Source organism: Microbacterium sp. UFMG61 (genome assembly GCF_015354505.1).
GTDB lineage: Bacteria > Actinomycetota > Actinomycetes > Actinomycetales > Microbacteriaceae > Microbacterium.
In genome coordinates this window covers 110,915-166,033 of record NZ_JACAFP010000007.1, presented here as the reverse complement: position 1 = coordinate 166,033, position 55,119 = coordinate 110,915, and the positions used below count along the sequence as shown (strand labels likewise).

Annotated in this window: 59 protein-coding genes, 1 tRNA gene and 1 other RNA gene (2 of these 61 only partly in view); 45 read left to right on the top strand and 16 right to left on the bottom strand. The window is 67.2% G+C overall.

What is annotated here, in order from left to right; all coding sequences use genetic code 11:
* From IXW21_RS10495 to IXW21_RS10475, 5 genes are all read left to right on the top strand, one after another.
* Window positions 1–1,334: the 3' portion of a polyribonucleotide nucleotidyltransferase gene (locus tag IXW21_RS10495; RefSeq protein WP_194764204.1), read on the top strand. 943 nt of this gene lie to the left of the window's left edge; only the last 1,334 of its 2,277 coding nucleotides appear in the window; the start codon falls outside the window, past its left edge; its stop codon occupies window positions 1,332–1,334.
* A gap of 216 nt (window positions 1,335–1,550) precedes the next feature.
* Window positions 1,551–2,579: an aldo/keto reductase gene (locus tag IXW21_RS10490; RefSeq protein ID WP_194764203.1), complete on the top strand. Its 1,029-nt coding sequence runs from the start codon at window positions 1,551–1,553 to the stop codon at window positions 2,577–2,579.
* Between the two features lie 80 nt (window positions 2,580–2,659).
* A complete protein-coding gene (locus tag IXW21_RS10485) occupies window positions 2,660–3,262 on the top strand; it encodes a histidine phosphatase family protein (protein WP_194764202.1) in 603 nt (200 codons plus the stop codon).
* An 85-nt stretch (window positions 3,263–3,347) separates the two neighbouring features.
* Entirely contained in the window at window positions 3,348–4,088 is a 741-nt protein-coding gene (gene dapB, locus IXW21_RS10480; protein ID WP_194764201.1) for a 4-hydroxy-tetrahydrodipicolinate reductase, read from the top strand.
* Window positions 4,088–4,522, top strand: coding sequence for a hypothetical protein (locus tag IXW21_RS10475; RefSeq protein WP_194764314.1), 435 nt, complete (start codon window positions 4,088–4,090; stop codon window positions 4,520–4,522). Before dapB ends, IXW21_RS10475 begins: the two co-directional genes overlap by 1 nt.
* A gap of 6 nt (window positions 4,523–4,528) precedes the next feature.
* Here IXW21_RS10475 and IXW21_RS10470 read toward each other — a convergent pair whose 3' ends face one another.
* From IXW21_RS10470 to IXW21_RS10460, 3 genes are all read right to left on the bottom strand, one after another.
* On the bottom strand, window positions 4,529–4,954 hold the full coding sequence (locus IXW21_RS10470) for an OsmC family peroxiredoxin (protein ID WP_194764200.1): 426 nt from the start codon (window positions 4,952–4,954) through the stop codon (window positions 4,529–4,531).
* 83 nt (window positions 4,955–5,037) lie between these two features.
* On the bottom strand, window positions 5,038–5,571 hold the full coding sequence (locus IXW21_RS10465; RefSeq protein WP_194764199.1) for a DUF4395 domain-containing protein: 534 nt from the start codon (window positions 5,569–5,571) through the stop codon (window positions 5,038–5,040).
* 22 nt (window positions 5,572–5,593) lie between these two features.
* Window positions 5,594–6,004, bottom strand: a complete 411-nt coding sequence (locus IXW21_RS10460) for a thioredoxin family protein (RefSeq protein ID WP_194764198.1) — start codon at window positions 6,002–6,004, stop codon at window positions 5,594–5,596.
* 95 nt (window positions 6,005–6,099) lie between these two features.
* On the opposite strand from IXW21_RS10460, the gene IXW21_RS10455 reads away from it, so the two are divergent.
* The 3 genes from IXW21_RS10455 to IXW21_RS10445 are packed head-to-tail and all read left to right on the top strand — an operon-like array spanning window position 6,100 to window position 8,143.
* Entirely contained in the window at window positions 6,100–6,909 is an 810-nt protein-coding gene (locus tag IXW21_RS10455; RefSeq protein WP_194764197.1) for a thymidylate synthase, read from the top strand.
* Window positions 6,906–7,382, top strand: a complete 477-nt coding sequence (locus IXW21_RS10450; protein ID WP_194764196.1) for a dihydrofolate reductase — start codon at window positions 6,906–6,908, stop codon at window positions 7,380–7,382. Before IXW21_RS10455 ends, IXW21_RS10450 begins: the two co-directional genes overlap by 4 nt.
* On the top strand, window positions 7,382–8,143 hold the full coding sequence (locus IXW21_RS10445; protein ID WP_194764195.1) for an SDR family NAD(P)-dependent oxidoreductase: 762 nt from the start codon (window positions 7,382–7,384) through the stop codon (window positions 8,141–8,143). Before IXW21_RS10450 ends, IXW21_RS10445 begins: the two co-directional genes overlap by 1 nt.
* A 43-nt stretch (window positions 8,144–8,186) precedes the next feature.
* Here the strand turns inward: IXW21_RS10445 and IXW21_RS10440 are convergent, their stop codons facing one another.
* Window positions 8,187–8,726: an NUDIX domain-containing protein gene (locus tag IXW21_RS10440; protein WP_194764194.1), complete on the bottom strand. Its 540-nt coding sequence runs from the start codon at window positions 8,724–8,726 to the stop codon at window positions 8,187–8,189.
* A 36-nt stretch (window positions 8,727–8,762) separates the two neighbouring features.
* Between IXW21_RS10440 and IXW21_RS10435 the strand changes: the two genes are divergently transcribed.
* From IXW21_RS10435 to dapF, 16 genes are all read left to right on the top strand, one after another.
* The gene (locus IXW21_RS10435) at window positions 8,763–9,209 is read left to right on the top strand and encodes an EF-Tu/IF-2/RF-3 family GTPase (RefSeq protein ID WP_194764193.1); all 447 of its coding nucleotides are present in this window, start codon (window positions 8,763–8,765) and stop codon (window positions 9,207–9,209) included.
* Window positions 9,210–9,238: 29 nt separating this feature from the next.
* Window positions 9,239–10,216: a 4-hydroxy-tetrahydrodipicolinate synthase gene (gene dapA / locus IXW21_RS10430; protein ID WP_056308113.1), complete on the top strand. Its 978-nt coding sequence runs from the start codon at window positions 9,239–9,241 to the stop codon at window positions 10,214–10,216.
* A gap of 68 nt (window positions 10,217–10,284) precedes the next feature.
* Window positions 10,285–11,961: a ribonuclease J gene (locus IXW21_RS10425; protein WP_194764192.1), complete on the top strand. Its 1,677-nt coding sequence runs from the start codon at window positions 10,285–10,287 to the stop codon at window positions 11,959–11,961.
* Between the two features lie 65 nt (window positions 11,962–12,026).
* The gene (locus IXW21_RS10420; protein WP_194764191.1) at window positions 12,027–12,521 is read left to right on the top strand and encodes a GNAT family N-acetyltransferase; all 495 of its coding nucleotides are present in this window, start codon (window positions 12,027–12,029) and stop codon (window positions 12,519–12,521) included.
* An 80-nt stretch (window positions 12,522–12,601) separates the two neighbouring features.
* Window positions 12,602–15,331: an FtsK/SpoIIIE family DNA translocase gene (locus IXW21_RS10415; protein WP_194764190.1), complete on the top strand. Its 2,730-nt coding sequence runs from the start codon at window positions 12,602–12,604 to the stop codon at window positions 15,329–15,331.
* Window positions 15,331–15,903 carry a CDP-diacylglycerol--glycerol-3-phosphate 3-phosphatidyltransferase gene (gene pgsA / locus IXW21_RS10410; RefSeq protein WP_194764189.1) on the top strand — a complete coding sequence of 191 codons (573 nt, stop codon included), beginning with the start codon at window positions 15,331–15,333 and terminating at the stop codon, window positions 15,901–15,903. Before IXW21_RS10415 ends, pgsA begins: the two co-directional genes overlap by 1 nt.
* Window positions 15,900–16,382: a CinA family protein gene (locus IXW21_RS10405; protein ID WP_194764188.1), complete on the top strand. Its 483-nt coding sequence runs from the start codon at window positions 15,900–15,902 to the stop codon at window positions 16,380–16,382. Before pgsA ends, IXW21_RS10405 begins: the two co-directional genes overlap by 4 nt.
* 141 nt (window positions 16,383–16,523) lie before the next feature.
* On the top strand, window positions 16,524–16,832 hold the full coding sequence (locus tag IXW21_RS10400) for a helix-turn-helix domain-containing protein (protein ID WP_045280478.1): 309 nt from the start codon (window positions 16,524–16,526) through the stop codon (window positions 16,830–16,832).
* A 21-nt stretch (window positions 16,833–16,853) separates the two neighbouring features.
* A complete protein-coding gene (locus tag IXW21_RS10395; protein ID WP_194764187.1) occupies window positions 16,854–17,078 on the top strand; it encodes a DUF3046 domain-containing protein in 225 nt (74 codons plus the stop codon).
* A 262-nt stretch (window positions 17,079–17,340) separates the two neighbouring features.
* Window positions 17,341–18,387, top strand: a complete 1,047-nt coding sequence (recA, locus tag IXW21_RS10390) for a recombinase RecA (protein WP_194764186.1) — start codon at window positions 17,341–17,343, stop codon at window positions 18,385–18,387.
* A 497-nt stretch (window positions 18,388–18,884) separates the two neighbouring features.
* On the top strand, window positions 18,885–19,298 hold the full coding sequence (locus tag IXW21_RS18560; RefSeq protein ID WP_323742216.1) for a regulatory protein RecX: 414 nt from the start codon (window positions 18,885–18,887) through the stop codon (window positions 19,296–19,298).
* 63 nt (window positions 19,299–19,361) lie between these two features.
* Entirely contained in the window at window positions 19,362–20,909 is a 1,548-nt protein-coding gene (gene miaB, locus IXW21_RS10380) for a tRNA (N6-isopentenyl adenosine(37)-C2)-methylthiotransferase MiaB (RefSeq protein ID WP_194764184.1), read from the top strand.
* Window positions 20,906–21,844, top strand: a complete 939-nt coding sequence (gene miaA, locus IXW21_RS10375) for a tRNA (adenosine(37)-N6)-dimethylallyltransferase MiaA (RefSeq protein ID WP_323742215.1) — start codon at window positions 20,906–20,908, stop codon at window positions 21,842–21,844. The genes miaB and miaA overlap by 4 nt, the downstream gene beginning before the upstream one ends.
* A 29-nt stretch (window positions 21,845–21,873) precedes the next feature.
* The gene (locus tag IXW21_RS10370) at window positions 21,874–22,431 is read left to right on the top strand and encodes a dihydrofolate reductase family protein (RefSeq protein WP_194764182.1); all 558 of its coding nucleotides are present in this window, start codon (window positions 21,874–21,876) and stop codon (window positions 22,429–22,431) included.
* The gene (locus IXW21_RS10365) at window positions 22,428–22,871 is read left to right on the top strand and encodes a GNAT family acetyltransferase (protein WP_194764181.1); all 444 of its coding nucleotides are present in this window, start codon (window positions 22,428–22,430) and stop codon (window positions 22,869–22,871) included. Before IXW21_RS10370 ends, IXW21_RS10365 begins: the two co-directional genes overlap by 4 nt.
* A 22-nt stretch (window positions 22,872–22,893) precedes the next feature.
* Complete coding sequence (gene dapF / locus IXW21_RS10360) at window positions 22,894–23,766, top strand: diaminopimelate epimerase (protein ID WP_194764180.1); 873 nt, start codon at window positions 22,894–22,896, stop codon at window positions 23,764–23,766.
* Between the two features lie 81 nt (window positions 23,767–23,847).
* On the opposite strand, the gene IXW21_RS10355 is transcribed toward dapF, so the two are convergent.
* The gene (locus IXW21_RS10355; RefSeq protein ID WP_194764179.1) at window positions 23,848–24,501 is read right to left on the bottom strand and encodes a class I SAM-dependent methyltransferase; all 654 of its coding nucleotides are present in this window, start codon (window positions 24,499–24,501) and stop codon (window positions 23,848–23,850) included.
* 68 nt (window positions 24,502–24,569) lie between these two features.
* Between IXW21_RS10355 and hflX the strand changes: the two genes are divergently transcribed.
* Window positions 24,570–26,087 carry a GTPase HflX gene (gene hflX / locus IXW21_RS10350; RefSeq protein WP_194764178.1) on the top strand — a complete coding sequence of 506 codons (1,518 nt, stop codon included), beginning with the start codon at window positions 24,570–24,572 and terminating at the stop codon, window positions 26,085–26,087.
* A gap of 6 nt (window positions 26,088–26,093) precedes the next feature.
* Here hflX and IXW21_RS10345 read toward each other — a convergent pair whose 3' ends face one another.
* The gene (locus IXW21_RS10345) at window positions 26,094–26,762 is read right to left on the bottom strand and encodes an SIMPL domain-containing protein (protein WP_194764177.1); all 669 of its coding nucleotides are present in this window, start codon (window positions 26,760–26,762) and stop codon (window positions 26,094–26,096) included.
* 142 nt (window positions 26,763–26,904) lie between these two features.
* Here IXW21_RS10345 and ssrA point away from each other — a divergent pair.
* Window positions 26,905–27,274: a transfer-messenger RNA gene (ssrA, locus tag IXW21_RS10340) on the top strand.
* A gap of 95 nt (window positions 27,275–27,369) precedes the next feature.
* On the opposite strand, the gene IXW21_RS10335 is transcribed toward ssrA, so the two are convergent.
* The 3 genes from IXW21_RS10335 to IXW21_RS10325 are packed head-to-tail and all read right to left on the bottom strand — an operon-like array spanning window position 27,370 to window position 29,667.
* Window positions 27,370–28,233 carry a transposase gene (locus IXW21_RS10335; RefSeq protein ID WP_194764176.1) on the bottom strand — a complete coding sequence of 288 codons (864 nt, stop codon included), beginning with the start codon at window positions 28,231–28,233 and terminating at the stop codon, window positions 27,370–27,372.
* Between the two features lie 44 nt (window positions 28,234–28,277).
* Window positions 28,278–28,850, bottom strand: a complete 573-nt coding sequence (locus IXW21_RS10330; RefSeq protein WP_194764175.1) for a hypothetical protein — start codon at window positions 28,848–28,850, stop codon at window positions 28,278–28,280.
* Between the two features lie 19 nt (window positions 28,851–28,869).
* On the bottom strand, window positions 28,870–29,667 hold the full coding sequence (locus tag IXW21_RS10325) for an inositol monophosphatase family protein (RefSeq protein ID WP_194764174.1): 798 nt from the start codon (window positions 29,665–29,667) through the stop codon (window positions 28,870–28,872).
* A gap of 148 nt (window positions 29,668–29,815) precedes the next feature.
* Here IXW21_RS10325 and IXW21_RS10320 point away from each other — a divergent pair.
* Window positions 29,816–29,888: transfer RNA gene (locus tag IXW21_RS10320), tRNA-Lys, on the top strand.
* Here IXW21_RS10320 and IXW21_RS10315 read toward each other — a convergent pair.
* The 4 genes from IXW21_RS10315 to IXW21_RS10300 are packed head-to-tail and all read right to left on the bottom strand — an operon-like array spanning window position 29,870 to window position 32,997.
* Complete coding sequence (locus IXW21_RS10315) at window positions 29,870–30,445, bottom strand: YbaK/EbsC family protein (RefSeq protein WP_194764173.1); 576 nt, start codon at window positions 30,443–30,445, stop codon at window positions 29,870–29,872. The genes IXW21_RS10320 and IXW21_RS10315 overlap by 19 nt on opposite strands.
* Window positions 30,446–30,494: 49 nt before the next feature.
* On the bottom strand, window positions 30,495–31,721 hold the full coding sequence (locus tag IXW21_RS10310) for an MFS transporter (protein WP_323742214.1): 1,227 nt from the start codon (window positions 31,719–31,721) through the stop codon (window positions 30,495–30,497).
* Complete coding sequence (locus IXW21_RS10305; RefSeq protein WP_194764172.1) at window positions 31,718–32,155, bottom strand: MarR family winged helix-turn-helix transcriptional regulator; 438 nt, start codon at window positions 32,153–32,155, stop codon at window positions 31,718–31,720. The genes IXW21_RS10310 and IXW21_RS10305 overlap by 4 nt, the downstream gene beginning before the upstream one ends.
* Before the next feature lie 53 nt (window positions 32,156–32,208).
* The gene (locus tag IXW21_RS10300; RefSeq protein WP_194764171.1) at window positions 32,209–32,997 is read right to left on the bottom strand and encodes an IclR family transcriptional regulator; all 789 of its coding nucleotides are present in this window, start codon (window positions 32,995–32,997) and stop codon (window positions 32,209–32,211) included.
* A gap of 104 nt (window positions 32,998–33,101) precedes the next feature.
* Here IXW21_RS10300 and IXW21_RS10295 point away from each other — a divergent pair, with 104 nt between their 5' ends.
* The 3 genes from IXW21_RS10295 to IXW21_RS10285 are packed head-to-tail and all read left to right on the top strand — an operon-like array spanning window position 33,102 to window position 35,744.
* Entirely contained in the window at window positions 33,102–33,875 is a 774-nt protein-coding gene (locus tag IXW21_RS10295; RefSeq protein WP_194764170.1) for a CoA transferase subunit A, read from the top strand.
* A 1-nt stretch (window position 33,876) separates the two neighbouring features.
* The gene (locus tag IXW21_RS10290; protein ID WP_194764169.1) at window positions 33,877–34,545 is read left to right on the top strand and encodes a 3-oxoacid CoA-transferase subunit B; all 669 of its coding nucleotides are present in this window, start codon (window positions 33,877–33,879) and stop codon (window positions 34,543–34,545) included.
* Window positions 34,542–35,744 carry an acetyl-CoA C-acetyltransferase gene (locus IXW21_RS10285; RefSeq protein WP_194764168.1) on the top strand — a complete coding sequence of 401 codons (1,203 nt, stop codon included), beginning with the start codon at window positions 34,542–34,544 and terminating at the stop codon, window positions 35,742–35,744. The genes IXW21_RS10290 and IXW21_RS10285 overlap by 4 nt, the downstream gene beginning before the upstream one ends.
* A 6-nt stretch (window positions 35,745–35,750) precedes the next feature.
* Here IXW21_RS10285 and IXW21_RS10280 read toward each other — a convergent pair whose 3' ends face one another.
* Window positions 35,751–36,026, bottom strand: a complete 276-nt coding sequence (locus tag IXW21_RS10280) for a hypothetical protein (protein WP_194764167.1) — start codon at window positions 36,024–36,026, stop codon at window positions 35,751–35,753.
* A 222-nt stretch (window positions 36,027–36,248) separates the two neighbouring features.
* On the opposite strand from IXW21_RS10280, the gene IXW21_RS10275 reads away from it, so the two are divergent.
* From IXW21_RS10275 to ilvC, 7 genes are all read left to right on the top strand, one after another.
* Entirely contained in the window at window positions 36,249–37,535 is a 1,287-nt protein-coding gene (locus IXW21_RS10275; RefSeq protein WP_194764166.1) for an MFS transporter, read from the top strand.
* A 30-nt stretch (window positions 37,536–37,565) separates the two neighbouring features.
* Window positions 37,566–38,975: an alpha,alpha-trehalose-phosphate synthase (UDP-forming) gene (locus tag IXW21_RS10270; RefSeq protein WP_194764165.1), complete on the top strand. Its 1,410-nt coding sequence runs from the start codon at window positions 37,566–37,568 to the stop codon at window positions 38,973–38,975.
* A 46-nt stretch (window positions 38,976–39,021) separates the two neighbouring features.
* Window positions 39,022–39,819 carry a trehalose-phosphatase gene (gene otsB / locus IXW21_RS10265; protein WP_194764164.1) on the top strand — a complete coding sequence of 266 codons (798 nt, stop codon included), beginning with the start codon at window positions 39,022–39,024 and terminating at the stop codon, window positions 39,817–39,819.
* Between the two features lie 9 nt (window positions 39,820–39,828).
* The gene (gene ilvD / locus IXW21_RS10260; RefSeq protein WP_194764163.1) at window positions 39,829–41,547 is read left to right on the top strand and encodes a dihydroxy-acid dehydratase; all 1,719 of its coding nucleotides are present in this window, start codon (window positions 39,829–39,831) and stop codon (window positions 41,545–41,547) included.
* 61 nt (window positions 41,548–41,608) lie between these two features.
* Window positions 41,609–43,411 (top strand): acetolactate synthase large subunit, encoded by a 1,803-nt coding sequence (locus IXW21_RS10255; protein ID WP_194764162.1) that lies wholly within the window; start codon window positions 41,609–41,611, stop codon window positions 43,409–43,411.
* 2 nt (window positions 43,412–43,413) lie between these two features.
* Window positions 43,414–43,923, top strand: a complete 510-nt coding sequence (gene ilvN / locus IXW21_RS10250) for an acetolactate synthase small subunit (RefSeq protein ID WP_194764161.1) — start codon at window positions 43,414–43,416, stop codon at window positions 43,921–43,923.
* A 46-nt stretch (window positions 43,924–43,969) separates the two neighbouring features.
* Window positions 43,970–44,998 (top strand): ketol-acid reductoisomerase, encoded by a 1,029-nt coding sequence (gene ilvC / locus IXW21_RS10245; protein WP_194764160.1) that lies wholly within the window; start codon window positions 43,970–43,972, stop codon window positions 44,996–44,998.
* Window positions 44,999–45,064: 66 nt separating this feature from the next.
* Here the strand turns inward: ilvC and IXW21_RS10240 are convergent, their stop codons facing one another.
* A complete protein-coding gene (locus tag IXW21_RS10240; protein WP_228528389.1) occupies window positions 45,065–46,063 on the bottom strand; it encodes a hypothetical protein in 999 nt (332 codons plus the stop codon).
* 29 nt (window positions 46,064–46,092) lie between these two features.
* Here IXW21_RS10240 and IXW21_RS10235 point away from each other — a divergent pair, with 29 nt between their 5' ends.
* The 3 genes from IXW21_RS10235 to serA all read left to right on the top strand — a co-directional run bounded on the left by IXW21_RS10235 (window position 46,093) and on the right by serA (window position 48,701).
* Window positions 46,093–46,632 (top strand): hypothetical protein, encoded by a 540-nt coding sequence (locus IXW21_RS10235; protein WP_194764159.1) that lies wholly within the window; start codon window positions 46,093–46,095, stop codon window positions 46,630–46,632.
* Window positions 46,629–46,982 carry a hypothetical protein gene (locus IXW21_RS10230; RefSeq protein ID WP_228528388.1) on the top strand — a complete coding sequence of 118 codons (354 nt, stop codon included), beginning with the start codon at window positions 46,629–46,631 and terminating at the stop codon, window positions 46,980–46,982. The genes IXW21_RS10235 and IXW21_RS10230 overlap by 4 nt, the downstream gene beginning before the upstream one ends.
* 114 nt (window positions 46,983–47,096) lie before the next feature.
* Entirely contained in the window at window positions 47,097–48,701 is a 1,605-nt protein-coding gene (serA, locus tag IXW21_RS10225) for a phosphoglycerate dehydrogenase (RefSeq protein WP_194764158.1), read from the top strand.
* Window positions 48,702–48,786: 85 nt separating this feature from the next.
* Here serA and IXW21_RS10220 read toward each other — a convergent pair whose 3' ends face one another.
* Entirely contained in the window at window positions 48,787–49,332 is a 546-nt protein-coding gene (locus IXW21_RS10220) for a TetR/AcrR family transcriptional regulator (protein WP_194764157.1), read from the bottom strand.
* A 112-nt stretch (window positions 49,333–49,444) separates the two neighbouring features.
* On the opposite strand from IXW21_RS10220, the gene IXW21_RS10215 reads away from it, so the two are divergent.
* The 5 genes from IXW21_RS10215 to IXW21_RS10195 all read left to right on the top strand — a co-directional run.
* Complete coding sequence (locus IXW21_RS10215) at window positions 49,445–50,980, top strand: MFS transporter (protein ID WP_194764156.1); 1,536 nt, start codon at window positions 49,445–49,447, stop codon at window positions 50,978–50,980.
* A gap of 76 nt (window positions 50,981–51,056) precedes the next feature.
* Window positions 51,057–52,100 carry a 3-isopropylmalate dehydrogenase gene (locus IXW21_RS10210; protein WP_194764155.1) on the top strand — a complete coding sequence of 348 codons (1,044 nt, stop codon included), beginning with the start codon at window positions 51,057–51,059 and terminating at the stop codon, window positions 52,098–52,100.
* Window positions 52,101–52,159: 59 nt separating this feature from the next.
* A complete protein-coding gene (locus tag IXW21_RS10205) occupies window positions 52,160–53,260 on the top strand; it encodes a branched-chain amino acid aminotransferase (protein WP_194764154.1) in 1,101 nt (366 codons plus the stop codon).
* Window positions 53,261–53,343: 83 nt separating this feature from the next.
* On the top strand, window positions 53,344–54,120 hold the full coding sequence (locus IXW21_RS10200; RefSeq protein WP_194764153.1) for a fumarylacetoacetate hydrolase family protein: 777 nt from the start codon (window positions 53,344–53,346) through the stop codon (window positions 54,118–54,120).
* A protein-coding gene (locus tag IXW21_RS10195; RefSeq protein ID WP_194764152.1) for an MFS transporter crosses the window boundary here: on the top strand, window positions 54,117–55,119 show its 5' portion. It continues 257 nt past the right edge of the window; only the first 1,003 of its 1,260 coding nucleotides appear in the window; its start codon is at window positions 54,117–54,119; its stop codon lies beyond the right edge, outside the window. The genes IXW21_RS10200 and IXW21_RS10195 overlap by 4 nt, the downstream gene beginning before the upstream one ends.

The window sequence follows — 55,119 nt, the reverse complement described above, 5'->3', positions numbered from 1 at the left end:
CGCAGCTCATCGAAGCGGTCGAGGCCGGAAACCTTCCGGCTGGAGCCCCGATCGAGTTCTCCGCGGCGTACAAGTCCGTCACGAAGAAGATCGTCCGCGGCCGCATCCTCACGGAGAGCGTGCGCATGGACGGCCGTGGCCTGGCGGACATCCGTCCGCTGGACGCAGAGGTGCAGGTCATCCCGCGCGTTCATGGCTCGGCGATCTTCCAGCGCGGCGAGACCCAGATCATGGGCGTCACCACGCTGAACATGCTCAAGATGGAGCAGCAGATCGACTCGCTGTCGCCCACGACGAGCAAGCGCTACATGCACCACTACAACTTCCCGCCCTACTCGACCGGTGAGACCGGCCGTGTCGGTTCGCCGAAGCGTCGCGAGATCGGGCACGGCTTCCTCGCCGAGCGCGCACTCGTGCCGGTGCTGCCGAGCCGCGAGGAGTTCCCCTACGCGATCCGTCAGGTCTCCGAGGCGCTGAGCTCGAACGGCTCGACGTCGATGGGCTCCGTCTGCGCGTCGACCCTGTCGCTGCTGAACGCCGGTGTGCCGCTGCGCGCAGCCGTCGCCGGTATCGCGATGGGTCTCGTCTCCGACGAGGTCGACGGTGAGACGCGCTACGCCGCACTCACCGACATCCTCGGTGCGGAGGACGCGCTCGGCGACATGGACTTCAAGGTCGCCGGCACCAGCGAGTTCGTCACGGCGATCCAGCTCGACACGAAGCTCGACGGCATCCCGTCGTCGGTGCTCGCCGGCGCGCTGACCCAGGCCCGCGACGCGCGTCTGACGATCCTCAACGTCCTGAACGCCGCGATCGACGCTCCCGACGAGATGGCGCCCACCGCGCCTCGCGTCATCAGCGTGCAGATCCCGGTCGACAAGATCGGTGAGCTGATCGGCCCGAAGGGCAAGACGATCAACGCGATCCAGGATGAGACCGGTGCGCAGATCTCCATCGAGGAGGACGGCACCGTCTACATCGGCGCGACCGACGGTCCCTCGGCCGAGGCAGCCCGTGCCCAGGTCAACGCGATCGCCAACCCGACCAACCCCGAGGTGGGCGAGCAGTTCCTCGGAACCGTCGTCAAGATCGCGACGTTCGGTGCGTTCGTCTCGCTGCTCCCGGGCAAGGACGGCCTGCTGCACGTCACCGAGGTGCGCAAGCTCGCCGGTGGCAAGCGTGTCGAGAACGTCGACGACGTGCTGTCCGTGGGTCAGAAGATCCTCGTGAAGATCACGAAGATCGACGACCGCGGCAAGCTGTCGCTCGAGCCCGTGCTCGACGATGCTCCCGCTGCGGACGCTGCTCCTGCCGAAGAGGCCGCAGCCGAGTAATCGACAGCTCTCCGCAGACGAAGCCCGGGTCGCCACTACGACGATCCGGGCTTCGTCGTATCCGATGTGATCAAACCGTTATTGGAAGTTTTCCCGCCGTTCCACGGATTGGTCGGAGCGTTCGCGGTTCTCGAATACCCTCGAAGTACGCACCGGGGGGTGCATCGAAGGCAGTGACGCAGATCGGATCGCACCGATCGACGCGGGGGTGAGGAAATGCGGTTGTTCAGCGTAGGCGCAGGGACGCCGCCCGAGCGCGCGCAGGCGCAGGCTGCGGAGCACCCTTCCGCTCCCATCCCGATCGTGGGTCCCGGTGTCGGGGAGGGCATTCGTGTTCCGCTCGGCGAGACCGGATTCGACACATTCCCGCTGATGCTCGGAGCGGCCGAGTTCGGCTGGAACGTCGACCTCGAGACCAGCCACGGAATCCTCGATCGGTACGTCGAGTTCGGTGGCAATGCCATCCACACGGCAGACGGGTTCTCCGGCGGACGAAGCGAGCACATCATCGGGCAATGGCTCCGTTCCCGCGGACGACGCGAGAGCGCGCTGCTCAGCGTCAGGATCGGTGCGCACGCCGATAATCCCGGCCTCGGGTCAACGAACCTGGTCCGCGCGGTCGAAGGCTCGCTCACGCGTCTCGGTGTCGAGCGCATCGACGTCCTCTACCTCGATGCCACGCTCGACGCGACGACGAATCTCGAAGACACCCTGGCGACCGTCGAGTGGCTCGTCGAGGCGGGCAAAGTCGGTGCGCTCGGCGCGTACGGCTTCGCCCCCGAGCGTCTCGTGGAGGCCCGCATCCTCGCCTCCGCCGGCTACCCGCGCGTCGAGGTCATCGATTCGCCGTACAATCTCATCCGCCGCCAGGCGTTCGAGGGCGATCTCAGACTCGTCGCGGGCGCTCAGAACCTCGCGGTCACGCCCTCCCATGCCCTGGAGCACGGGTTCCTCTCCGGGCGTCACCGCACCAAGTCGCTCACCTCGCGCAGCGTGCGTGGCGAGCAGCTGCGCGGCAACCTCAACCGACGCGGTACGAAGGTGCTCAAGGCTCTCGATCAGGTCGCCGCCGAGCTCGCGCTCCCCGTCGCTGCGGTGTCGATCGCCTGGTTGCTCGCGCAGAGGACCGTCGTCGCTCCGATCGTGAACGCGTTCGCCGCCGAGCATGTCGACGAGCTCATGCAGGGTGCGGGTGTCGCGCTGTCGCGCGTGCAGATCGCCGACCTCACTCGAGCCGGGAACTGAGCGTCGACACACCCCCGTCACATACCTGGCATAGGGTGGAGGGGATTCCGGAGGACGCTGTCGATGAAGCGAGCGAGTGAGTGACGCATTACATATATCTGGTCAGGCATGGCGAGCACCAGGATGCCGAGCACGGCCTCACCGACGGCCCGCTCTCGCCGCGAGGTCAGCGTCAGGCCGAGTTGATCGCCGATCGTCTCTCGGGGCTTCCGCTCGACGCCGTCTGGCATTCGCCCCTCCTGCGTGCGGCTGAGACGGCGCGTGCCATCGCCGAGCGACTGCCATCGGTCGATCCGGAGGCCACTGCGCTGCTGTTCGACTGCGTGCCGACCGGGATGACCGAAGAGACCCCTGCCGCGTACGAGCCCTTCTTCGGCTCGGTCACCGACGCCGAGATCGAAGCCGGACGCGCGCAGATGTTCGACGCGGTCAACGAGTTCCTGGTTCGCAAGCCGGGTGACGTGCACGAGGTGCTGATCACGCACAACTTCGTGATCTCGTGGTTCGTCCGTGAGGTGCTCGGAGCGCCGGAGTGGCGATGGATGACTCTGAACCAGGCCCATTGCGGGCTCACCGTGATCGCCCAGAAGCAGGGGCGTCCCTGGACGCTGCTGACGCACAACGACACCGGGCATCTGCCGGTGGAACTGCGCACCGGCATTCCCGATCACATGCCGGTCTGAGCCTCGGACCAATCCCCTCTGCGCTCTCGCTCGCCGCGCCGAGCGTGAGCGGTGGCAGGCTCCCGTCGAGAAATAGACTGGACGCATGACCACTCAGGTAGCTCTCGTCGGCGGGACCGGGAAGCTCGGCTCGATCATCCACGCAGTGGTGAACGAGCTCGAGGGTTTCGAGGTGAACCGAGTGCTCACCTCTCAGAGCGACCTCGCCGAGCTGGATGGAGCGGATCTCGTGATCGACGCGACCACGCCTCAGGTGAGTGTCGACGTCGTGCGAGCGGCCGTGGAGCGTGGCATCAACGTGCTCGTCGCGACCTCCGGATGGTCTGCGGAGCGCATCGCGCTGGTTCGCCCGTTGGTCGAGGACTCCGGAACAGGAATCGTCTTCATCCCGAACTTCTCGCTCGGTTCTGTGCTGGGCTCCGCGATGGCCGCGGCCGCCGCACCGTACTTCGGATCGGTCGAGATCGTCGAGGCGCACCACGAGAAGAAGGTCGATTCACCCAGCGGCACCGCCGTGCGGACGGCCGAGCTGATCGCGGCCGCGCGGGCCGAGCTGGGGCCTGTCAGCGCGCCGCACGCCGACCAGAGGGCCCGTGGCCAGCAGGTGGGCAGCGTGCCGATCCATTCCCTCCGTCGTCCCGGCGTCGTCGCCAAGCAGGAGGTCATCCTGTCGGGACCCGGCGAGTCGTTGACGTTCACGCATGACACGGTCGAGCCCGCCCTCGCGTATGCACCTGGAATCCGCATCGCCGTTCCGTTCGCGGCGACATCGACCGGTGTCGTCGTCGGACTCGAGAACATGATCGACATCGGCATCCGCTCGTGATGTCACGGATCGGCGTGGCACTCATGGCCGGGGCACTGCTGGTCTACCTCGCCGTGTGCGTCTGGCTCGCGGTGATGTTCTTCGCGGTGGGCACAACGGTCTCGATCGGGATGGGGATCGCACTGATCGTGCTGGCGCCGATCGGCGGGTGGGCGCTCGTCCGCGAGATGCAGTTCGGGTTCGGCGCGGATCGTCTCGGGCGTGAACTCGATGCTGAGGGCGGCATGCCCGAGGCCGAGAGCGAGCTCACTCCGAGTGGTCGAATCGCGCGCGCGGACGCCGGCCCGCTGATCGCACGCTATGCCGACGCGGCTGCGTCCGCGCCCGGCGATTGGCGAGCCCGTTACCGCCTCGGCGTCGTTCAGGATGCGGCAGGGCGCCGCAAAGACGCCCGCGCCAGCATCCGCGAGGCGATTCGCCTCTCTCGAGGCTGACCCGGCTCAGGCGAGTGTGGCCTCGAGCGTGATCTCGATGCCGGCCAGCGCCTGGGACACCGGGCAGCCGACCTTGGCTCCCGCGGCGATCTCCTGGAGTGCCTCCGCAGTGATGCCGGGCACCACGGCATTGACGTTGAGGTGGCTGCCGGTGATGCCCGTGCCGGGCTTGAAGGTGACCGACGCGCTGGTGTTGACGCGCTCCGGCGGCGTGCCGTTCTCGGAGAGCGCGTGAGAGAGCGCCATGCTGAAGCACGAGGCGTGAGCCGCAGCGATCAGCTCTTCCGGTGTCGTTGTGGTGTCGCTGCCCTCGCTGCGGGCCTTCCAGTTGATCGGAAAGGTGCCGAGCTTCGACGAGGAGAAGGCGACAGTGCCCGAGCCCTCCGCGAGGGATCCGGTCCAGGTGGTGGTGGCTTCACTGGTGACGGGCATGATTCCTCCGGTTCTCGCGCCGCGGGATATGCGCTCGCGTGTGAGGTCAGCCTATCGACCCGGAGCGCCCGGCGGAACCGCGCTCAGGCCGCGGAAGGCGCCCGTCCGAGGATGCCGGCACGCTGCAGAAGCAGGTAGATCTGGCAGCCGAGGCAGAACGAGAACGCGGCGTTGAGGAAGGCGGCGATGAACGCGGCGGCTGTCGCGATCGGCAGCGCCCACGGCACTCCGAGCAGGTGCAGGACGAGTCCGATCGTGACGACGAAGAGGCCCACGCCCTGCGCGAAGCGCGGAGGGCGAGGGTCCTCCAGCTCGGCGGGCGGTGCGAGCCGCGGCCGTACGAACCTGCGGAACACGACGCCCCACGGCGCCGTCGCGGGGGACAGCACGCTCCACACGAACAGCAGGGCGATCACGACCGTGAGAAGGAACGCGGGGTCGAGAGCGCGCTGTCCCGTCGACGCCGCGACGATCGCCCATGTGTCGGAGGAGGTGCCGAACGACCTCGCCGTCGAGGTGCCGATGAGGCCGAGAAAGGTGGCCGCGAGCAGCAGCACGGCTGTGATCGTGGCTGCGAAGCGGGGGCCGCGGGGATCGATACCTGCCGGTGTGGTCATCTCTGATCTGGTCCTTCCTGCCTCAGACGGACGTGAGAGCTTCGTCGAGGGCGTGGCGGTGGGGCACGCCGTGGAACCGTGCACGGACGGCTCCGGACGCGTCGACGACGAACGTCGTGGGGGTCTGCATGACCTTGTACCTCGCGGAGAGGTCGGGGCGATGCGTCAGATCCACCTCGAGATGCCGTACGTCTTCGTTCGCAGAGGCGTAACCGGTGAGCATACGCCGCACCTGCGGGCAGCGCGTGCACATCTCGGTGCTGAACTGCACGAGGGTCGCGCGAGAGCCGAGGTCGGCTGCAGCGTCGGCCGGATCGAATCGGAGATGTCCGCCGTTATGGCGCCGTCCGTCCAGGAGGCGCAGCGTGACCCCGACCGCCGCGGCGAGCACGACGAGCGCCGCAGCGATTCCGAGCGCGAGTGCGGGGGACATGCATCGAGAATACGGTCGTGCGGCGGGCGTGAGGGTCGATGTGTCGCATCGTGACGATCGGACTCGCCGTCCCTGCGCGCGGTAGTCTGGGGGACATGAGCGCAGCCGTCCCGACGCCGTACGAAGATCTGCTCCGCGACGTGCTGGAGTCCGGCACGCACAAGTCGGATCGCACCGGCACGGGGACGACCAGCGTCTTCGGCAGGCAGATCCGCTTCGACCTGTCGCAGGGCTTTCCGCTGATCACGACGAAGCGCGTGCACTTCAAGTCGATCGCCTACGAGCTGCTCTGGTTCCTCAGAGGCGATTCCAACGTGAGGTGGCTGCAGGACAACGGCGTCACGATCTGGGACGAGTGGGCGGACGCCTCGGGCGACCTCGGCCCGGTCTACGGAGTGCAGTGGCGGTCGTGGCCGACGCCCGACGGCGAGAGCATCGACCAGCTGAGCGACGTGATCGACCAGATCCGCACGTCTCCCGATTCCCGACGCCTGATCGTGTCGGCGTGGAACCCTGCGGACATCCCTGACATGGCGCTCGCTCCGTGCCACGCTCTCTTCCAGTTCTACGTCGCGGACGGCAAGCTGTCCTGTCAGCTCTATCAGCGCAGCGCCGACCTGTTCCTCGGCGTGCCCTTCAACATCGCCTCCTACGCGCTGCTGACGCTGATGGTCGCTCAGCAGGTCGGACTCGAGCCCGGCGACTTCGTCTGGACGGGCGGCGACTGCCACATCTACGACAACCACCTCGATCAGGTGCGCGAGCAGCTCAGCAGAGACGCCTATCCGTATCCGACTCTGCGTTTCGCGCGGAAGCCCGAGACGATCTCCGACTACGCCTATGACGACTTCGTCGTCGAGGGCTACCAGCACCACGCAGCGATCCGGGCGGCGGTGGCGGTGTGACCTGGGTGGGCCTGATCTGGGCCGAGGCGCACGACGGTGTGATCGGCGCCGAGGGTGGCATGCCGTGGCATGTGCCCGAGGATCTTGCGCATTTCAAGGAGATCACGTCAGGTGCCCCGGTGATCATGGGGCGCAAGACCTGGGATTCTCTCCCCGAGCGGTTCCGACCCCTGCCGGGGCGCGAGAACATCGTCATCACACGCCAGCAGGACTGGTCCGCGGTCGGCGCTCGTCGTGCGGCGTCGGTCGTCGAAGCGGTGCGGGGACAGGAGAAGGTCTGGATCATCGGCGGGGCCGAGATCTTCCGACTCGTGATCGCCGATGCCGACCGTCTCGAGGTCACCGAACTCGACCTCGATGTCGACGGCGACGCGCACGCCCCGTCCAAGGCGGGATGGCGAGTGGTCGACGAGGGGGAGTGGCAGACCTCTCGCTCGGGTGTCCGCTACCGTTTCCTCGGCTACGAGCGCTGATGCCCACCGCACTCATCACGGGGGCCAGCGCCGGGCTGGGCGTCGAGTTCGCCCGTCAGCTCGCACGTCGTCGCGCCGACCTCGTGCTCGTCGCCCGGTCGGCGGATGCTCTCGAGAACGTCGCCGCTGAGCTCCGCAGCGAGTACGGCATCGCGGTCGAGATCCTCGTGGCGGATCTCGCCGTGGCCACCGACGTCGACCGCGTCGCCGCCCGCCTCCGCGACTCCTCCGACCCGGTGGATCTGCTCATCAACAATGCCGGATTCGGCCTGCCGCTGCAGTTCGCCGACAACGACATCGACGAAGAGGTGCGGCATCTCCGCGTCCACGTCGAGGCGTCGATGCGCCTCATGCACGCTGCTCTCCAGACCATGCGCGGTCGCGGCGGCCGCATCATCAACGTCTCGTCCGTCGCCGGATTCATCTCGCGCTCGACGTACTCGGCATGCAAGGCCTGGCTCATCGGATTCAGCCGCTGGGCGAACGTCGAGTACGCCCGAGACAGGGTGAGCGTGACGGCGGTGTGCCCCGGTTTCACGCATACGTCGTTCCACGAGCGGATGGGGCTCGCACCCGGGCACGAGGGTGTTCCGGCGTTCATGTGGCTCGACGCGCGCGATGTCGTCCGTGAGGGGCTCCGAGATGCTGCGCGGGGTAAGGCCGTCTCGATCCCGTCGCTGCGCTACAAAGCCATCGTCGGCATAGCGAGCCTGCTGCCCAGTGCGCTCACCTCCGGCGTCGCCCGACGAGGTCGCGTCTGACCTGGATGCCGAGGGCGCTCCGATGCTCAGTGCACTCCGCTGATCAGCGGAATCTGCCCAGACGGATGCCTGCGTAGGCGATCGCTGCCACCGTCTCTCCATCGGTGATCCGACCGTCGGCGATCATGTCGAGCGCTTCGGAGAACGGCACCCAGATGACGGCATCGATGCCTTCTTCCGCCTGGGTGTGCGCCGAGTCGTCCGCCGGGGTCAGCCTGCGGGCGAGGAACACATGCTCCGGCGCGTGGGCTATCCCGTTCAGGGCGTTCATGGTTCCGAGCGGTGTCCACTCCGCTGCGACGAATCCCGTCTCCTCGAGCAGCTCACGCTGTGCGGCGACGAGCGGGTCCTCGCCGTCGCTCCGGCCGGCGGGCACCTCGATCGATACGCCGGTCGTGTAGCGCTCGAGCGTGACGAGACAGACGCGGTCTTCCTCATCGAGCGCGACGACGAAGACCGCCGGATGCCGCATGGTCACCACGCCGTAGATCCCCTCGCCCCCGGGTCCAGTGACCTGGTCCTCTCGCACCTCGATCCATCGGTTCTCGTACACCGTCGACGACTCGCGTGTGACCCATGCCATGGAGTCGAGCCTATGCGGATACCTAGTATCGACTGCATGGGATGGTTGTTCGGGCGCAAGCGCGACTCTGAGGACGCCAACGAGATGCTGCGCCGGTACAACGAAGCGGAGGCCGCGCGACTCGCTGCGATGACCGCCGGCGTCGCAGGGGAGACGGCGACGGGCGACAGCACTCGCGTTCCGGCGTCCTCTTCGCTGTCGGTGCCCTCGGGGTCGACAGAGTTCCTGGTCGAGGACGTCTTCACCATCACCGGACGCGGAACAGTGGCGACGGGCACGGTCACGTCTGGCGTGCTACGAGTGGATGACGACATCGTGGTGTTGCGCGACGGAGCTCCGCAGGCGCAGACGCGGATCACCGGCATTGAGATGTTCCGGAAGCACGTGAAAGAGGTGACGGCGGGAGAGCTGTCCGGTCTGGTGCTCCGCGAGAAGATCGAGCTCGCCCGCGGAGACGTCATCCGCCCGGCCTCGTCTGCGTGAGCGGCACGCGAACCGATACGCTTGGGGGCATGACGCACTCGGGCAACCCTTTCGGACAGGTTCTCGTCGCGCTCGTCACTCCGATGACGGCCGACGGTGAAGTCGATTGGCCCGCCGTCGAGAAGCACATCGATGATGTCATCACCGCCGGTGCTGACGGAATCGTCGTGACGGGAACGACCGGCGAGACCTCGACCCTCACGGACCCCGAGAAGCTCAAGCTCGTCGAGATCGGCAAGTCGGTATCGGCCGGCCGCGCCAAGATCATCACGGGTGGCGGATCCAACGAGACTGCTCACGCGATCGAGCTGTACAAGGCCAGCGAGAAGGCCGGCGCCGACGGCATCATGATCGTCACGCCGTACTACAACAAGCCCACGCAGGCCGGCATCCTGACCCACTTCCGTCTGGTGGCCGACGCCACCGACCTCCCGGTGATCCTCTACGACATCCCGGGCCGCACGGGCGTGCCGATCAAGTACGAGACCATCCTGCGACTCGCGAAGCACCCGAACATCCTCGCCGTGAAGGACGCAAAGGGCGACTTCTCCGAAGTGAGCCGCGTGCTCAACCAGACCGACCTCATGTACTTCTCCGGTGATGACGCGAATGTGCTTCCGCACCTCGCGATCGGTGCCACCGGCCTGATCGGCGTGACGGCGAACATCGCCGCGACCCCGTACCGCACGATCATCGACGCCGTGAACCGCGGCGATCTCACCACTGCGACAGCGGAGCACAAGCGCCTGGAGCCGCTGGTGCGCGCCGTCATGACACACGTGCCGGGCACGGTCGCGGCGAAGTACATCCTGCACGGACTCGGCCGAATCTCGAGCCCGCGCGTCCGTCTGCCGCTCGTCGGTCCCGAAGAGTGGGAGGCCGCCCTCATCGAGGACGAGCTCGATCTCGTGAAGGACGTTCCGGGCGCTGACTTCTCCAACTTCCGCCCCGATCGCAACGCGGCCGCGGGCGGTGCCCTGCCGAAGGTGCACGGCACGACCCGCTGACATCGGGCGCGGTGAGCCGCGTCACAACGAACGAACGGACGCGTGGAGTGTCCGACTGAGGAGACAGCATGTCCACCCCGATCGCAGAACCCGCAGCACTCGACGAGGGGACGCTGCGGGTCACCCCGCTCGGCGGACTCGGCGAGATCGGCCGCAACATGACGATCTTCGAGTTCGACGGCAAGATCCTGATCGTCGACTGCGGCGTGCTCTTCCCCGAAGAGCACCAGCCGGGCGTCGACCTGATCCTGCCCGACTTCGAACCGATCAAGGGACGCCTCGACGACATCGTCGGAGTGGTTCTGACCCACGGTCACGAGGACCACATCGGCGCAGTGCCGTACCTGCTCCGTCTGAAGAGCGACATCCCCGTCATCGGATCGGGCCTCACGCTCGCTCTCGTCGAGGCGAAGCTCAAGGAGCACCGCATCAAGGCCTTCACGCTCACCGTGAAGGAAGGGCAGCGCGAACAGGTCGGTCCGTTCGACCTCGAGTTCGTCGCGGTCAACCACTCGATCCCGGACGCGCTCGCTGTCGCGATCCGCACGCCCGCGGGCCTGGTGCTCGCCACCGGCGACTTCAAGATGGACCAGCTTCCGCTCGACGGTCGGATCACGGATCTCCGCGCGTTCGCGCGCCTCGGTGAGGAAGGAGTCGACCTGTTCCTCGTCGACTCGACCAACGCCGACGTACCCGGATTCACGCCCACCGAGCGCTCGATCGGGCCCGTGCTCGACCAGGTGATCGGCAAGGCGCCGCGCCGCGTCATCGTGGCGAGTTTCTCCAGCCACGTGCACCGCGTGCAGCAGGTTCTCGACGCGGCTCATGCGCACGGGCGCCGCGTCGCCCTGCTCGGACGCAGCATGCTGCGGAACATGACGATAGCCGAGGACCTCGGCTACCTGAAGGTGCCGAGCGGGCTGCTCATCGACTACAAGAAGGCCCGCGACCTCCCCGACGACAAGATCGTCTACATGTCCACGGGGTCGCAGGGCGAGCCGATGGCCGTGCTCAGCCGCATGGCCAACCTCGATCACGCGATCGAACCGGGCCCGGGCGACACCGTCATCCTCGCCTCGAGCCTGATCCCCGGCAACGAGAACGCCGTGTACCGCGTGATCGACGGCCTCACGAAGCTCGGCGCGAATGTCGTACACAAGGCCAACGCCAAGGTGCACGTCTCGGGGCACGCCGCTGCCGGCGAACTGATCTACTGCTATAACATCCTCAAGCCGAAGAACGTACTGCCCGTGCACGGCGAGTACCGTCACCTGATCGCGAATGCGAAGCTCGCGCAGGACACCGGTGTCGAGGAGGAGCGCACGATCATCGCCTCGAACGGCACGGTCATCGACCTCAAGGACGGCGACGCCCGCGTGGTCGGCCAGCTCGACCTCGGCTTCGTCTACGTCGACGGCTCGACCGTCGGAGCGATCACGGACGCCGACCTCAAGGACCGCCGCATCCTCGCCGAAGAGGGCTTCGTCTCCATCATCGTCGTCGTCGATGCGCAGACCGGACGGATCATCTCCGGCCCGGAGATCCACGCGCGCGGAATCGCCGAGGACGACTCGGTGTTCGACGACGTGACTCCGAAGATCATCGCGGCACTCAAGGAGGCCTCAGGCAACGGAGTCCGCGACACCCACGCGCTGTCGCAGGTCATCCGCCGCACCATCGGTCGTTGGGTCAACCAGAAGCTCCGCCGCCGCCCGATGATCGTCCCGCTGGTGATCGAGGCCTGACCTGTGGCCGCACGTTCACAGTCGAGCGACATTCGGCCGTAACGCGCGCACCGTATGCTCTGTGCATGTCGGACGCCTACTCGATCAGACCCGCCGTGCAGGCTGACGGGAGCTTTCTCGGCGACATGGTCGTCGAGGCGGCGAACTGGCGCTCGGGTGGAGCCCGGGCGCGGCATGAGATCCTGACGTCCGTCGAACACCGCAGATACCTTGCGGGATGGATGCGTCCGGCGGACGCCGGATTCATCGCCGTCGATTCAGGCGGGCAACCGATCGGCGCTGCCTGGTATCGGATGCTGGCGCAGGATGACCCGGGCTTCGGTTTCGCGGGAACGGCGGTACCCGAACTGATCATCGGTGTGCAGCCGATCTGGCGGGCGCATGGGGTCGGACGTACGCTGTTGCGTCGCCTCCTCGTCCACGCCGGCGAGCAAGGGCACGCGCGGATCAGCCTCAGCGTGGAGCGCGACAACTTCGCCCGGAGCATGTACAGGTCCGAGGGTTTCCTCGTCACGGACAGCGGACCTGCTCGTGACACGATGGTGCATCGCGTGTCGTGATGTGCTCCTGCGGGTTCCGAAGACCGCGGAAAGCCGCGTCATTGAGGGGCATTGTCGGCTGCTGGCCGTAACGTGAGAGCATGGCCAGGAGCACCACGAAATCAGCGCGCGCGTCCGACAGCGCCACGCCTCGGCCCAAGAGGCAGGCCGCGCCGAAGGCTCAGGCCGCGCCGAAGAAGTACATCGACGAACTCGACAAGCCGCCGGTGATCGTCCGCGCATGGGGCGGGATCGCTCACGCGGTGGGCGGGATCTTCCGCGCGTTCGGGCCGGAGACACTCGAGAAGGACGACCGGCGCGACGGGTTCCCCCTGCTCCTGGTGCTTCTCGCGATCGCCGGTGCGGTGAACGAATGGTTCTTCATCGGCAACGAGGTCGCGACCAACATCAGCGCATACTCGGTCGGTCTCCTGATCGGTCGAATGGCCTTCATCTTCCCCGTGCTGCTGCTGATCCTCGCGGGCTGGCTCTTCCGACACCCTTCATCCGTCCACGACAACGGGCGCATCGGCATCGGCTTCGGCCTTCTGATGATCACACTCGCAGGCTTCTGCCACGTCGCAGGGGGGCTGCCGCAGCCTCAACAGGGCATGGTCGCTCTCAGTGCCGCGGGCGGTCTGTTCGGCTGGATCATCGGGCAGCCGCTGAGCTACCTGACGACGATCCCGGCGTACATCGTGCTCTCGCTGCTGGCGATCCTCAGTGTGCTGATCCTGACGAAGACACCACCCAACCGCATCGGTCATCGTCTCGGTGACCTGTATGCGTGGATGTTCGACGCCGAGCGTGTCGAGAAGCCCGCCAAGGAATCTGCGGCGATCGATGACGCCGACAAGGTCGACGACCCCGATGTGCTGCCGTGGTGGCGACGGAACAAGACCGGTCGCGAGGAGGACCCCGACGAGGGCACCCTCGGCTCCGATGACATCACCGCGCTCCTGACCACCACCGACGCGACACCTGCGTACGATCAGGCGGTCACCGTGGTGAACCCTGCCGTCTCGTCCGACGCCGCCACCGAGGTCCTGTCCGACGTGCGGTCCGTGACCGACGCTCTCGCCGAGCAGCAGACGACCGCTCTGCTCGATGACGAATCAGACACGGGCGAGATGCCGGAGCTCCCGGGTCTCGACGGCTTCGGCACCGACGGTCCGGGCGACCGCGGACCCCAGGCGCCCGTCGCCCCCTACATCCTTCCGTCGCCCGGGGTGCTCGCCGAGGGCCCGCCGTCGGTCGCGCGGTCAGAGGCCAACGATCGCATCGTCGAGCAGATCACAAGCGTGCTCTCGCAGTTCAACGTCGACGCCAAGGTGACCGGATTCTCCCGCGGTCCGACGGTCACCCAGTACGAGGTCGAGGTCGGTCACGGCGTCAAGGTCGAGAAGATCCTCCAGCTCAGCAACAACTTCGCCTATGCGGTCGCCTCGAACGACGTGCGCATCCTGTCGCCGATCCCGGGCAAGAGTGCCATCGGGATCGAGATCCCGAACACCGACCGCGAGACCGTCGCGCTCGGCGACGTCCTCCGCTCGCAGGCCGCGCTGAAGAACACCCATCCGCTCACGATCGGCGTCGGCAAGGATGTGGGCGGCAACTTCGTCACCGCGAACCTCGCGAAGATGCCGCACCTGCTCGTGGCCGGTTCCACCGGATCCGGTAAATCGAGCTTCGTCAACTCGATGATCACGAGCCTGTTGATGCGCGCGCGGCCTTCGGACGTGCGGATGGTGCTGATCGACCCCAAGCGCGTCGAGCTCACGAGCTACGCGGGCGTGCCGCACCTCATCACCCCCATCATCACGAACCCCAAGAAGGCCGCCGAGGCGCTGCAGTGGGTCGTGAAGGAGATGGACATGCGGTACGACGACCTCGCGTCGTTCGGGTTCCGTCACATCGACGACTTCAACCGGGCGGTGCGGGCGGGAGAGGTCGAGGTCCCGGTGGGCAGCGAGCGGGTTCTCAAGCCGTACCCTTATCTGCTCGTCGTCGTCGACGAGCTCGCCGACCTGATGATGGTCGCGCCGCGTGACGTCGAGGACTCGATCGTACGTATCACCCAGCTCGCCCGTGCGTCGGGGATCCACCTGGTTCTCGCCACCCAGCGACCCAGCGTCGACGTCGTGACCGGTCTGATCAAGGCGAACGTGCCCTCGCGTCTGGCCTTCGCCGTGACCAGCGTCACGGACAGCCGCGTCATTCTCGACAGCCCCGGCGCCGACAAGCTCATCGGTCAGGGTGACGCTCTGTTCTCACCCATGGGCTCGTCGAAGCCGTTCCGCTTGCAGGGAGCGTGGGTCGACGAGAAGGAGATCGACGCGGTCGTCAAGCACGTGACCCGTCAGGCACGACCGGACTACCGCTCGGATGTGGCGGAGGCGATGGAGCCGACCAAGAAGAAAGAGGTCGACGAGGACATCGGAGACGATCTCGAGCTTCTGCTCGCCGCTGCCGAACTCATCATCTCGTCGCAGTTCGGTTCGACGTCCATGTTGCAGCGCAAGCTGCGCGTGGGCTTCGCCAAGGCCGGGCGTCTCATGGATCTGCTCGAGTCCCGGGAGATCGTCGGCCCATCCGAAGGGTCGAAGGCGCGTGACGTGCTGGCGACCGTCGAGCAGCTTCCGCAGGTGATGGCCAAGCTCCGTGGCGACGACGCGCCTGCGGCGTCGCCGGCGTCCGTTTCTCCGGCGTCCGGCGCCACGACCGGTGCGGGGGCGGCCGCGCACGATCCCGTCGAGTCCCAGTTCGAGGGACTCCCCGTCGTCGAAGCCGAGGGCGACGAAGACGCCTGGGGCCTGACGGGACGCGACTGATGGGCATTCCTCGGCAGCTGCCCAATGCGATCACGGTGGCGCGTATCCCGCTCGCCCTCGTCTTCTTCGTCCTGCTCCTGCTCGGCGGGACGTACGGCCTCGATGACATCGCGGTGCGGTGGGTCGCTGCGGTGCTCTTCATCGTCGCGATCTCCACCGACTGGGTCGACGGGTACCTCGCACGGCGTTACGAGATCGTCAGCGACTTCGGCAAGCTCTGGGACCCCATCGCCGACAAGCTTCTGACCGGGGCGGGGTTCATCGGGCTCGCTGTGCTCGCTGAACTCGACTGGTGGATCGTGATCATCATCCTCATCCGGGAGTGGGGGATCACAGTTCACAGGCTCGTGGTCGCGAAGGAGCACGTGGTCGCCGCCGCGTGGATGGGCAAGATCAAGACCGCAGTCCAGGGAGTGGCTCTCTCGTGGGCGGTTCTCCCACTGCACGTGTTCATCGGCGTCGATGCGTGGGTGCTCGTCACGCTCGTCCTGATGGTCATCGTGCTCATCCTCACCGTGGTGAGTGGCATCGACTACATCGTCGCGCAGGTGCGAGGATCTCGACAGTCATGACGGTCGCTGCCTCGGCCCTGGCCGCCCTGGCAGCACGCGGCTGGACTCTGGGTGTCGCGGAGTCCTTGACGGGTGGTGCGGTCGCCTCGGAACTCGTGGCCGTTCCCGGAGCATCCGCTGTGCTGAACGGAGCCATCGTCGCCTACGCGACACCTGTCAAGCACACTCTGCTGGGCGTCGACGACGAGCTGTTGCGTGCGCACGGGCCTGTCCATGCGGAGGTCGCAGTGCAGATGGCGGACGGTGTGCGTGATGCAGTCCGGATCGACGGTCGGCGAGCGGATGTGGGCATCGCGACCACCGGAATCGCCGGGCCCGATTCACCAGACGGGCAACCCGTCGGTACCGTGCACGTCGCGGTCGTGACCCCGGACGTCTCGCAGAGCGAGGCGTTTCTGTTCGACGGCGAGCGGACGGAGATCAGGGCGCAGGCGGTGGATGCGGTGCTGGCGCTGCTCGATCGGGTGATGCGGGAATAGTCGACGCCATCGCGTGGTTCTCGTCTATGTGCTCACACCCAAAGCACAGCGTGCAAAGGTAGGTTCTGTGAAGGTCAGTGCGACTAGACTGGCGATTCGATCGGGGTATGGCCCCGAAAGGCGATCTGGGAGGAGGTTCCGATGATTCTCGTACGGCAGGAAATCGGTGACGTGTTGAGGGACTTCCGCCTGCAGAAGGGACGCACCCTTCGTCAGGTCGCGAGCAAGGCGTCAGTGGCTCTCGGCTACCTCAGCGAGGTGGAGCGCGGACAGAAAGAGGCGTCGAGCGAGATCCTCGCATCTGTCGCCGATGCACTCGATGTCCCGATCTCCACCATCATGCGCGAGGTCGGCGACCGCATCTCGGTTCTCGAAGGAATCCAGGTGTTCCCCGACGTCGTTCCCGACGACCTCGTGGCCTCCGTCGAACCAGAGCTCTCGCTGCGCTGAGCGGCGCGGCTCTTCCTCTCTATGCGTCGAAGTGAGTTCCTTCGCGCCGTGGACGCGGAGTTCGGAGCTCGAGGCTCGTCGCTCGTCAGCGACCTCGTGCTGACCCAGCTCGGTGGTAGCACCGCAGAGGCCGCACTTGACGACGGCGTCGCTCCTCGCGACATCTGGCTGGCGCTGTGCGTCGAGGCGGATGTCCCTATCGAGCGCCGTCACGGCGCGGGTCGTCTCGAGCCGCGCCGACGCTGACGCCCTGTTCGAGACTCTCCGGGTTTCACGGACAGATCTTCGGCGTGTCGTCGAAGATGCGTTCGAACCGGGCGTAGTGTTCTGCACAAGTGGTTCAGAGGTACCGTCATCCCGACTTCCTGGATGCCAGCGACGCAATGTCGGAGGCTCCTCGTACGGTGAAGACAGGCCGAAGAGCCATACGCCTTGTCGGAGAGTTCCGCCCAACCGGGAGGACCGCGACAGCCTACAGGCGGCACCACGCGAGCATAAGGAGCACGCCATGCCATCACCCGCTGACCGCGAGAAGTCCCTCGAGACCGCCCTCGCCCAGATCGACCGTCAGTTCGGAAAGGGCTCGGTCATGCGGCTGGGCAGCGACGAGCGCGCACCCGTCGCCGTCATCCCGACCGGTTCCATCGCTCTCGACGTCGCTCTCGGCGTCGGAGGCCTCCCGCGTGGTCGCATCGTCGAGATCTACGGACCGGAGTCCTCGGGTAAGACGACTCTCACCCTGCACGCGATCGCGAACGCTCAGCGCGCCGGCGGCATCGCGGCATTCATCGATGCCGAGCACGCGCTCGATCCCGACTACGCAGCGAAGCTCGGTGTCGACATCGACGCGCTTCTCGTCTCTCAGCCCGACACGGGTGAGCAGGCTCTCGAGATCGCAGACATGCTCGTGCGTTCCGGCGCGATCGATCTGATCGTCATCGACTCCGTGGCCGCGCTCGTGCCTCGCGCCGAGATCGAAGGTGAGATGGGTGACTCGCACGTGGGTCTCCAGGCTCGACTGATGTCTCAGGCACTGCGAAAGCTCACCGGTGGGCTGAATCAGACCAACACGACGATGATCTTCATCAACCAGCTGCGCGAGAAGATCGGTGTGTTCTTCGGATCCCCTGAGACCACGGCGGGTGGAAAGGCGCTGAAGTTCTACGCGTCCGTCCGCATGGACATCCGCCGTATCGAGACTCTGAAGGACGGCACCGACGCGGTCGGAAACCGCACCAGGGTCAAGGTCGTGAAGAACAAGATGGCTCCGCCTTTCAAGCAGGCGGAGTTCGACATCCTCTACGGTGTGGGCATCTCGCGAGAGGGCAGCTTGATCGATTTCGGTGTCGAGCACGCCATCGTGAAGAAGTCGGGCTCGTGGTACACCTACGACGGCGATCAGCTCGGCCAGGGCAAGGAGAACGCGCGGTCGTTCCTCCTCAAGAACCCTGACGTCGCTCTGGCGATCGAGACGCAGATCAAGCAGAAGCTCGGTATCGGCGGGGCCGTAGCAGACGGACCTGCTGATGAGCTCGCCGAGCGTCGCCCGGCCTGATCATGGTCGATCGTGACGGCGGGAGCGAGTCCGAGCGGCTCGCTCCCATCATCCCGCTCTTCGGAGCCAAGGCATCGGCCGCGGGCTCGTCCACGACCCAGATCCGCGCAGAGGACCCTCTGGCCGATTCGGCGCAGTCGGATGCTTCTGCACCAGAGCGCCACAGCGAGTCGGCGTCCGCATCCGACCCTGCGTCGTGGCATTCGACGTGGAGCGGCGCGGCCTCTGACATGCGCCGACGTGCTCCGCGCAGCGAGTCTGCGCGAGGTGGACGTGAAGGGTCCCCGAGTGAGAGTCACCCGGCCCGTGGGGGAGGCCATTCGTCCCCGCGCCTGCGAGCGTTGGAGTTCACGGGTGAACCGGAGTCCTCAGCAGACGCCCCGAGCGTCGAGGAGCTCCGTACGTCTGCCGAAGAAGTGCTCGTTCGAAAGCTGCGCACACGCTCACTGTCGATCTCTGAAGCGCGTCTCGTGCTGCGCGGATTCGAACGGGAGGGGGTGCGTCTCGACTCTGCCCAGATCGACGACGTGCTCGACGAGTTCGGACGACGTGGATACCTCGACGACGGTGTCCTCGCTGAGCAGCTGATCACCGCGGGCGTCGAGCGCAAGGGGCAGGGGAGGGTCGCGCTCTCGCGTGCGCTTTCGCAGCGGGGCATTCCGCGCGAAGTGATCGAGTCCGCACTCTCGGAACTTCCTGACGACGATGAGGCTCGCGCCCTCGAGTTCGCGCGCACCAAGGCATCGTCGCTCGCTCGGCTCGAGCACGACACCGCACTCCGTCGTCTCATGGGCCAGCTCGCCCGACGCGGGTACAACGGCTCGGTCGCGATGTCTGCGGCGAAGACCGCTCTTGCCGAGGTCACCCGCGAGCGTCCGTCGTCGGGCGTTCGGTTCGTGGAGTCGGACTGACGGCTGCGGCGCCGGCATCGCTGCAGAGTCTCAGTTGACGCTCGCTCGTAGAATGGGAGCATCATGACTATCCCGCGCAGTGAACCGACGATCATCACATCGTCGTCAGCAGCAATCGACCGCGATGGGCGCCGGCGCTCATATGAAGTGCGCACATTCGGCTGCCAGATGAACGTCCACGACTCCGAACGGCTGTCGGGCTCTCTCGAGAGCGCCGGGTACACGCGCGCCACCGAGGGCGACGAACCCGACGTCGTGATCATCAACACCTGTGCTGTTCGTGACAACGCGGCAGGCAAGCTCTACGGGACTCTCGGACAGCTGGCCGCCGTCAAGCGTCGCAAAGACGGGATGCAGATCGCGGTCGGCGGGTGCCTCGCTCAGATGGACAAGCAGGCGGTGCTCGACAAGGCCCCGTGGGTCGATGTGGTGTTCGGCACGCACAACATGGGGTCCCTCCCCAGCCTGCTCGAGCGCGCACGCCACAACGGCGAGGCCGAGCTCGAGATCCTCGAATCACTCGAGGTGTTCCCCTCGACTCTTCCCACGAAGCGCGACTCGGCGCACAGCGGCTGGGTCTCGATCTCCGTCGGCTGCAACAACACCTGCACGTTCTGCATCGTGCCGAGCCTTCGCGGCAAGGAGAAGGACCGCCGTCCGGGAGACATCCTCAACGAGATCCGCCTTCTCGTCGACGACGGCGCCATCGAGGTCACACTGCTCGGCCAGAACGTCAACTCCTACGGGGTCGAGTTCGGCGATCGTCAGGCATTCGGCAAGCTGCTGCGCGCGGTCGGTGAGATCGAGGGTCTCGAGCGCATCCGTTTCACGAGCCCGCACCCGGCGGCGTTCACCGATGACGTCATCGACGCCATGGCGGAGACGCCCAACGTCATGCCTCAGCTGCACATGCCTCTGCAATCCGGCAGCGACCGCATCCTCAAAGCGATGCGGCGCTCATACCGGAGCGAGAAGTTCCTCGGCATCCTCGATCGTGTCCGTGACAGGATCCCGAACGCCGCCATCACGACCGACATCATCGTCGGATTCCCCGGCGAGACCGATGAGGACTTCGAAGACACCCTGCGTGTCGTGGAACAGGCGCGATTCGCGAGCGCGTTCACCTTCCAGTACTCGATCCGCGAGGGCACGCCCGCGGCCACGATGGAGGGTCAGATCCCGAAAGCGGTCGTGCAGGAGCGGTACGAACGTCTGCTCGCGCTGCAGGAGCGGATCTCTCTCGAGGAGAACCAGAAGCAGGTCGGCCGCGAGATCGAGGTGATCGTCTCGACGGGTGAGGGAAAGAAGGACTCTGCGACCCACCGACTCACGGGGCGCGCGCAGGACAACCGACTGGTGCACTTCGAGGTGCCCTCGGAGTCGGCAGTGCCTCGACCCGGCGACGCCGTCACCGTGACCGTCACCCACGCTGCTCCGTTCCACCTGCTCGCTGACGACCCGACGGGGACATCGTTGCGCATCAGGCGTACGCGCGGCGGTGACGCATGGGATCGCGGTCAAGCCGAGTCCTGCGCGGTCCCGGCCGCTATCTCCGACGGTGCACCGCGCGCCGTCTCCTTGGGGCTTCCTTCCCTTCGCGTGGGCGTGTGACAGAAGCGGACTCCGCGCCGGCCACTCCTCGGACGCGGCTCTGGGCGATCGTCGGGGCGACCGGCACGGGAAAGAGCGACCTCGCGCTCGACCTCGCCGAGACTCTGCGTGACCGTGGCAACCCTGCCGAGATCGTCAACGCCGACGCGATGCAGCTCTACCGTGGCATGGACATCGGCACGGCGAAGGTTCCCGAGGCTGAGCGCCGAGGAATCCGTCACCATCTCTTCGACGTCCGTGCTGTCGACGAAGAGGCTGCTGTGGCGTGGTACCAGCCGTTGGCTCGTGCTGCCATCGCCGACATCCAGAATCGAGGTGGAGACGCGATCCTCGTCGGAGGGTCCGGCCTCTATGTGTCCAGCGTCGTCTACGACTTCGCCTTCCCGCCGCGTGACGCCGCCACCCGTGAGCGCCTGGAGCGCGAGCTGGAGTCGCTGGGTATCGACGTGCTGCTCGACCGCCTCCGATCGCTGGATCCGGCGACGGCAGCCCGTGTGGATCCGCGCAACGGTCGACGCGTGATCCGTGCTCTCGAGGTCCTCGAACAGGGGAGCGCCACCCACGGCGCGGCCCTGCCTGTGCGTCCGGAGCTCTGGCGGGCGGATACGCGCATCGTGGGTCTTCACCTCGAGCGTGCTGATCTCGTCGAGCGTCTCGACGCGAGGGTGGAGCGCATGTGGCAGGCAGGGCTTCTCGCAGAAGTGGAGGCACTGCGTGCGCACGGGCTCGAAAGCGGCACCACTGCGCAGCGTGCCATCGGTTACGCCCAGGCTCTGGCGCAGCTCGACGGCCGGCTCACGCGTGCCGAGGCCATCGCCGAGACGCAGGCCCTCACCCGCCGGTACGCACGGCGTCAGGTCTCGTGGTTCAAGCGCTATCCGGAACTCTCCTGGCACGGCGCGCCGATCCGCGCCCGAGACCTGCTCGAGTCCTGAATGTCGGTGAGGGGTGAGATCCTGAGAGCATGGCGACCCATTACTACACGGCATCCAGCCTCGACGGCTTCATCGCGACGACCGAGCACTCCCTCGACTGGCTGCTGAAGCAGGAGATCGATGAGGACGGGCCGATGTCCTATGCGGCGTTCGAGAAGAACGTCGGCGCCCTGGCGATGGGGGCGTCGACCTTCGAGTGGGTCATGCGCCACGAGGACGGGCGCTGGGGCTACACGCAGCCGACCTGGGTGTTCACGCACCGCGATGTCATGCTTCCCACCGGGGCGGACATCCGCGTGGCGCAGGGCGACGTCGCAGAGCTCCACCGCGAGATGGTCGAAGCCGCGGCGGGCAGAGATCTCTGGGTGGTCGGTGGTGGCGACCTCGCGGGTCAGTTCGCGGATGCAGGTCTGCTCGACGAGGTCTGGGTGCAGTATGCGCCGGTGACTCTTGGATCCGGGGCGCCGCTCCTACCGAGGGCTCTCGACCTCGAGCTCGTCGAGGTGGCGCGCAACCGCAGCTTCCTGTGTGGTCGTTACCGCGTGCTGAAAGGGCAGGCACGAGTGGGTCTGGACTCGATCGAATGAGCTGGACCATCCGTGCCTTCGACCGAGCCGACACCGAGGAGGTCGTGGGGCTCTGGTCGGATGCCGGGCTCACTCGGCCATGGAACGATCCACGGCTCGACATCGAACGAAAGCTCGGCGTTCAGCCGGAGCTCTTCCTCGTCGTGGAGTCGCGCGACGAGGAGGAATCCCGCGCGCGCATCGTCGGAAGCGTCATGGCGGGCTACGACGGACATCGCGGTTGGCTCTACTATCTCGCCTCGGCACCGTCCCACCGGGGGCGAGGCGTCGCCCGTGCGCTGGTGGCAGAGGCGGAGCGACTGCTGGTCGCGATGGGTTGTCCCAAGGTCCAGCTGATGGTCCGCGAGGGCAACGAAGCCGTTCTCGGATTCTATGACGCTCTCGGATACGAGCCGTTCACGGTCTCGAACACCGGCAAGCGCCTCGTCGTCGACGTGTGACGGGAATCCCTAGACTGGTTCCATGGTCGCATTCACCAAAGGGCACGGCACCGGCAACGATTTCGTCATCATCGCCGATCCTGACGGTGCTCTCGACCTGAGCGTCGAGCAGGTCGCCGTGCTGTGCGATCGCCACTTCGGCATCGGCGCAGACGGCATTCTCCGTGTCGTACGATCGGCTGCGATCCCCGACGGGCGCGTTGCGCTCGAAGAAGAGCCGAACGCCGAGTGGTTCATGGACTATCGCAACGCCGATGGCTCGATCGCCGAGATGTGCGGCAACGGAATCCGCGTCTTCGCCCACTACCTCGTGCGTTCCGGCCTCGCGACCATCGAGGCGGGTTCCACTCTTCCGATCGGAACGCGCGCGGGAGTTCGCGATGTGACTCGTAGCGAGACCGGCTACCAGGTCGATCTCGGACTGTGGAAGCTCTCCGGAGACGATCCACTCGTGACGGCCGACGGTCTGGCCGTCACGCGCCCCGGCCTCGGAATCGATGTCGGCAACCCTCACGTCGTCGTGGCGCTCGCATCCGATGTCGAACTCGCATCGCTCGAACTGCACCGAGCACCTGATCTCGAGCCTCGCCTGCCTGCGGGCGCGAACGTCGAGTTCGTCGTACCGGGGGAGCCGCTCGTTCGGGACGGCATCGGTCATGTGCGGATGAGGGTCTCGGAACGCGGGGTCGGCGAAACGCTCAGCTGCGGCACTGGCGTCGCCGCCACAGCCCTCGCCGTACGCTACTGGGCAGGCGAGCAGGCACCGAACAATTGGCGGGTGGAGGTCCCCGGCGGCACCCTCGGCGTGCGGATGTTCCCCGCAGAGGACGGCGAGCACGTCGCTCTGTCGGGTCCTGCGCAGCTGGTCTTCAGCGGCGAGGTCGACCTCGTCTGAGGACGGGCCGGCACGGCCGGCTCGCGAAGTGGCGCTACTCCTGGGGTCTCAGCGACCTGCTGTGAGCAACTCCGGCTCAGCTCAGGATTCGACCTCGGCCACCGCGATCGGCGCGGTCGGCGGTGATCCGTGCTTGCGGACCTTCAGGACACGGTATCCCTTGGCCGTCGCTGTCCGATGCACGCTGAAACCCGGCTGGAAGGTCGCGGCGATCCAGCGCTGCAACGAATCGGCACCCAGGTTGCGCTGGACGACGAGCCAGGCGTCGCTGCGCTCGTCGAGGCGGGGGATCCACTTCTCGAGCAGTCCGTGCAGCTCGCTCTTGCCCACGCGGATGGGCGGGTTCGAGCGGATGGTGCGGAAGGTCACGTCGTCGGGAACATCGCCGGGCAAAGACGCGTTGACATTGGTGAGGCCCAGCGCCTTGGCGTTGCGGCGGACGAGGTCGAGGGCACGCTCATTGACGTCGACCGCCCAGACGGTCGCGTGCGGAGCAGCGAGTGCCATCGATAGCGAGATGGGTCCCCATCCGCTGCCGAGGTCGAGAAGATCACCACCCGGCGGGACGGGCGGCATGTTGGTGAGTAGGACGGCAGTACCGGCATCCAGCCGATCCGGGCTGAAGACGCCACCAGCGGTTGTGACGTCCAGCTCACGGCCTGCGAGCGTCACACGGAGCGAGCGCAGGTTCTCGGGGCTTGCCGGGGCCGCGGTGAAGTAATGGTCGGACCCCATACCGTGAGCGTAGCGGACAGCGCGGGCTAAGGTTAAGGCTCGCAACAAAACCCAGAGACAAGGACCGGATGACGGAGAGCACCACACCCACCACGGACGACGGAGCGGTCGAGCGCGTGCTCGCGAATGCGGAGACACGCACTGAGCCTCGTGTGTTCGGAGCAGCCCAGGCGCTGCAGGACCATTCCACGGCGTCGCACGCGACGTCGGACGGTGACCAGTGGGATCTGGAGGATCGGCACGCACTCCGGCGCGTCGGAGGACTGTCGACCGAGCTCGAGGACGTCACCGAGGTCGAGTATCGACAGCTCCGGCTCGAGAACGTGGTGCTGGTGGGCGTGTATCCGCAGGGTGCCCAGGAGGATGCCGAGAACTCGCTGCGCGAGCTCGCCGCGCTGGCGGAGACCGCGGGTGCGGTGGTGCTCGACGGTGTTCTGCAGCGCCGCCCGCATCCGGATGCCGCTACCTACATCGGACGCGGTAAGGCTCAGGAGCTCAAGGACATCGTCGCTGCCACGGGCGCCGACACGGTGATCGCGGACACGGAGCTCGCACCCAGCCAGAGGCGCGCCCTGGAGGACGTGGTCAAGGTCAAGGTCATCGACCGGACCACCGTGATCCTCGACATCTTCAGCCAGCACGCGAAGAGCCGCGAGGGCAAGGCGCAGGTCGAACTCGCCCAGCTCGAATACCTTCTGCCTCGTCTGCGAGGCTGGGGTGACTCGATGAGCCGTCAGGCCGGTGGCCAGGTCGGTGCGGGCGGTGCCGGTATGGGATCACGAGGTCCCGGTGAGACGAAGATCGAGCTCGATCGACGCCGAATCCGCACCAAGATGGCCCTGCTGCGTCGCCAGATCCGTGATTTCGGCCCCGCACGCGAGGCGAAGCGCGCGGAACGAAAGCGCAACACGATTCCCTCCGTGGCAATCGCCGGGTACACGAACGCGGGCAAGTCGAGTCTCCTCAACGCGCTCACGAGCGCCGGAGTGCTGGTCGAGAACGCCCTGTTCGCGACCCTGGACGCGACAGTGCGCAGGTCCGAGACCTCCGACGGTCGCGTCTACACGCTGACCGACACGGTCGGCTTCGTGCGCAACCTGCCGCACCAGTTGGTCGAGGCGTTCCGATCCACTCTCGAAGAGGTCGGAGACGCGGATGTCGTGCTGCATGTCGTCGACGGATCCCACCCTGACCCCGCCGGTCAGCTGCAGACCGTCCGCGACGTGATGGGTGATGTCGGTGTGCGGGACATGCCTGAACTCGTGGTGTTCAACAAGGCCGACCTGATCGATGAGGGGGAGCGACTCGTCCTTCGCGGCCTCGAGCCGAAAGCCCACTTCGTTTCCTCGCGATCGGGTGAGGGGGTCGAAGAGCTTCGCGCCGCGATCGAGGAGGCCCTTCCCAAGCCCGCGGTCGAGATCCACGCCGTCGTCCCGTATGACCGCGGCGACCTCGTGGCCGCGATCCATGAGACGGGCATGCTGCTCTCCGTCGAGCATCTGGAGGGCGGCACAGCCGTGCACGCCCGCGTCTCCGAGCGCCTCGCGGCAGATCTCGCGCCGTTCTCCAGCGACACGGGCGCCTGAGGCGGCTCAGCTCGCCAGAAAGCGAGCCTCGACGGTCGCAGAGATGACGATCTCGTCGGGTTCGTACTCCATCGAAGCGTCGGCGAGAGCGGCGGACTCCTGCATCATTCCGCGCGCCTTCGCCATGCCGGCGAAAGGCTGTGAGGGCGGGGGAGCGATCAGTCCGACATCCGCGATCTCCACGGGGACGACCTCGCCCAGGCCCAGCGCAGTCGCGTACGCCTGGGCCCGAGAGACGGCCACACCCACCGCCTCGGCGGCGACTTCGCGCTCGACCCGTGCGGTGGTCTCGGGCGTGAGGTGCCAGTTCACCCAGCCCACCTCGACCCCGTCCCAGGGCGCGATGTCGGACACCCAGATCGACAGCTCGGATGCCTCGGTGAACGTGGCGGTCAGGTCGATGCTGGCGTAGTACACGGGATCCAGCCTCGTGCCCTCGTTGTTCCAGGGGCGCTCAGCGCGCACGGTCAGCCGCGTGCTGGTCCAGTCGACGACGGTGCCGGAGCCTTCTCGGGCGGTGATGCTGTCGCGCACCGGCTCCGTGAGGCGCATCGCCCGTTCGACCACGGCGGAACGCTCCGCGCCTTCTGCGCGCACGCTGACACGGATGGTGGCGCGCTCGGGCGCGACCCGCGCCTCATGCTCGCCGCGGACGGTGACGGTCACTTCGCTCATGGGGCGACTCTACGCCAGCGTCCTGACGCTCGATGGAATGGCGAACGGGGTGCGAACGTTGTAGTCTGTGATGCTCGGGTACTTCGGTCTCCGAGTTGGAAACTCCACAGTGTGACAGCGGCTCCTTCGAGAGAAGGACCACGGGGCTGATCGGTTTCGACAGCGCCTGTGAATCCACGAGAAGCGGGCCGAGGATGCAGAGTTATCTCGTAAACGCTCTCTGCAAAAAAATAGTTGCCGAAACCAAGCGCAACGACTTCGCCCTCGCTGCATAAGCGAGCCCGATAGTCCGTCAGGCCGTATGTGATTCCGATACGGATCCTGGCGTCATCTAGGAATCTTGCTGCGTGATGGCGTCTGGACGTCACGTGGGACTCTTCCCAGGCTGGGCTCGTCGACTTAGGTGTCTGTGACAAAGGTCGGAGCCGAGCAGAACGTCTGCACAGACTGCGCCCGGAGAAGGCGTGGAGACTCAGCGTTGGACGGGGGTTCGATTCCCCCCAGCTCCACCAGGTCGCTGTCACAGGTGAAGAACCCCCGTGAGACCGCTTAAATCGGTATCACGGGGGTTCTCTGCGTGCGAGGTGTTCCCGCGCTCGTCGCCGGGTCAGCCGTCGAGGTGCTCGAGAGCGGCTTCCGCTCGGCGCAGCGCCTTCTCCGCCTCGGCCAGCCGGGCCGCGGCATCCTGCTGAGCTGTTCGGGCGCCCTCCATCGCATGCCCGGCGCGCTCCATGTCCTGACGCGCAGCTGCGAGCTCCTTCTCCAGGTCCACCGCACGCGAAGAGAGCGCCTCCGCATCCGCCTCTGCCTCCCGGAGTGCACGTGCCGCGGCCGTCGCTCCCCGAGCCGCTCGGTCCCGCGTCTGCTCGGTCTCTCTGACCAGGCGTTCGGCGTCGCGTCGCCGCCTCCGAGCGTCGACCTCGTCGATGGGCTTCTCCGCCCGCGCCGTCGCCAGGGGAGCGCCGCCCCCGACGATCGACTCCATCGATTCCGCGAAGGTGCCTCGCGGTTCGAGAGCGCGCACGAGTCGCCCTGACGAGACCGCGGCGGCGGCATCCGCGTCGAAGAACGCCGCGCTGAGGGTCTGCTGCACCGATTCCCTCGTCGCAGCGGTGACGCGCTCTCCTCGCGCCTCTGCGAGGTCGGATGCGAGGGATGCCAGCTGGGCGGTCAGCGCCCGTCGGTCTCGACCGAGCTGGCTGAGCGCCTTGGCATCGAGGTCCTCCTGCGCATCGCGGAGCTGCTCAGCGAGCTGCAGTGCGTCGTCGAGCTGCGCTCTCCGCTCGACCGCGAAGACGTTCACCACCCATGCGGCGACCGAGGGTTTGCGAAGCTCTCTGATGCGTGCGGCGAGTGCGGGATCGACTGATGCGGCTTCCCGTGCACGGTCATTCCGCGCGGGGATGAATTCGTCGAGGGGGCCGGCGTAGAGCTCCGACGCGATGCCCTCGATCGAGACCTCACGTGTCATGACAGCGAAACTACCCTCGCGTGTTCCCGGGCTGGGGGAGCCGCTCAGCCCGCCCAGTCGATCAGGATGAGCCCTTCGCGGGTGTCGGCGAACTTGACCCAGCCGTCCCCGAACAGATAAGTCATCCCATACCCGGCGTCATCCGTGCCCATCGAGAACTGAGGGTCCTCGGTGATGTAGATCCCGTCAGGGCCGTCTTCGCGTGTCCATCCCTGGTCCAGGAGCGAGGACTGCGCCCGCGTCGCATCATCGAGAGTGATCGGAGACCAGCCGTAGAGCTGCCCGTGGTCGGAGGCGACCGAGTAGTCCGCCCAGAAGCAGAGCAGTCCCTCGGACATCGTGACATCGCCGATCACGAACTCCTCCTCTTCCTCGGCCGTCCACCCCACCTCCGTGAGCGCACTCACGGTGCCGTCCGAGATCATCGTCTCGCACGTGGGTTTCGCAGGGGTGGCGAGCGGAGTCGGAGTCGTCACGGGATCGGCGGTTGCGCTCGCTGAGGGCTGCGGAGCCTGAGGAGACGGTGTGGTCGCCTCAGGTGCCGAGGCGGAGCATCCGGTCATCGCGATCGCGAGGAGCAGAGCGCCGATGCCGACGGAGGTGATGCGGGGGGTCATCGCGGGGCCTTCGTGGTGGTCAGTCGTGCAGGAGCTCGAGGAACGCGTCGTGCAGCGTGCCGTTGCTGGCGAGTGTCGAGAGGTCGGAGATCGTCTCGGCGCCGTCGAAACCGGTCATGCGCCCTCCCGCCTCGCGCACGATCGGCACGGCGGCCGCGATGTCGTACTCCTTCACGCCGAACTCGGCGACCATCTCGAGGCGCCCCTCGGCGAGGAGCATGTACGCGTAGATGTCACCGTAGGCGCGGTCGCGCCAGACCCGGTCGGCGAGAGTGAGCAGCTGCGGAAGTCGGCCGGCATCGGCCCACTGCGTGATGCTCTGGAAACTGACGCTGGCGTCGTCGAGCGTGGACACGTCCGACGTGTGCAGGCGGCGAGGGCCGTCGGCAGTCGCCGTCCACGCTCCGGACCCTGTCGAACCCCACCAGCGACGGCCCAGCGCGGGCATGCTGACCACGCCCACCTGGGGCACTCCGTCGACGGCGAGAGCGATCATGGTGCCCCACAGCGGCACACCGCGCAGGAAGTTCGCGGTGCCGTCGATCGGGTCGATGATCCACTGTCGTTCGGTGCTGCCATCTGCGCCGAACTCCTCGCCGAAGATCCCGTCGTCCGGACGCTCCGATGCGAGGATCTCGCGGATCGCGCGCTCTGTCGCGAGGTCGGCGTCCGTGACGTGGGAGTGATCGGCCTTGGTGCGGATCTCGAGATCCGCACTGTCGAAGCGCGCGAGCGACTGCGCGTCGGCCGCATCGGCGAGCCGGAGCGCCAGCGCGAGGTCACTGGACAGATCTGCGGAGGGCGTGGAGTCGGTCACGTTCTCAGGATAACCGCCCGGAATCCCTGAGTTTCTGCACGCGGACTCAGGGCGACACGCGCGGCGCGCACGGAGTGCTCGACTCGATTTCGCCTCGACGTGATCGGCTGGTAATGTAATTCCTCGGCCGGGGAATTCACCGGGCCACGCACCTCTAGCTCAATCGGCAGAGCAACTGACTCTTAATCAGTGGGTTCTCGGTTCAAGTCCGAGGGGGTGCACGGATCAGCCCTGATGACTCTCGCCAGTCATCGGGGCTTTTCTGCATCTCCATGACCGCAGCAACGTGACTGTCGCTCTGAAGCCCGTTCGGATCAGGCGACGGCGATGACGGTGCCGTGTGTGAGGTGCTGAAGCGAGGCGAACGCACTGTGTGGGGATGCCCTGCGGCCGCCCAGATCTCCTCGTGCGCGCTCAGACTCTCGTCGATGTAGGTGCGAAGGGGCGCCGGGTGTCCGACGGGCGCCACTCCGCCGATGGCCTGGCCGGTGGCGTCGCGGACGAGGGACGCCGGTGCCATGGTCACCGCGCGGGCGCCGATCCCGAGTGCGAGCGCCGCGAGATCGGCGCGATGGCCACCGCTCGTCATCACGAGCACGGGAGACCCGTCGGCGAGGAAGACCAGGCTGTTCGCTATGGCCGCCACGTCGCAGCCGATCGCGGCGGCTGCTTCGGCTGCGGTGCGTGCCGAATCGGGGAGGACCCTGATCTCGGTGTGGACCCCGCCTGCATCGAGGTGCTGCTGAACGAGCCTGCTGCGTTCGGGGAGGGCGCTCATGACCCCACCGTACCGAACGTCAGCAGGCTCGATCGCCCGTCCGTGGCTCTCAGGCGGCGTCACCGATCAGGATGGCCTCGGCGTCTTCGACCGCCGCATCGTCGGGCTCGTCGTCGATGTGCGCGAGCGTCGAGCGACCCAGGAAGATCACCAGCGCGGCGACGAGGACGGCGGCGGCGGCGACCAGATACGGCACGGTCGCGCTGAATGCGTGCCAGAGGGCCGCGGCCAGAGGCGGGGCGACCGCTCCACCGAGGAACCGCACCGAGGAGTATGCCGACGAGGCGACCGAGCGGGGGAGATCCGTCGCCTCCATGACCGCTTCGGTGAGGACCGTGTTCATGATGCCGAGCAGGAGGCCGCCGATCACGATGCAGGTCACCAGTGCTGCGGCCGACTCGACGAGGAGGCCGGCGACGACGAGATCGATCGCGAGCAGGGGGAGGACGATCAGGATCACGCGGGTGCGCGGCACTCGACGCATCAGCAGGGGAGCGACCCAGACGCTCGTGACGGCGAGTGCGACGCCCCAGCCGAAGAAGGTGAAGCCGATGCCCATCGCTCCGAAGCCGAGGGGGAACGGCGAGAACGCCAGCAGGATGAAGAAGCCGATGTTGTAGAAGAAGGCGGCGATCGCGAGGACCGCGAGGGCGGGGCGGCCGAGAGCCGTGAACGGCGCGGAGAAGGGAATGGGAGTGCGTGGGCCTTCGGGGCCGCGCAGCAGCACCAGTACCGCGAGGAACGCGATGGCCATCAGGACGACCACGCCGAAGAACGGTGCACGCCAGCTCTGCTCGCCGAGGATGCCACCGAGCAGAGGGCCGATGGCGATTCCGAGCCCGAGAGCGGCTTCGTAGAGGATGATCGCTGCGGCGCTGCCGCCGGACGCCGCGCCGACGATGGTGGCCAACGCGGTCGAGATGAAGAGCGCGTTGCCGAGGCCCCAACCTGCGCGGAATCCGATGACCGAATCGACACTGCCGCTGAGTGCGCACAGCAGCGCGAACACGACGATCAGTGCAAGGCCGATCAGCAGCGTCTTCTTTGCCCCGATGCGACTCGAGATCCAGCTGGTCACCAACATCGCGAGGCCCGTGACCGCGAGGTAGCTCGTGAACAGGAGCTCGGTCTCGAAGGGGCTCGCCTGCAGGGAGTCTGCGATCGCGGGAAGGATCGGGTCGACCAGTCCGATCCCCATGAAGGCGACGACGCAGGCAAATGCGACCGCCCACACCTGGGCGGGCTGCTTCCATATGGCTGTGGTGGTGCTGGTCACCGTTGTGCTCCTGTCGATTCGATTACGGTGTGTGCGGCCAGGATCTCGGCTGCGCGGGTGAGTGCGCTCCAGTCGTCGTCGTCGAGTGCGGCGAAGCGGGGGGCGAGTGTGTCGCGGAACTCGGCGCGCCAGGCGGACAGCGCGTCGGAACCTGCGTCGGTGATCTCGACGGCGATCGCCCGAGAATCCTCCGGCACGGGGGAGCGGAGTACGAGGCCCTCCCGCTCGAGATTGCCGATGAGTCTGGTCATACCCGGTTGCGTCGTTCGCGCGGCGGCGGCGAGTTCACCGACCCGCTTCGGTCCGGATCGCTCGAGGAGGTTCAGGATGCGCCACTGCGCGGCAGGCGCGTCATTCCCGGCGTCCTGAGCGGCGATGCGGCCCAGCGCGTACCCGGAAAGCACGAGTGAGGGGATCACGTCGATGCGGTTCATATCATCCAGTATATACCTGTTGGTATGTACATGATGGATCCGAGGGAAGCGCCCTATCTCCGTGCTCCGGCGATGCGCGCCGACAGCTGATGTGCGTGCGCGAGGAGGGTGCGGCCGAGGTTCGGGAGGCGCTCCGGCCCGAAACGGAACCCGACGCCCGTCAGGCTGAGGGCCCACTCCGGGCGTCCTGATCGATCGAACACCGCAGCGCCGAGGCCCCAGCTGCCCTCGACGATCAGGCCCGGATTGACCGCGTACCCGCGCTCCTTCGTCTCGGCCAGGCGAGAACGCAGCGGGCGGATGCCGTGGGCTGCACCCCACTCCCGGTCCAGGTCGGGATGGCGCTCGAGGTAGGCGTCCACATCGTGGTCGGGGAGGAAAGCCAGGATCGCCAGTCCGGCGCTCGCGACGCCGAGGGGGAAGCGGATACCTTCACTCAGCACGAACGAGCGGATGGGGAACGAACCTTCCTCCCGCACCAGGCACACGGTCTCGTCTGCGCGTCGCACGGAGAGGAACGCACTCTCCTCGGTCTTCACCGCGAGTGACCGCACGATGTCGCGAGCGAGGGCGGTGATGTCATAGCGAGCCGCGGCCACTGTGCCCATGAGGAAGAGCTCGGGTCCGGGCATCCAGCGCGCCGACCCCTCGTCCCGGTCGACGAGCCCCTCTGCCCGAAGAGCGGAGAGGAGCCTGTGAACCGTGGATCGGGTGAGGCCGGATGCGCGGGCGAGGTCGATCAGCGCTGCGCCCTCGGAGCCGCTCTGCGTCACGAGGCGCAGGAGGGAGGCTGCCCGCGAGATCGCCTGAGTGCCCGGTATGGTCCGAGCCGGTTGTTCCATAATGTGGACGCTACCGATGAATCGAACCACATCGCAAGAGCGGGCTCGCGCGAGGCGCGTCGAGGACGGATGCTGGACGGAGGCACGTCTTCGAAGGAGTTCACGTGATCGACAAGCAGATACCGACGGCGGCGGACGCAGTGGCAGACATCTCCGACGGATCGTCCATCGCGGTCGGAGGTTTCGGCCTGTCCGGAAATCCCATCGCCCTGATCGAGGCGATCCTCGCGCAGGGAACGACCGATCTCAGCATCGTGAGCAACAACTGCGGCGTCGATGACTGGGGCCTCGGGGTGCTGCTGGGGGCACGAAGGATCCGCAAGATGACCTCGTCGTACGTGGGGGAGAACAAGGAGTTCGAGCGTCAGTTCCTCTCCGGCGAGTTGGAACTCGAACTGACTCCGCAGGGCACGCTGGCCGAGAAGCTGCGCGCAGGAGGATCCGGCATCGCCGCGTTCTTCACGCAGACCGGCGTCGGCACTCAGGTGGCCGAGGGAGGACTGCCCCGGCGGTATCACTCCGACGGCATGGTCGCCGTGGGTTCGCCGATCAAGGATGTCCGTTCCTTCGATGTGGACGGCACTCCCCGCGACTATGTGCTGGAAGAGGCGATCACGACGGACTTCTCGCTGGTGCACGCACTGGCCGGCGATCGCCACGGCAACCTGATCTTCAACAAGGCGGCGCGCAACTTCAACCCGCTGGCCGCGATGGCCGGACGGATCTGCATCGCTCAGGTCGAGCAGCTGGTCGAACCCGGTGATCTGGACCCCGACCGCGTCCACCTGCCCGGTGTGTACGTGCATCGGGTCGTCGAGGTCGGCGGCGACGTCCCCAAGCGCATCGAACGGCGTACCGTCGCCGCGGAAGGAGCCTGAGATGGCGCTCACGCGGGAGGAGATGGCGGCGCGGGCCGCTGCCGAGCTGCAGGACGGGTCGTACGTGAACCTCGGGATCGGTCTGCCGACGCTCGTGCCCAACCATGTCCCGCACGGAGTGACCGTGGTGCTGCAGTCGGAGAACGGGATCCTGGGTGTCGGCCCGTATCCGCGCGAGGATGCCGTGGATCCGGACCTCATCAACGCGGGCAAGGAGACGGTCACCGTGCTTCCCGGAGCGGCGTTCTTCGACTCGGCGCTGAGCTTCGGGATGATCCGTGGCGGCAAGATCGACGCCGCGATCCTCGGGGCCATGCAGGTGTCGGCCACGGGCGATCTCGCGAACTGGATGATCCCCGGCAAGATGGTCAAGGGGCCGGGCGGGGCGATGGATCTCGTGCACGGCGCGGCCCGCGTGATCGTGCTCATGGAGCATGTCGCGAAGGACGGCTCGGCGAAGATCGTCGAACAGTGCTCGCTGCCCCTCACCGGGCGTCGCGTGGTGGATCGGATCATCACCGATCTCGCGGTGATCGATGTGACCGACGAGGGGCTGGTGCTGGTCGAGACCGCCCCCGGCGTCTCGGTCGAGCAGGTGGTCGCCGCGACCGAGCCGGTGCTGATCGTGCATCGGGATCGTGAGACTGACAGAGGGAGAATCACGGAATGAGCGACATCACGCGCACCGATACAGAGGACATCGTCATCGTCGCCGCGGCGAGAACCCCGCAGGGGCGCCTCAAGGGCCAACTGGCGAGCTTCACCGCGCCCCAGCTGGGATCCATCGCGATTCGCGGGGCATTGGAGCAGGCGGAAGTCGACGGCACCGACGTGGACGCGGTGATCATGGGGCAGGTGCTCGCCGCCGGATCCGGGCAGAACGCCGCTCGTCAAGCCTCGATCGGCGCGGGAATCGGGTGGGACGTGCCCGCGCACTCGGTCAACAAGGTCTGCCTGTCGGGCCTCACCGCGATCATCGACGCCGCACGCATGATCCGGGTGGGCGACGCTCAGGTCGTCGTGGCGGGCGGGATGGAGTCGATGACCCGCGCGCCGCACCTGCTCATGGGATCTCGCGACGGGTGGACATACGGCAGCGTCGAGGTGCTCGACCACATGGCCTTCGACGGACTCACCGACGCATACGACCGCGAGAGCATGGGGGCGTCCACAGAGCGCCACAACGCCCGGTACGAACTGACCCGTGAGGCGCAGGACGAGGTCGCCGCACTGTCCCATCAGCGAGCTGCCGCAGCGCAGTCGGAGGGTGTGTTCGACGACGAGGTCGTCGCCGTCTCCGTCCCGCAGCGACGTGGGGAGCCGCTTCTGGTGACGACCGACGAAGGAATCCGCCCCGACACCACCGTTCAATCGCTGAGCGGCCTGCGGGCGGCGTTCGCCGAGGGTGGGTCGATCACAGCCGGCAACTCGTCGCAGATCTCCGACGGCGCCGCGGCTGTCATCGTGACGACCCGCGGCAGGGCCGAGAGATCGGGATGGCCCGTGCTCGTGACGGTGGGAGCGAGCGGGCAGACGGCAGGACCGGACAACTCGCTGCAGGCGCAACCCGCCCGAGCAATCGAGCGTGCGTGCGCGAAGCAGGGGATCTCGCCGACCGATCTCGATCTCGTCGAGATCAACGAGGCCTTCGGCGCGGTCGTGTCGCGATCGCAGGTCGAGCTCGGGATCACGAGCGACATCGTCAACATCCACGGCGGCGGAATCGCCATCGGACACCCGATCGGCGCGTCGGGAACTCGTCTGGTCGTGCACGCGGCGCACGAGCTCGCCCGTCGAGGGGCGGGTGTCGCCGCAGTCGGCCTGTGCGGTGGCGGAGGACAGGGCGAAGCGCTGATCCTCACACGCTGAGCCGAGTCAGCGCTTGATGGGCTTCACCTTCGCAGAGCGCTTGGCTTCCTTCTCCTGTTCCCGCTGCTGCTTCGCGTAGACGGGCGAGTCCGGGGAGACTGGGCGTCCATGCCGGGCGCGGCGAGTGTCGACGACGGCGCCGATCGCGAGTGCGAGGCTGATCGCCCAGCTCACCCACGCGAGCGCGGAGCGCCACGTGATCTTCGTATCACGGGATCCGCGGAGCAGAGTCACTCCGGTCATGACCGCGCCGATGAGTCCGGTACCCGAGAGGTAGTTCATGCCCTCACGCTACCCTCACCGACGTCCGCAGTGCCGAGCCTTGACAGCGGATGCTGAGTCTGCCAGGCGCCCGAGGATCGCGTCCAGCACGCTCGCAGAGGACTGCGGTACCCTTGTCCGGTCGCGGTCCGTCCGCGTCCGCAACCCGTGTATCTACCGGCCGTCGGCTCTCCGACGGACAGCGGCGGCACCCGACCCCGCGTCTCCGGGCGCGCGAGAGCCATGACACACGCATCACCTCAGGAGCAATCCGACATCCGCACGCAGGCGACGGATGCGCCCAGCCTTCTCCGCATCGCCGGCCTGCCCTATTTCCTCATCGCATTCGTAGCGCGACTGCCTTTCGCAATGATGGTGGTCGGCGTGCTCACCGTCGTCGTCTCGGCGCGCGGTTCACTGTCGCTCGGCGGGCTGACCTCCGCCGCCGTGGGGCTGGGCACCGCCTGCTTCGGACCACTGCTCGGCGCCGCCGCCGATCGCTTCGGTCAGCGGACCGTGCTGTTGATCCTGGCGATCGCCAACGGGGCGATGCTCGTCCTGTTCACGGTCGTCGTCTACGCGGGAGCCGCCGACGCTCTGGTGCTGCTCTCGGCTTTCGGCATCGGCGCCACGGCCCCGCAGGTCGCGCCCATGTCGCGGTCGAGGCTGGTCACGATGATCGCCGACCGCATGCCTGAGGCTGTGCGAACCCGCACCACCTCAGGGACGATGGCCTACGAATCGGCCGCGGATGAGACGGTCTTCGTCTTCGGTCCGTTCATCGTGGGCGTTCTCGCATCGGCGCTCGCCCCCTGGGCGCCGCTCGTCGGCGCTGCGGTGCTGACGGTCGTCTTCGTCGGAGCATTCGCGCTGCACCCCAGCGCGCGTGCCGTGTCGGCCCACCGCGACAGCGATGGGCGCGCACCGTCTGCCGTGGCGGAGCTCTTCAGCGCTCGTCTGTTGATCGTCGTCGTCGGAATCCTCGGCGTCGGGATGTTCTTCGGCACCATGCTCACCTCGCTGACGTCGTTCATGGCTGACCGAGGAGCCCCTGAACAGGCGGGACTGCTGTACGGCGTCATGGGCGTCGGCTCGGCGATCCTCGCGCTCGGGGTCGCCTGGTTGCCCGCGCGCTTCTCTCTGCGTGGCCGCTGGTTGGCGTTCTCCGGCATCCTGCTCGCGGGCAGTGTCCTGCTGCTCTTCGTGGATACCCCGGCGATGATGATGCTCGCGCTCGCCATCATGGGCATCGGCATCGGGCCGACCCTGGTCACTCAGTACAGCTTCGGAGCCGCGCGCAGTCCGCTCGGGCGCTCCGCCACCGTCATGACGATGCTGGGGTCGGGAATCGTCGTCGGGCAGTCGCTCGGCGCCGCGATCGCGGGAGAGGTCGCCGAGAGCGCGGGAACCGGCAGCGCACTGCTGCTTCCGATCGTCGCCGCCGGGATAGCCTTCGCAGCGGGGGTTGTCAACTGGCGGCTGAGTGCGACCGCACCTCGCGTACGCTCGGAAAGAGCCTCGGTAGCCTGAGGTTCATCCCACTGCCTCGTCAGGAGCCCCATGCCAGCCGCAGATTTCGTCGTCGTCGCCAATCGACTCCCCGTCGACCGGGTGGTGGGCCCCGACGGCGAGGATGAGTGGCGGACGTCTCCCGGCGGGTTGGTCGCTGCGCTCGAACCGATGATGCGCAGCGCGCACGGTGCGTGGGTCGGTTGGCCCGGACAGCCGGACGTCGAGCTCGAGCCGTTCGAGATCAACGGGATCGACCTGGTGCCGGTCCCGCTCAGCACCGAAGAGGTCGCCGACTACTACGAGGGCTTCGCGAACGACACCATCTGGCCGCTGTACCACGACGTGATCGCGCCGCCGCAGTACCACCGCGAGTGGTGGGATGCGTACGTCCGGGTGAATCGCCGCTTCGCGGAGGCGGCCGCCGCTGTCGCCGCTCCGAACGGCACCGTGTGGATCCATGACTATCAGCTGCAGCTCGTGCCGCAGATGATCAGGGAGATCCGGTCCGACGTCACCATCGGCTATTTCCACCACATCCCGTTCCCCGCCCACGGCCTCTATGCGCAGCTGCCGTGGCGAGACCAGGTGCTCACCGGTCTTCTCGGCGCGGACGTCATCGGGTTCCAGCGTGCGCAGGATGCCACGTACTTCCTCACGGCCGTCCGCCGCAGACTCCGCTACGAGGTCAAGGGGTCCACGGTCGCGATCCCGACGGAGGGCGGCGGCTCGCGCACGGCGATCGCCAGAGCGTTCCCGATCTCGATCGACACGACGCCGTACCTCGAACTCGCCGCGCGTCCTGATGTGCGGGCCCGCGCCGCCGAGATCAGGGAGAGCCTGGGCAACCCCAAGAAGATCCTCCTCGGCGTCGACCGACTCGACTACACGAAGGGCATCCGCCACCGCATCAAGGCGTACGGCGAGCTGCTCGAAGACGGTCTGCTGAGCGTCGATGACGTCACCTTCGTGCAGGTGGCGAGCCCCAGTCGCGAACGCGTCGACGCGTACGTGCACCTGCGCGACGAGATCGAGCTCGCAGTGGGACGCATCAACGGCGACCACGACACGATGGGGCATACGGCCATCCGCTATCTCCACCAGGGATATCCGCGCGAGGAGATGGTCGCGCTGTATCTCGCCGCCGACGTCATGCTCGTGACCGCGCTCCGTGACGGCATGAATCTCGTCGCCAAGGAGTATGTGGCGACGCGTGCAGACAACCGTGGCGTCCTCGTGCTGAGCGAATTCACCGGCGCAGCCGATGAGCTGCGTCAGGCCGTGCGGGTCAACCCGCACGACATCGCAGGCCTGAAGGATGCGATCATGACGGCCGTCGCGATGACCCCCGCGGAGCAGGGGAAGCGGATGCGCTCGCTGCGTCGCCGCGTGCTCGAGAACGACGTCGACGCCTGGTCCTCCTCGTTCCTCCGTGCGCTGGCCGACATTCGTCAGCGCTGATCGCCACGCCATGCCGAAGATGATTCCCGCCTCGAATGGAGAACCTGTGACCCGCACCTGGACCCCTGGATCCGCCGACGCCGCGCTCACCGCCATCGCAGCCACCCCCCGACTCGTCGTGGCACTCGACTTCGACGGAACAGCCTCACCGCTCGTCCCTGATCCGATGGCCGCACGGGCTCTTCCCGAAGTGGCCGCGCAGGTCGCGCGCCTCGCCGAGCTCCCGAACACCGTCGTCGCCTATGTCTCGGGTCGCAGCATGCACGATCTGCGCGTGATCACGGAGCACACCGACGACTCGCTGATCGCACTCGCGGGATCCCACGGTGCGCAGTACTGGTTCCCCGGCAGCGGTGACGCGGACGCCACCGGGCCCGAGACGGCCGAGGGCGAGCGCGAAGCGCTGTGGGCGGCCGCACGGCCGATCATCGACCGATACGACGGTGCGGAGTTCGAGCCCAAGACCTTCGGCATGGGCGTGCACACCCGCACGGCCACGCCCGAGGTCGAGCAGCAGGTCTTCGCCGAGATCGACGCGCTGGCGGCCGAGCGCTTCCCGCACTGGCGCCGTCGAGCGGGGCACCGTGTTCTCGAGTTCTCGTCGAGGACCGAGGGCAAGGATGCGGCGATGACAGCGCTCCGCGAGCATTTCGATGCGACAGGCATCGTGTTCGCCGGTGATGACGTGACGGACGAGGACGCGATGCGCGTCCTCACCGACCAGGATCTCGGAGTGCGTGTGGGCCCGGGGGAGAGCGCTGCCGTGCTCCGTGTGGAGAATCCACAAGAGATGGCTCAGCTTCTGGAAGCTCTCGCGGACGAGAGAGCCTCCCAGCGGGAATAGACTTCCGTCATGTCCTCGCATGACCCCTCCACCAGCGCGCCCATCGACATCAAGCCCCGCAGCCGCGTCGTCACCGACGGCATCGAGGCGACGACCTCCCGAGGCATGCTCCGTGCCGTCGGCATGGGCGACGCCGACTGGGACAAGCCCCAGATCGGAATCGCGTCCAGCTGGAACGAGATCACGCCCTGCAACCTGAGCCTCGACCGCCTGGCGCAGGGGGCGAAGGAGGGCGTGCACTCCGGCGGCGGATACCCGCTGCAGTTCGGCACCATCTCCGTCTCCGACGGGATCTCGATGGGTCACGAGGGGATGCACTTCTCACTCGTGTCGCGTGAGGTGATCGCCGACTCGGTCGAGACGGTGATGATGGCCGAGCGCCTCGACGGCTCCGTGCTGCTCGCCGGATGCGACAAGTCGATCCCCGGCATGCTCATGGCCAGCGCGCGTCTCGACCTGTCGAGCGTCTTCCTCTACGCCGGATCGATCGCGCCGGGCTGGGTCAAGCTCTCCGACGGCACCGAGAAGGACGTCACGATCATCGACTCGTTCGAGGCCGTCGGCGCGTGCCGTGCCGGTCTCATGAGCGAAGAGGACCTCAAGCGCATCGAGTGTGCGATCGCTCCGGGTGAAGGTGCGTGCGGCGGCATGTACACGGCCAACACCATGGCATCCGTCGCCGAGGCTCTCGGACTGAGCCTTCCGGGTTCGGCCGCTCCGCCCGCGGCCGACCGTCGTCGCGACTACTTCGCCCACCGCTCCGGCGAGGCCGTCGTCAACCTGCTCCGCCAGGGCATCACGACGCGCGACATCCTCACCAAGGAGGCGTTCGAGAACGCGATCGCGCTCGCGATGGCCCTCGGAGGTTCGACGAACGTCGTGCTGCACCTGCTCGCCATCGCCCGCGAGGCCGAGATCGACCTCAGCCTGCACGACTTCAACCGCATCGGCGACAAGGTCCCGCACGTCGCGGACATGAAGCCCTTCGGCAAGTACGTCATGAACGACGTCGACCGCCACGGCGGCATCCCCGTGATCATGAAGGCGATGCTCGACGAGGGGCTGCTGCACGGAGACGCGCTCACGGTGACCGGCAAGACGCTCGCCGAGAACCTCGCCGACCTCGACCCGCAGCCGATCGACGGCGAGGTCATCCACACGTTCGACAACCCGATCCACGCGACCGGCGGCCTGACGATCCTGCACGGATCGCTCGCACCCGAGGGTGCCGTCGTGAAGACCGCGGGCTTCGACGCGGCCGTGTTCGAGGGTCCTGCCCGTGTCTTCGAGCGCGAGCGCGCGGCGATGGACGCCGTCGCGAACGGCGAGATCGAGGCGGGCACCGTCATCGTCATCCGTTACGAGGGCCCCAAGGGGGGACCGGGCATGCGCGAGATGCTCGCCATCACCGCGGCCATCAAGGGCGCGGGTCTCGGAAAAGATGTACTACTCTTGACTGACGGACGATTCTCAGGCGGCACAACCGGCCTGTGCATCGGCCACATAGCACCCGAAGCGGTGGACGCAGGTCCTATCGCCTTCGTGCGCGATGGTGATCTGATACGGGTCGATATCGCAGCTCGCTCTCTCGACCTACTCGTCGACGAGGCGGAGCTCGCCTCCCGCCGCTCTGGCTGGGAGCCGCTACCCCCGCGCTATACCCGTGGCGTTCTTGCCAAGTACTCGCGTCTCGTGCGGTCCGCCGCCGAGGGCGCGACGACCGGCTGATCAACGTCGGCTCCGGCATCCCAGCCGCCGACGTCGCCTCCAGACCATCAGAAGGAGTGTCATGACTGCTGACACCGTCTCGGCTGTGCCGAGGCCGCCCGCACCCAAGTCCGCCGCACCGGAGATCTCCGGAGCAGAGGCAGTGGTCCGCACCCTGGAGCTCCTGGGCGTCAAGGACGTCTTCGGTCTTCCCGGCGGCGCGATTCTGCCCGTCTACGACCCGCTCATGGATGCATCCGAGCTCCGGCACATCCTGGTGCGTCACGAGCAGGGCGCCGGCCACGCGGCCGAGGGCTACGCGTCGTCGTCCGGCAAGGTCGGTGTCTGCATCGCGACCTCCGGGCCCGGTGCGACCAACCTCGTGACCGCGATCGCCGACGCCTACATGGACTCGGTGCCGCTTCTCGCGATCACCGGTCAGGTGTTCTCGACGCTGATGGGTACGGACGCGTTCCAGGAGGCCGACATCGTGGGCATCACGATGCCCGTGACGAAGCACTCCTTCCTCGTGAAGGACGCCTCCGAGATTCCGGGCGCCCTCGCCGCCGCGTACGAGATCGCGTCGACCGGTCGTCCCGGTCCCGTGCTCGTGGACATCACGAAGGACGCCCAGCAGGCGATGGCCCCCTTCATCTGGCCCGCCAAGATCGATCTGCCGGGCTACCGCCCCGTGACCAAGGCCCACGGCAAGCAGATCCAGGCGGCCGCCGCGCTTCTGGCCGAGGCCAAGAAGCCGGTGCTGTACGTCGGCGGTGGCGTCATCCGCGGTCGTGCATCGGCAGAGCTGCTCGCCCTCGCCGAGACCACCAATGCACCGGTGGTCACGACGCTGATGGCCCGTGGCGCGTTCCCCGATTCGCACCAGCAGCACCTCGGCATGCCGGGTATGCACGGCACCGTTCCTGCGGTGCTCGCGCTGCAGGAAGCCGACCTCATCGTGTCGCTCGGCGCGCGTTTCGACGACCGCGTGACCGGCAAGGCCGCGCTCTTCGCGCCGAACGCCAAGGTCGTGCACGTCGACATCGACCCTGCCGAGATCTCCAAGATCCGCATGGCCGACGTGCCGATCGTGGGCGACGTGCGCGACGTGCTCGTCGACCTCGAGTCGGCGTTCCGCAGCGCGATCGGTGCCGGCGCGCCCGACACCGAGGAATGGTGGTCGTACCTCGACGGACTCCGCACCGAGTTCCCCCTCGGCTACGCGCCCACGACCGACGGTCTGCTCGCGCCGCAGTACGTGATCCAGCGGATCGGCGAACTGACGGGCCCGGAGGGCATCTACGCCGCCGGCGTCGGGCAGCATCAGATGTGGGCAGCCCAGTTCATCAAGTACGAGCGTCCCAACGCCTGGCTGAACTCCGGGGGAGCGGGCACGATGGGCTACTCCGTCCCCGCTGCCATGGGTGCCAAGGTCGCCGAACCCGACCGCGTCGTCTGGGCGATCGACGGCGACGGCTGCTTCCAGATGACCAATCAGGAGCTCGCCACCTGTGCGATCAACAACATCCCGATCAAGGTCGCGATCATCAACAACTCCTCGCTCGGCATGGTGCGCCAGTGGCAGACGCTGTTCTACGACGGCCGCCACTCGAACACCGACCTCAACACGGGGCACGGCACGGTGCGCATCCCCGATTTCGTGAAGCTGGCCGACGCCTATGGCTGCCTCGCGATCCGAGTGGAGAAGGAAGAGGAGGTGGATGCCGCGATCAAGCTCGCCCTCGAGACGAACGACCGACCCGTCGTCATCGACTTCGTCGTCAGCGCCGACTCCATGGTGTGGCCGATGGTTCCCCAGGGCGTGAGCAACAGCTACGTCCAGTACGCCCGCGAGCACGCGCCCGCATTCGACGAGGAGGACTGACCATGTCGACTCACGTGCTGAGCCTTCTCGTGGAGAACACTCCGGGTCTGCTGACCCGCGTCGCGGGGCTCTTCGCCCGCCGCGGCTTCAACATCGACTCGCTCGCGGTGGGAGTGACCGAGGTGCCCGGCATCTCGCGCATCACCGTGGTCGTCGACCTCGAGGACCTTCCGCTCGAGCAGGTGACGAAGCAGCTGAACAAGCTGATCAACGTCATCAAGATCGTCGAGCTCGATTTCCCGACCTCGGTGCAGCGCGAGCACATGCTCGTCAAGGTGCGCACCGACAACACCACGCGGTCGAACGTGATCGAGGTGGCGAACCTGTTCCGCGCCTCCGTCGTCGACTACGCGTCGGATGCTCTGGTGATCGAGGTCACCGGTGACCGGGGCAAGGTCGACGCGATGCTTCGCGCGCTCGAGCCCTTCGGCATCAAGGAGATCGCGCAGTCGGGTCTTCTCGCCATCGGTCGCGGCGGCAAGAGCATCACCGAGCGCGTCCTGCGCGGCTGATCCAGACATCACACACGTACACGAACACCAATCAAGGAGAAAACCAGTGAGCACCGAGATCTTCTACGACGCAGACGCCGATCTGTCGATCATCCAGGGCAAGAAGGTCGCCATCGTCGGCTACGGCTCGCAGGGTCACGCGCACGCGCAGAACCTTCGCGACTCGGGCGTCGAGGTCGCGATCGCGCTCAAGGAGGGCTCGAAGTCCGCGCCGAAGGCGGAAGAGGCCGGATTCGCGGTCAAGACCGTCGCCGAGGCGACGAAGTGGGCCGACCTCATCATGATCCTCGCGCCGGACCAGCACCAGCGCGGCATCTACAGCGAGTCGATCGCCCCGAACCTGAGCGAGGGCAAGACCCTCGCATTCGCGCACGGCTTCAACATCCGCTTCGGCTACATCGACGCTCCCGAGGGCGTCGACGTCATCCTCGTCGCCCCGAAGGCTCCGGGGCACACCGTGCGCCGCGAGTTCGTCGCAGGCCGCGGCATCCCCGACATCATCGCCGTCGAGCGCGACGCCTCGGGCAACGCCTGGGCGACGGCGCTCTCGTACGCGAAGGCCATCGGAGGCACCCGCGCCGGCGTCATCAAGACCACCTTCACCGAAGAGACCGAGACCGACCTCTTCGGTGAGCAGGCCGTGCTCTGCGGTGGCGTCAGCCACCTCGTGCAGGCCGGTTTCGAGACGCTGACCGAGGCGGGCTACCAGCCGCAGATCGCCTACTTCGAGGTGCTGCACGAGCTGAAGCTCATCGTCGACCTCATGTGGGAGGGCGGCATCGCCAAGCAGCGCTGGTCGATCTCCGACACGGCCGAGTACGGCGACTACGTCTCGGGACCGCGGGTCATCACGCCCGAGGTCAAGGAATCGATGAAGGCCGTGCTCTCCGACATCCAGAGCGGTGCCTTCGCGAAGCGCTTCATCGACGACCAGGACAACGGTGCAGAGGAGTTCCTGGCGCTGCGCGCGAAGGAGGAGACGCACCCGATCGAGGAGACCGGCAAGGAGCTGCGCTCGCTCTTCGCGTGGAAGCAGCAGGACGAGGACTATGTCGACGGCAGCGCTGCGCGCTGACACTCAGTCGATATGAGGAAGGGCTCGGTGCGGATCGCACCGGGCCCTTCCTCTGTCATCTGTCGATCACTCGGACGGAGCAGCGTCCTCGACCTCGATCGGCGCGTCCGCGGGGTCGGCCCAGACCGGAGCCGGAAGCAGCGTGTCGACCTGACCGGCCTGGATCTCGCGCAGGGCGGACTCGATGTCGTCCGCGTTCTCCGGGACCGCCAGACCACAGGTCCGCAGCTCGGAGGCGAACTTCAACGTGAGGCGGCTCTTGCCGGCCTCGACGGCCTCGGCGGTGGTGCCTGTGCGCTTCTCGCTGCCGGTCTGGATGTCGGACACCTCGTCGCACACGTGATAGACGGCGCCGCCGTCGACCCAGACGACCTCGTCCTTGCCGAGCAGCTGGATCACGGTCGACTGGTCGGCGGTGTACTGCTCGACGGAGGGCGGGGTGAAGTCGACTCCGATGACCGTGGCGAGGACGGCGAGGGCGATTCCGACGATGCCGGCGGTGGTCTTCTGCCCCTTGTCCATGTCCTTGTTCAGGAAGATCAGGATGATGAGGGGGAGGAATGCCACGATCGCGATGATCGCGCCGAGCTGGTTCTGCACGAAGAAGCGCACCGTCTCGGACTTCCGGGCGGGATCCAGTCGATTTGCCTTCTTCCACAGGATCGAACCCGTGATCGCGAGCGCGGCGATGACGACGAGCAGTACGAGCAGCGTGATGAACGCCCACTGCGGGAACTGCGCCGTGACCCCTTGCTCCTCGAGCAACCCGGTGTCCGGGTCGCGCATAAGCGTGCCGTCTTCTCCGACGTACACCCTCTGACGAAGCAGCCAGAAGATCCCGACGGCCTCTGCGGCGATCGCGACGGCCCAGAGTGCCGCGGCGATCCAACGGAAGGTCGTCGCCTTCGTCTTGGCCGCAGCGGTCGGCTTCCACCCCGCTGCGGGTTCGCCGGCAGTGCCGTCGGCTGGTCTCCGCTCGACGCTCTCGTTCTTCTCAGCCTCGTTGTTCTCGGCCACGGTGATCCCTCCCGCCGGGGCCTCGGCGGCCCAGATGCCACCGAGCATAGTGGACGGCGTGTCCTACGCTGGGAGACATGACTTCCGATTCTGACGACGCCCTGAGCTGGGATGGAGACGAGAGCGATGCTCCGCCGAAGCCCGCGTCGGGGGAGCGTCGCTCGCAGGCTCCGGTCGAGTCGGCGGCGTCACGGCAGACGGCTGCAGAGTCGCCGGCAGACGCGCAGACGGCCGCAGACCTCCCGGACGGGTGGAACGCTGTGGGAAGGGGAAGCGACGCGGTACCGCACGCAGAGGACGTCGGCGACGACGAACGAGCGCCGCTCGGCACAGGCACTTTGTTGACCCTCGGCATCGTGGGAGGCATCTACCTCCTCTACAGCGTGGGGTGGGTCGTCGGTGGCTTGCGCCTCAAGCCGCTCGCCAACCTGATCGTCGCCGACGCGATGTACGTGCCCTGGTTCGTCCTCGCGGTCGCCGCGCCGGCTCTGTGGTTCCTCGCGACGTGGGTGCTGACCAGGGCGAAGGCCGGATGGATCCGGATCGCGCTCCTGCTCGTCGGGGTCGTGCTGCTCGTGCCATGGCCTTTCGTGACGGTGGGGGTGATCGGATCATGACCGAGATGAAGACGGACTCGACGTCGTACCCCGGTTCTCCGCGCTGGCTCAGTGCTGTGATGCTCGGGTGTGCGGGGCTCTTCTACGCGTACGCGATCTGGAACGCCGTGGCGCACCTCATCGCGATGGCCCAGAACGGCCTGACGGGTGTCGGATGGGTGACGCTGCTCTTCGGCGTGGTGTTCCCCGCGATCGTCTTCGTGTTCGCGTGGGCGATCGGCAGACGCCGGAATGCGGGAGAACTCGGGCTCGTGCTGCTGGCCGGCCTCGGGATCGTGGCGGTGTTCTGGCTGAGCCTCATCGGCTACAGCATCCTCAACATGTCGGATCTGGTGACGGTCGCGTCCTGATCCCGGGCGTCACACGGCACGGAGCAGCGGGAGCGCTCGGGTACAGTTGAAGTGATCGCGCCCCCACGGTGTGCGGCGCATCGGCCCCCTGTCGCGCTGCCCCGAAGGATCCCTGTGCCGAAGCCCGTCGTGCTCCTCGCCGAAGTTCTCTCTCCCGCCACGATCGAGGCCCTCGGCCCCGATTTCGACGTTCGCACCGTCGACGGCACCGATCGTGAGGCGTTGTTCGCGTCGCTCGCGGACGCCGACGCGGTGCTGATCCGTTCGGCGACGCAGATCGACGAGGAGGCGCTGACCCACGCGCCGAAGCTCAAGGTCGTGGCCCGCGCCGGAGTCGGACTCGACAACGTCGACATCAAGGCCGCCACGACGGCCGGCGTCATGGTCGTGAACGCGCCGACCTCGAACATCGTCTCCGCCGCCGAGCTCACGGTCGGACACATCCTCAGCCTCGCTCGCCGCATCCCGGCCGCCCATGCCTCGCTCGCCGACGGTCAGTGGAAGCGGAGTTCGTTCACGGGTGCCGAGCTCTTCGAGAAGACCGTCGGCATCGTCGGCCTCGGCCGCATCGGAGCCCTCGTCGCTGCTCGCCTCGCCGCGTTCGACATGCGCGTCGTCGCGTACGACCCGTACGTCACCTCGGCTCGCGCACAGCAGCTCGGCGTTCAGCTGCTGTCTCTCGACGAGCTGGTCGCCGAATCCGACTTCCTGACGATCCACATGCCGAAGACGCCCGAGACCACCGGAATGATCGGTGCCGAGCAGTTCAAGGCCATGAAGCCGACGGCGTTCGTCGTCAACGTCGCTCGTGGTGGGCTCATCGACGAAGAAGCTCTTCACGCGGCGCTCGTCGCCGGTGAGATCGCGGGCGCAGGCCTCGATGTCTTCACCTCCGAGCCCCCGGCCGAGGGCGGCACCGCTCGTCCGCTGCTCGACCTCCCGAACGTGGTCGTCACCCCGCACCTCGGAGCCAGCACCGAGGAGGCGCAGGAGAAGGCCGGCGTGTCGGTTGCTCGTTCCGTACGCCTCGCGCTCGGCGGCGACCTCGTGCCGGATGCCGTCAACGTCGCGGGTGGCGTGATCGACCCGTACGTGCGCCCGGGGATCTCGCTCGTCGAGAAGCTCGGCCAGATCTTCGCCGCTCTCGCCACGTCGCCGCTCACGAGCCTCGACGTCGAGGTGCACGGCGAGCTGAACGACTACGACGTCAGCGTGCTCAAGCTCGCTGCCCTCAAGGGCGTGTTCACCAACATCGTCAGCGAGACGGTCTCGTACGTGAACGCTCCGCTGCTCGCCGAGCAGCGAGGTATCGCCGTCCGTCTCCTCAAGGACGACGTGAGCGACGAGTACCGCAACGTGATCACTCTCAGCGGTGCCCTCTCCGACGGCTCGCAGCTCTCGGTGTCGGGCACGCTCACCGGTCCGAAGCAGGCCGAGAAGCTTGTCGGCATCAACGGACACGCCCTCGAGCTGCCGATCGAGAAGCATCACGTGGTCATGCTGTACACCGACCGGCCCGGGATCGTCGCCGTCTACGGTCAGAAGTTCGGCGAGGCGGGAGTCAACATCGCGGGCATGCAGATCTCGCGCCTCGGTGCCGGCGACCAGGCGCTCAGCGTCGTGACGCTCGACTCTCCGATCTCCGATGAGCTGCTCGACGAGGTGAGCTCGGCGATCGACGCCGACCTCTTCCGTCAGATCGAGATCACCGAGGTCTGAGCGGGGGGAGACCCGGACGTCACGAGAGAGCGGGAGGGGCGGCCATGTGGCTGCCCCTCCCGCTCTCTCGTTCGCGAGGACCGTGTCAGGGCGCAGTCGCGCGCAGCACGAGCGCGATGAGGTCCGAGAGCTCGTCGCTTCGGGGCACGAGGCGCTCGGGACCGTGCACATCGAGCGAGTTGTTGAAGTACAGCCCGTCGCTGAGCAGCATCACGAGGTCGAGACTCGCCGCATCCCGAACGTGCGGGCGGATCGTGTCCTCCCAGCGATCCCTGTTGCGACGCAGCGCGTCCGCGGCGGCTGTCGAGCCCCCCTGCGCGAGCCGGGTCGCGGCGATCAGAGCGCGGTCCAGGGCGTCGTCCTCCATGACGGAGGTGCGCACGTAGTACGCCACCGGGCCCTCTTCAGCTGTCGTCATGCGCTCGAGATCGGCCGTCGTGAGTGCATCCAGGCGTTCGATCAGCCCTGCGGCGAGGTCTTCTTTCGACCCGAAATGATAGAGCAGCCCGCCCTTCGAGACGCCGGCGGCCTTGGCCGTCGCGTCGAGGGTGGCTGCACGCTCGCCGTCTTCGATGACGATCGACTCGAACGCGTCGAGCACTCGTTCGCGGGCGAGGGGAGGTCGGGGCATCGGGGATCCTCTGTTCGTCTCGATTCACAGTAGCGCGGCCGTATGACGACTCTGTTACTATACCATCTGGACGGTTTAGTAACGATGCCGCCATGATCCTGAGAGGTGTCCCATGACCCGTACTGCGTCGATCCCGACGACAGAGACGGATGCTCCCCGCGTCGGAGCCCGAGGCTGGGCGGCGCTCGTCGTCCTCATGCTCCCCGTGCTCCTGGTATCGGTGGACAACACGGTGCTGAGCTTCGCGCTCCCCGAGATCTCCATCGCGCTCGCGCCCACCGGCGCCGAGCAGCTGTGGATCATCGACGTCTACCCGCTCGTGCTGGCCGGACTCCTCGTCACCATGGGAACGCTCGGCGACCGCTTCGGACGTCGTCGCATGCTGCTGATCGGCGCGACCGGCTTCGCGGTGGTGTCGGCTCTCGCGGCGTTCGCACCGACGGCCGGTCTGCTGATCGCCGCGCGTGCCCTGCTCGGCTTCTTCGGCGCGATGCTGATGCCGTCGACCCTGTCTCTCCTGCGCTCGATCTTCCAGAACCGCGACCAGCGGCGTCTCGCGATCGCGGTGTGGGCATCGGCGTTCTCGGCCGGATCCGCGCTCGGCCCGATCGTGGGCGGGTTCCTGCTCGAGCATTTCGACTGGGGGTCCGTCTTCCTGATCGCTGTGCCCGTGCTCATCCCGCTGCTCATCGCCGCGCCGCTGCTCGTCCCTGAGAGCCGCGATCCGAACCCTGGTCGCATCGATCTCGCCAGCATCGTGCTGTCGATGGCGGCGATGATCCCCGTGGTCTACGCGATCAAGTCGCTCGCGGTCGATGGGCCGAGCCTCACCGCAGGCGCCTGGGCGCTGCTCGGCATCGTGATGGGGTACCTGTTCGTGCGGCGACAGCTGCGGGCAGAGGTTCCCATGCTCGACATGGCGCTGTTCCGCCGCGGCTCGTTCTCGGGAGCGATTCTCGTGAACCTCCTCAGCGTGGTCGCCCTCGTCGGCTTCCTCTACTTCGTCTCGCAGCACCTGCAGCTGGTGCTGGGTCTCTCGCCGATGACGGCGGGCGCGGCGCTCGTGCCCGGAATGGTCGCGATGATCGTGGCCGGTCTCTCGGTCGTCCCGATCTCACGTCGGGTGCGTCCGCACATCCTGGTCCCCGCGGGGCTCCTGTTCTCCGTGGCCGGATACCTGCTCGTCGCTTTCACGACGTCCGACCACGGTGTCGCTCCGCTGATCATCGCGTTCGTGGTCCTGGGCATCGGCATCGGAGCTGCCGAGACGATCTCGAACGAGCTGATCCTCTCCAGTGCTCCCGCAGAGAAGGCGGGCGCCGCGAGCGCCGTCTCCGAGACCGCGTACGAGCTCGGTGCGGTGCTCGGCACGGCGGTGCTCGGCGGACTCATCACCGCGTTCTACCGTGGCGCGCTGATCATCCCCGCCGGTATCCCGGCAGATGCGGCGCACGCCGCACAGGAGACGCTCGCGGGGGCGTTCACCGCCGCGCAGGAGCTGCCGGCGGAGCTGGGAGACGCACTGTGGGATGCCGCGTCGGCTGCTTTCGGCTCGGGCATCCTCGTGACCTCCCTCATTGGCGCGGGACTGGTGATCGTCGCCGGGGCGATCGCCGCCGTCACACTGCGTAAGGCTCCCTCGCACTGACCAGTACGCTGGATGGACCGGCCCGCTCGGCGACAGCCCGACGCAGGGGCCGGTCCATTTCGATGCAAGGAGTGTCATGTCGCGTGTCGTGAAGCTGGCCGTCATCCCCGGTGACGGAATCGGCCCCGAGGTCGTCGCCGAAGCCGAGAAGGTCCTCGACGCCGTCACCGCGTCGAGCGACGTGACCTTCGACAAGACGCGCTTCTCGCTCGGCGCCGCGCGGTATCTCGAGACGGGCGACACGCTCACTGACGACGACCTCGGGGCGATCTCCGAGCACGACGCGATCCTGCTCGGAGCGGTCGGCGGCACTCCCGGTGATCCGCGTCTCAAGGATGCGAACATCGAGCGAGGTCTGCTGCTCAAGCTCAGGTTCACCCTCGACCACTACGTCAACCTGCGTCCGTCGAAGCTCTTCGCCGGCGCGTCCGGGCCGCTGTCCGATCCGGGCGAGATCGACTTCGTCGTCGTGCGCGAAGGCACCGAGGGGCTGTATGTGGGCAATGGCGGTGCGATCCGCCAGGGCACGCCGCACGAGGTGGCGAACGAGACCTCGGTCAACACCGCTTTCGGCGTCGAGCGGGTCGTGCGCTACGCCTTCGACCTCGCGGAGCGTCGCAACAGGAAGCTGACGCTGGTGCACAAGACCAACGTGCTCGTGCACGCGGGAGCGATCTGGAAGCGTCTCGTCGATGAGGTGGCGACGGAGCATCCCGACGTGACCGTCGACTATCTGCACGTCGACGCCGCGACCATCTTCCTCGTCACCGATCCCGCGCGCTTCGACGTGATCGTCACCGACAACCTCTTCGGTGACATCCTCACCGACCTCGCCGGTGCCGTGACCGGCGGTATCGGCCTGGCCGCGTCGGGCAACATCAACCCGGACGGCGCGTTCCCCTCGATGTTCGAACCCGTGCACGGCTCGGCTCCCGACATCGCAGGTCAGCAGAAGGCCGATCCGACCGCAGCGATCCTCTCGGTGGCTCTGCTGCTCGATCACCTGGGCCTCTCCGCGGAATCCGCGCGGGTCACTGCCGCCGTCGAGGCCGACATCGCCGCCCGCACCGGCACCCGTAGCACCGCAGAGGTCGGCTCGGCGATCGCTGCACGACTCTGAACGACAGGCGTAGGCTGACACCGCGTGATGTCGCGCGCACACTGAGGAGAGAAGACGAGATGACGACCATCGATGTTGAGGCGACCGTGGCTCCGCTGGAGTTCGCGGTGACGAAGAACCTGAACGCGGCGACCCCGGCGCGCGTCGCCGAGGTGCTGGAGAACCCCGGCTTCGGCGTCGTCTTCACCGATCACATGGTCGACATCTGCTGGTCGTCGAAGGGCGGCTGGCACCGCCCGCGCGTCCAGCCCTACGGCCCGATTCCGCTGGACCCGGCCGCGTCGGTGCTGCACTACGCACAGGAGATCTTCGAGGGCATCAAGGCCTACCGTCACTCCGACGGCTCGATCCACACCTTCCGTCCCGACCGCAACGCCGCTCGCCTTCAGGCGAGCGCCCGCCGACTCGCACTGCCCGAGCTGCCGACCGAGTACTTCATCCAGTCGCTGCGCGAGATCATCAAGGTCGACGGCCGCTGGGTGCCGTCCGGCGCCGATCAGAGTCTCTACCTCCGTCCCTTCATGTTCGCCAAAGAGGCCTTCCTCGGCGTCCGCGCGGCGCAGAAGGTTGCGTACTACGTCATCGCGAGCCCCGCGGGCGCGTACTTCAGCGGTGGAGTGAAGCCTGTGCGCATCTGGCTCTCCGAGGACTACGCACGCGCGGGCAAGGGCGGCACCGGCAAGGCGAAGACCGGTGGCAACTACGCGTCGAGTCTGCTCGCCCAGAGCGAGGCCAGTGCCCAGGGCTGCGACCAGGTCGTGTTCCTCAACGAGGAGCGCAACGTGGAAGAGCTCGGCGGCATGAACGTCGTGTTCGTCTTCAAGGACGGCCGGGTCGTCACGCCGGAGTCCGACAGCATCCTGGAGGGCATCACCCGCGATTCCCTGCTACAGCTCGCGGAGGACCGCGGTTACACGGTCGAGAAGCGTCCGATCTCGATCGACGAGTGGCGCCAGGGCGTGGCATCCGGCGACATCGTCGAGGTGTTCGCCTGCGGCACCGCCGCCGTCGTTACTCCGATCGGAGCCCTCGTCGGTGAGGGCTTCGACGAGGCGCAGCCTCTCGGTGAGCTGGCCTTGTCACTGCGTGAGGAGCTCACCGACATCCAGTATGGCCGTCGCGAGGACAAGCACGGCTGGCTTCTGCGTCTCGACGCCTGACGTCGACACGACCGTCTCGGACCCCGCTTGCGAACACCGCGAGCGGGGTCCTGTCGTCTGTGGGCGCTGGCTAGGCTGGTGGCATGAAGATCGCCCGATTCAGCCATGACGACGCCATCCTCTTCGGGATCGTCGATGACACCGACCTCGTCGTCCTCTCGGGCGATCCGCTCTTCGCCGGATACGAGCCGACGGGCGACCGTGTGCCGATCGCGGACGCGGTGATCCTGGCGCCGGTGATCCCGCGCTCGAAGATCGTGTGCGTCGGCAAGAATTATCACGACCACGCGGCCGAGATGGGGGGAGTGGCTCCTGAGGAGCCGCTGCTGTTCCTCAAGCCCAACACCGCCGTGATCGGCCCCGGAGATGCGATCGTGCGTCCGTCGATCTCGGACCAGACCGAGTACGAGGGTGAGCTCGCCGTCGTGATCGGCAAGGTGGCCAAGAACGTCACCCAGGCGGATGCGCTCGACCACGTACTCGGCTACACGATCGCCAATGACGTCACCGCACGCGACCTGCAGCGCAAGGACGGCCAGTGGGCGCGTGCGAAGGGCTTCGACACGTTCTGCCCGCTCGGTCCGACCGTCAGCACCGACTTCGACCCGTCGGCCGCGACGATCGAGACGCGCGTCAACGGGGAGGTCCGCCAGAAGGCGCCTCTGACCGACATGATCCATTCGGTCGAGGCGATCATCGAGTACGCCTCCGCCGTGTTCACTCTCCTGCCCGGCGATGTGATCCTCACAGGCACGCCGGCGGGGGTCGGATCCTTCGATGCGGGCGACACGGTCGAGGTCGAGATCACCGGACTGGGGATCCTGCGCAACACCGTGCGTGACGCCGTGCGCGCGTCATGACGACTGCCGCTCTGACGGCGACCCAGCAGGCCGCGGTCCAGCGACGCACGGTTCTGGTGCTGTCCGCGGGGCAGGTCCTCGGTGGGATCGCCTTCGGAGCGACTGTGTCGCTCGGTGCGCTGCTCGCGGCCGATCTCTCGGGCAGCGACGCGCTCTCGGGTCTCGCCACGGCATCCGTCACGCTCGGTGCCGCACTGTGCGCGATTCCGCTCGCGCGTCTCGCCGGACTCGTCGGCCGACGCCGTGCGCTGACACTGGGCAACCTCTTCGCGCTCGTGGGCATCACGATCGTGATTCTGGCGGCATCCGTGCGGGTGTTTCCGATGCTCCTCGTGGGCATCCTCATGATCGGCGCGGGGAACGCCGGCAACCTGCAGTCGCGGTTCGCCGCCACTGATCTCGCGGCCCCGCAGCATCGCGGACGTGATCTCTCGATCGTGGTGTGGGCGACGACCATCGGAGGAGTGGCGGGACCTCTGCTGCTCGGCCCCGGCGAGATCGTCGGCGCGGCGATCGGGATGCCGCCGCAGACAGGTTCGTATGCCTTCTCGTTCGTCGCGCAGTGCGCGGCGCTCGTGCTCTACCTGATCGCGCTGCGCCCGGACCCGCTCCTCGCGGCGCAGCGGCTCGCCACGTCGGCGGCGGCAGCGACCGGACAGGTGTTCGCGGATCGCCCGGTCGTCGCCCGATACGCGATCTTCGCGGTCGCCGGCTCGCACGTCGTGATGGCATCCGTCATGGCCATGACTCCTGTCCACCTGGCCCACATGGCGCACAGCAGTGACGGCATGGCGCCGACCCCGGCCGATGTCTCGGCGCTCGTGGGGATCACGATCGCCCTGCACGTCGGGGGTATGTACGCCCTGTCGCCGGTCTTCGGCATCCTCGCCGACCGCTGGGGGCGACTGCGCGTCGTGCTGCTCGGGCAGGTGCTCCTGGGCGGCGCGCTCGCCTTCGCCGTGTTCGCGAACGACCGGGAATGGGGTGTGATGGTGGCGC

Bases quoted from the DNA above. Each gene is read 5' to 3' on its own strand.
- IXW21_RS10230 (WP_228528388.1), top strand. From the start codon at position 46,629: ATGACCGAGATGAAGACGGACTCGACGTCGTACCCCGGTTCTCCGCGC.
- IXW21_RS10285 (WP_194764168.1), top strand. From the start codon at position 34,542: ATGAGCGACATCACGCGCACCGATACAGAGGACATCGTCATCGTCGCC.
- IXW21_RS10400 (WP_045280478.1), top strand. From the start codon at position 16,524: ATGATTCTCGTACGGCAGGAAATCGGTGACGTGTTGAGGGACTTCCGC.
- IXW21_RS10290 (WP_194764169.1), top strand. From the start codon at position 33,877: ATGGCGCTCACGCGGGAGGAGATGGCGGCGCGGGCCGCTGCCGAGCTG.
- IXW21_RS10220 (WP_194764157.1), bottom strand. From the start codon at position 49,332: ATGCCCCGACCTCCCCTCGCCCGCGAACGAGTGCTCGACGCGTTCGAG.
- IXW21_RS10475 (WP_194764314.1), top strand. From the start codon at position 4,088: ATGTCACGGATCGGCGTGGCACTCATGGCCGGGGCACTGCTGGTCTAC.
- IXW21_RS10315 (WP_194764173.1), bottom strand. From the start codon at position 30,445: ATGAGCGCCCTCCCCGAACGCAGCAGGCTCGTTCAGCAGCACCTCGAT.
- IXW21_RS10415 (WP_194764190.1), top strand. From the start codon at position 12,602: ATGGCCAGGAGCACCACGAAATCAGCGCGCGCGTCCGACAGCGCCACG.
- IXW21_RS10200 (WP_194764153.1), top strand. From the start codon at position 53,344: ATGAAGATCGCCCGATTCAGCCATGACGACGCCATCCTCTTCGGGATC.
- dapA (WP_056308113.1), top strand. From the start codon at position 9,239: ATGACGCACTCGGGCAACCCTTTCGGACAGGTTCTCGTCGCGCTCGTC.
- ilvD (WP_194764163.1), top strand. From the start codon at position 39,829: ATGTCCTCGCATGACCCCTCCACCAGCGCGCCCATCGACATCAAGCCC.
- IXW21_RS10460 (WP_194764198.1), bottom strand. From the start codon at position 6,004: ATGTCCCCCGCACTCGCGCTCGGAATCGCTGCGGCGCTCGTCGTGCTC.
- IXW21_RS10335 (WP_194764176.1), bottom strand. From the start codon at position 28,233: ATGACACGTGAGGTCTCGATCGAGGGCATCGCGTCGGAGCTCTACGCC.
- IXW21_RS10270 (WP_194764165.1), top strand. From the start codon at position 37,566: ATGCCAGCCGCAGATTTCGTCGTCGTCGCCAATCGACTCCCCGTCGAC.
- IXW21_RS10235 (WP_194764159.1), top strand. From the start codon at position 46,093: ATGACTTCCGATTCTGACGACGCCCTGAGCTGGGATGGAGACGAGAGC.
- IXW21_RS10255 (WP_194764162.1), top strand. From the start codon at position 41,609: ATGACTGCTGACACCGTCTCGGCTGTGCCGAGGCCGCCCGCACCCAAG.
- miaB (WP_194764184.1), top strand. From the start codon at position 19,362: ATGACTATCCCGCGCAGTGAACCGACGATCATCACATCGTCGTCAGCA.
- IXW21_RS10420 (WP_194764191.1), top strand. From the start codon at position 12,027: ATGTCGGACGCCTACTCGATCAGACCCGCCGTGCAGGCTGACGGGAGC.
- IXW21_RS10425 (WP_194764192.1), top strand. From the start codon at position 10,285: ATGTCCACCCCGATCGCAGAACCCGCAGCACTCGACGAGGGGACGCTG.
- IXW21_RS10330 (WP_194764175.1), bottom strand. From the start codon at position 28,850: ATGACCCCCCGCATCACCTCCGTCGGCATCGGCGCTCTGCTCCTCGCG.
- IXW21_RS10370 (WP_194764182.1), top strand. From the start codon at position 21,874: ATGGCGACCCATTACTACACGGCATCCAGCCTCGACGGCTTCATCGCG.
- IXW21_RS10205 (WP_194764154.1), top strand. From the start codon at position 52,160: ATGACGACCATCGATGTTGAGGCGACCGTGGCTCCGCTGGAGTTCGCG.
- pgsA (WP_194764189.1), top strand. From the start codon at position 15,331: ATGGGCATTCCTCGGCAGCTGCCCAATGCGATCACGGTGGCGCGTATC.
- IXW21_RS10345 (WP_194764177.1), bottom strand. From the start codon at position 26,762: ATGAGCGAAGTGACCGTCACCGTCCGCGGCGAGCATGAGGCGCGGGTC.
- dapF (WP_194764180.1), top strand. From the start codon at position 22,894: ATGGTCGCATTCACCAAAGGGCACGGCACCGGCAACGATTTCGTCATC.
- IXW21_RS10210 (WP_194764155.1), top strand. From the start codon at position 51,057: ATGTCGCGTGTCGTGAAGCTGGCCGTCATCCCCGGTGACGGAATCGGC.
- IXW21_RS10440 (WP_194764194.1), bottom strand. From the start codon at position 8,726: ATGGCATGGGTCACACGCGAGTCGTCGACGGTGTACGAGAACCGATGG.
- IXW21_RS10405 (WP_194764188.1), top strand. From the start codon at position 15,900: ATGACGGTCGCTGCCTCGGCCCTGGCCGCCCTGGCAGCACGCGGCTGG.
- recA (WP_194764186.1), top strand. From the start codon at position 17,341: ATGCCATCACCCGCTGACCGCGAGAAGTCCCTCGAGACCGCCCTCGCC.
- dapB (WP_194764201.1), top strand. From the start codon at position 3,348: ATGACCACTCAGGTAGCTCTCGTCGGCGGGACCGGGAAGCTCGGCTCG.
- IXW21_RS10470 (WP_194764200.1), bottom strand. From the start codon at position 4,954: ATGCCCGTCACCAGTGAAGCCACCACCACCTGGACCGGATCCCTCGCG.
- IXW21_RS10355 (WP_194764179.1), bottom strand. From the start codon at position 24,501: ATGGGGTCCGACCATTACTTCACCGCGGCCCCGGCAAGCCCCGAGAAC.
- IXW21_RS10395 (WP_194764187.1), top strand. From the start codon at position 16,854: ATGCGTCGAAGTGAGTTCCTTCGCGCCGTGGACGCGGAGTTCGGAGCT.
- IXW21_RS10305 (WP_194764172.1), bottom strand. From the start codon at position 32,155: ATGAACCGCATCGACGTGATCCCCTCACTCGTGCTTTCCGGGTACGCG.
- IXW21_RS10275 (WP_194764166.1), top strand. From the start codon at position 36,249: ATGACACACGCATCACCTCAGGAGCAATCCGACATCCGCACGCAGGCG.
- hflX (WP_194764178.1), top strand. From the start codon at position 24,570: ATGACGGAGAGCACCACACCCACCACGGACGACGGAGCGGTCGAGCGC.
- IXW21_RS10490 (WP_194764203.1), top strand. From the start codon at position 1,551: ATGCGGTTGTTCAGCGTAGGCGCAGGGACGCCGCCCGAGCGCGCGCAG.
- IXW21_RS10240 (WP_228528389.1), bottom strand. From the start codon at position 46,063: ATGCTCGGTGGCATCTGGGCCGCCGAGGCCCCGGCGGGAGGGATCACC.
- IXW21_RS10300 (WP_194764171.1), bottom strand. From the start codon at position 32,997: ATGGAACAACCGGCTCGGACCATACCGGGCACTCAGGCGATCTCGCGG.
- IXW21_RS10465 (WP_194764199.1), bottom strand. From the start codon at position 5,571: ATGACCACACCGGCAGGTATCGATCCCCGCGGCCCCCGCTTCGCAGCC.
- IXW21_RS10445 (WP_194764195.1), top strand. From the start codon at position 7,382: ATGCCCACCGCACTCATCACGGGGGCCAGCGCCGGGCTGGGCGTCGAG.
- IXW21_RS10455 (WP_194764197.1), top strand. From the start codon at position 6,100: ATGAGCGCAGCCGTCCCGACGCCGTACGAAGATCTGCTCCGCGACGTG.
- IXW21_RS10280 (WP_194764167.1), bottom strand. From the start codon at position 36,026: ATGAACTACCTCTCGGGTACCGGACTCATCGGCGCGGTCATGACCGGA.
- ilvN (WP_194764161.1), top strand. From the start codon at position 43,414: ATGTCGACTCACGTGCTGAGCCTTCTCGTGGAGAACACTCCGGGTCTG.
- IXW21_RS10435 (WP_194764193.1), top strand. From the start codon at position 8,763: ATGGGATGGTTGTTCGGGCGCAAGCGCGACTCTGAGGACGCCAACGAG.
- IXW21_RS10365 (WP_194764181.1), top strand. From the start codon at position 22,428: ATGAGCTGGACCATCCGTGCCTTCGACCGAGCCGACACCGAGGAGGTC.
- IXW21_RS10215 (WP_194764156.1), top strand. From the start codon at position 49,445: ATGACCCGTACTGCGTCGATCCCGACGACAGAGACGGATGCTCCCCGC.